Source organism: Enterobacter cloacae complex sp. (assembly GCF_900322725.1).
Lineage (GTDB): Bacteria > Pseudomonadota > Gammaproteobacteria > Enterobacterales > Enterobacteriaceae > Enterobacter > Enterobacter quasihormaechei.
On the sequence record NZ_LT991957.1, the window covers coordinates 4,682,297 to 4,737,496 of the forward strand.

Consider the following 55,200-nt stretch of genomic DNA (forward strand, 5'->3'; position numbering starts at 1 on the left):
ATGTTCAAAGTGGGGATTGGCCCGTCCTCTTCCCACACTGTAGGGCCGATGAAGGCCGGTAAACAGTTCGTCGATGATCTGGTCGAAAAAGGATTACTGGAAAGCGTTACCCGTGTCGCCGTAGACGTTTACGGTTCACTGTCATTAACGGGTAAAGGCCACCACACCGATATCGCCATTATTATGGGTCTGGCGGGCAACATGCCGGACACTGTTGATATTGATGCCATTCCGGCATTTATCCGCGACGTGGAAACGCGCGGACGCCTGCTGCTGGCTAACGGTCAGCATGAAGTGGACTTCCCGCAGGATGACGGGATGCGTTTTCGCAGCGACAACCTGCCGCTGCACGAAAACGGCATGACCATCCACGCCTGGAGCGGCGAAAAAGAGATCTACAGCAAAACCTACTACTCCATCGGCGGTGGCTTCATCGTTGACGAAGAACACTTTGGTAAAGAGAGCGCGGGCGACGTCAATGTGCCCTATCCGTTCAAATCCGCCACCGAAATGCTGGGCTACTGCAAAGAGACCGGTCTGTCCCTCTCCGGCATGGTGATGAAGAACGAGCTGGCGCTGCACAGCAAGAAAGAGATCGAAGACTATTTTGCTAACGTATGGCAAACCATGCGCGCCTGTATCGATCGCGGTATGAACACCGAAGGCGTTCTGCCGGGCCCGTTGCGCGTGCCGCGTCGTGCATCCGCGCTGCGCCGTATGCTGGTCACCACCGACAAATTCTCCAACGACCCGATGAACGTGGTTGACTGGGTGAACATGTTTGCTCTGGCGGTGAACGAAGAGAACGCCGCAGGGGGCCGCGTGGTGACCGCGCCGACCAACGGCGCGTGCGGTATCGTTCCGGCGGTGCTGGCCTACTACGATCACTTTATCGAGCCCGTCACGCCGGACATCTACATCCGTTATTTCCTCGCGGCAGGCGCCATCGGCGCGCTGTACAAAATGAACGCCTCTATCTCCGGTGCGGAAGTGGGCTGTCAGGGTGAAGTGGGCGTTGCCTGCTCCATGGCGGCAGCGGGACTGGCGGAGCTGCTGGGCGCAAGCCCTGAGCAGGTTTGCGTGGCGGCGGAAATCGGCATGGAGCACAACCTCGGTCTGACCTGTGACCCGGTTGCCGGCCAGGTGCAGGTGCCGTGCATTGAGCGTAACGCCATCGCCTCCGTTAAGGCCATCAACGCCTCGCGCATGGCGATGCGCCGCACCAGCGAGCCCCGCGTGTCGCTGGATAAGGTTATCGAAACCATGTACGAAACCGGCAAGGACATGAATGCGAAGTACCGCGAGACCTCCCGCGGTGGTCTGGCCATTAAGGTGCAGTGCGACTAATCCTTCCTTTCGCCCATCCACAACGGATGGGCGAATTTTCTCCTCTCGTCTCGTCGCTTCACGTAATCCCCACTACACTGTCACTGTTGCGTCTGGCTCTTCCGGCCGGTGCTTAACAGGCGACCGTTCATGCAAACTGCACAAACGATCATTAAAGACTATCGCCGAAAACGCGTTATCGTCTGCGTCACGGTTGCGCTCATGACGCTCGTCCTGACGTTGGGCATTCGCTTTATTTCACAGCGCAACATAAATCAGGATCGTATCCAGGACTTCGCTCAGAGCACCGTCCGCGCGCTGGACAAGGTGCTGATGTCCCTGGAAACCCACCGTGAAACCCTCATCGCGCTGGTGGGTGAACCCTGTTCCGGGGTGAATCTTGTCCTGCGAAAACAGGCGGCGATTCTGCAAACCGTACGCTCAATCGCCCTTGTAAAAGACGGCACGCTGTATTGCTCAAGCGTGTTCGGTATTCGTAATGTTCCCGTCAGCGAATTTCACCCGATCCTGCCGGCGAACGATCCCAGGCTATTGTTATTGACCGACCGGTGGCTGTTAAAGGGCAGCCCGGTGCTGATCCAGTGGTCCCCCGTGGCGGGCCGGAGCAAGGATGGGGTGATGGAGGTGGTGAATATCGATCTCATCACCAAAATGATCCTTGAGCCGCAGCGGCCGCTGATTACCGACGTTGTCCTCAAGGTGGGCGATAATTTTCTCCGCGACGGGCAACAGGTCACGAATACGCTGACCTTCGATGAACACGCATTCCTGCTGGAACAGTCGTCACAGCGGTATCCCTTCAGCGTCACTGTCAGCGGCCCGGGGCCAGGCGAAATGGCGTTGAGAAATCTGCCCACTCAGCTGCCGCTGGCGCTGATGCTCAGCTTACTGATGGGCTATATCGTCTGGCTCGCCACGGCGCGGCGCATCAGTTTCACCTGGGAAATCAATATGGGGATTGCCGCCCGGGAGTTTGAACTCTTCTGCCAGCCGCTGATGAATGCCCGCACGCGGGAGTGCGTCGGCGTCGAGATCCTTCTGCGCTGGAATAACCCGCGTCAGGGATGGATCTCACCCGATGTCTTTATCCCTCTGGCCGAAGAACATAACCTGATTGTTCCGCTTACCCGCTACGTCATCAGCGAAACGGTGCGGCAGATAGGCTATTTCCCGGCCTCGCGCGATTTCCATATCGGCATTAACGTGGCCGCCAGTCATTTTCGCCGCGCTGCGCTGATCCGGGATCTCAACCGCATCTGGTTTAACGCCAATCCGGTTCAGCAGCTGATTGTGGAGTTAACTGAACGCGATGCGTTACTTGATGTGGATTACCGCATCGTGCGCGAGCTGCACCGTAAAGGGGTGAAACTTGCGATTGATGATTTTGGTACCGGCAATAGCTCACTTTCGTGGCTTGAAAAGCTGCGTCCGGACGTGCTGAAAATTGATAAATCCTTCACCACCGCGATCGGCACCGACGCCGTGAACTCAACGGTCACGGATATCATTATTGCGTTGGGCCAGCGGCTGAATATAGAACTGGTTGCGGAAGGGGTTGAAACCGAGGAGCAGTCGCGCTATTTGCGCCGTCACAGCGTACACATTTTGCAGGGGTTCTTGTATGCGCGGCCAATGCCGCTGCGGGAGTTCCCGACATGGCTGGCGGAAAGTGCCTCTCCGCCAGCCCGTCACAATGGACACATCGTGCCGTTATTGCCGTTACGCTAGCAAGCGTTACTCTTCTTCGTCGTGTGCAGACTGCTCTTTAACAATACGCACCATATCAACGCGATAGTCGTTGGCTTCAACGATGGTAATTTGCAGCGGCGGCAGCTCCAGCACATCCCCGACACGCGGGATCTGTCCGTTAACGGCAATCACCAGCCCTGCCACGGTGGCGATGTCTTCATCGTCATTGACCACGTTTTCGACGCCCAGCGTGTGCGAGAGCGCGTGCAGATCGGTGGTACCTTTCACCAGCCAGCCGTCACCATCGGCAACGATTTCCGGCGTTTCATCCGCATCGGGGAATTCACCCGCGATCGCTTCCAGCACGTCAAGCGGCGTGACAAGACCCTGTACCACACCAAATTCGTTGGTGACGATAACAAAACTGCCGCGGGCACGACGCAGCACGCCCAGCAGGTTAATCGGATCCAGCGTCTCCGGCACCACGATGGCAGGCGACGCGGCTGCAACGGCCTCGACGTTGACGCCCTCTTCCAGCGCCACGAGCATCTCTTTCGCGCGCACCACGCCGATGATCTCATCCAGCTCGCCCCGACAGACCGGGAACAGGCTGTGCGGCGAGGAGAGCAGCTGCTGACGAATTTCGTCGACGCTCAGGTTGGCATCCACCCAGCTGATTTCTCCGCGCGGCGTCATAATGCCGCGCAGGGAGCGGGAGGCCAGCGAAAGCACGCCGTTGATCATATAGCGTTCTTCTTCCACAAACGCGCCTTCCGGCACCGGAACCGGGTTGCGGTTCTCGCTGTCCGCCTGCACGTTCACCTGGCGACGGCCGCCCATCAGGCGCAGGATCGCATCGGCGGTACGGGCGCGCAGCGGCTGATTCGACTGCTGTTTAATAAAGTTACGGCGCGCAATCTGGTTAAACAGCTCGATTAAGATCGAGAAGCCAATCGCGGCGTACAGGTAGCCTTTCGGAATATGGAAGCCAAAACCTTCTGCCACCAGGCTCAGACCAATCATCAGCAGGAAGCTCAGACACAGCACCACTACCGTCGGATGCTGGTTAACGAAACGCGTCAGCGGCTTCGAGGCCAGCAGCATTACCGCCATCGCAATCACAACCGCCGCCATCATCACCGGCAGATGGTTCACCATGCCGACCGCCGTAATCACCGCATCCAGCGAGAAGACCGCATCAAGCACCACGATCTGAAGAACAACGACCCAGAAGCTGGCATAGCCTTTACCGTGTCCACCGTCGTGCTGCCGGTTTTCCAGCCGTTCATGCAGCTCCGTTGTGGCTTTGAACAGCAGGAAAAGCCCCCCCACCAGCATGATCAAATCGCGACCGGAGAAGGTGAAATCCATCACGGTGAACAGCGGCTTCGTCAGCGTAACCATCCACGAGATCACGGAGAGCAGGCCCAGTCGCATGATCAGCGCCAGCGAGAGGCCGATAAGACGGGCTTTGTCACGCTGTTTCGGCGGCAGCTTGTCCGCCAGGATGGCGATAAACACCAGGTTATCAATACCGAGAACGATCTCCAGCACGACCAGCGTAAGCAGTCCTACCCAGATTGACGGGTCCATTAAGAATTCCATGACACGCTCCTGCTAAAGGAATGACAAAACGGTGCCCCGCTGATTTCGGGCAGTTCAAAGGAAATGAGAGTCGATGCGTGGCGAAGATCGCCGGTGAATAAGGCGCGGGATGGCCTGGAAGATGACTGACGTCGGTGACGGTCCATATAGTGGGCTGTAGCCCTATACTCCTGAATAATTAAACGGACGCTAAACATATCAGAGACAATTGGTATTTAGCAAAGATTTACGTTCCTTTGCAAACTTCTGTAACACACGCAGTTTATCTTTTAGAAAAATCTGTAATGCGTAGCTAAATTACGGATCTTCATCACATAAATTATTTTTTCACTATCTAAAATAATTCGCGGAAGTCTTGGTTTTTTAGAACTCTAACCCTTATCTGAATCGATTCGGTTCGCCAATACGATTCTCAGTACGCCTGCCTGGCAGACGTATAAATGATAATAATAGGAGGTAGCAAGTGACCATTGCTATTGTCATAGGCACACATGGTTGGGCTGCGGAGCAGTTACTCAAAACGGCAGAGATGCTGTTGGGCGAGCAGGAAAACGTCGGCTGGATCGATTTCGTTCCCGGTGAAAACGCCGAGACGCTGATTGAAAAATATACTGCTCAGCTTGAGAAGCTGGATACCAGCAAAGGCGTGCTGTTTCTCGTGGATACATGGGGCGGCAGCCCGTTCAACGCTGCCAGCCGCATTGTCGTCGATAAAGAGCATTATGAAGTCGTCGCCGGGGTGAATATCCCGATGCTGGTGGAAACCTTGATGGCGCGTGACGACAACCCAGGCTTTGACGAGCTGGTGGCGCTGGCGGTGGAAACCGGTCGCGAAGGCGTTAAGGCGCTGAAAGCACAGCCGGTTGAAAAACCCGCCCCTGCCCCTGCTGCACCAAAGGCCGCTGCACCGGCGAAGCCAATGGGTCCGAACGATTACATGGTTATCGGCCTTGCGCGTATTGATGACCGTCTGATCCACGGCCAGGTGGCGACACGCTGGACCAAAGAGACAAACGTACAACGCATTATCGTGGTCAGTGACGAAGTGGCCGCTGACACTGTCCGCAAAACACTTCTTACCCAGGTTGCACCGCCGGGCGTTACCGCGCACGTCGTGGATGTCGCCAAAATGATCCGCGTTTACAACAACCCGAAATACGCGGGCGAGCGCGTGATGCTTCTCTTCACCAACCCGACAGACGTCGAACGCCTTGTTGAAGGCGGCGTGAAAATCACCTCCGTTAACATTGGCGGTATGGCATTCCGTCAGGGCAAAACGCAGGTCAATAACGCGATTTCAGTGGATGCGAAAGATATCGAGGCCTTCAATAAGCTGAATGCCCGCGGTATCGAACTGGAAGCCCGTAAGGTTTCCACGGATCAGAAACTGAAAATGATGGATTTGATCGGCAAAGTGGGGAAATAAGCCCGGGCCGGTTTTTCATATAAAGCTTATGTAATAGGAGAAGTGCAATGGAGATTACTACTCTTCAAATTGTACTGGTGTTCATCGTCGCATGTATTGCGGGTATGGAATCCGTACTTGATGAATTTCAGTTCCACCGTCCTCTGGTGGCCTGTACGCTGATTGGCGCCGTTCTCGGTGACATGAAAACCGGTATCATTATCGGTGGTACGCTGGAAATGATCGCCCTCGGCTGGATGAACATCGGTGCAGCCGTTGCGCCAGATGCCGCCCTGGCGTCCATTATCTCAACCGTTCTGGTTATCGCCGGTCACCAGAGTATTGGTGCCGGTATCGCGCTGGCTATTCCACTGGCCGCTGCGGGCCAGGTACTGACCATCATCGTTCGTACTATCACCGTGGCCTTCCAGCACGCGGCGGATAAGGCAGCCGAAAACGGCAACCTTACGGCGCTCTCCTGGATCCACGTTTCCTCCCTGTTCCTGCAAGCGATGCGTATCGCGATCCCGGCGGTTATCGTGGCGATCTCCGTGGGGACCAGCGAAGTTCAGAGCATGCTGAACGCCATCCCTGAAGTGGTCACCAGCGGTCTGAACATCGCCGGCGGCATGATCGTGGTGGTCGGTTATGCGATGGTCATCAACATGATGCGCGCGGGCTACCTGATGCCATTCTTCTACCTCGGCTTCGTTACCGCTGCGTTCACCAACTTCAACCTGGTTGCGCTGGGCGTGATTGGCGCGGTGATGGCGATTCTTTATATCCAGCTCAGCCCGAAATACAACCGCGTCGCGGGTGCCCCTGCGCAGGCTGCTGGTAACAACGATCTCGATAACGAACTGGACTAACAGGTGAGCGAAATGGTTGATATGACAAAAACTACCACTGAGAAAAAACTCACTCCGGGTGATATTCGTGGCGTGTTCATCCGTTCTAACCTGTTTCAGGGTTCATGGAACTTCGAACGTATGCAGGCGCTCGGCTTCTGCTTCTCCATGGTGCCGGCAATCAAACGCCTGTATCCGGAAAACAACGAAGCGCGCCGTCAGGCAATTAAGCGTCACCTGGAATTCTTCAACACCCATCCCTACGTCGCGGCGCCTGTTCTGGGCGTAACGCTGGCGATGGAAGAGCAGCGTGCGAACGGGGCTGAGATTGACGATGGTGCCATCAACGGGATCAAAGTCGGTCTGATGGGGCCGCTGGCAGGCGTGGGCGATCCTATCTTCTGGGGAACCGTGCGTCCGGTGTTTGCGGCGCTGGGTGCCGGTATTGCCATGAGCGGCAGCCTGCTTGGTCCGCTGCTGTTCTTCATCCTGTTTAACGCGGTGCGTCTGCTGACCCGTTACTACGGCGTGGCGTACGGCTACCGTAAAGGGGTGGATATCGTTAAGGATATGGGCGGCGGCTTCCTGCAAAAACTGACTGAGGGGGCGTCAATCCTCGGCCTGTTTGTGATGGGGGCGCTGGTTAACAAGTGGACGCACGTGAACATCCCGCTGGTGGTATCGACCATCACCGGTCAGGATGGTCAGACGCGCGTTACCACCGTGCAGACCATTCTGGACCAGCTGATGCCGGGCCTGGTACCGCTGCTGTTAACCTTTGCCTGCATGTGGCTGCTGCGTAAGAAAGTGAACCCGCTGTGGATCATCGTTGGCTTCTTCGTCATCGGTATCGCGGGCTACGCCGTCGGCCTGCTGGGTCTGTAATAAAATGCGTTACCGACCGGGGGCTTGCCCCCGGTCTTTTTATCTGGAGGATGAATGACTGTCACGGACACCGTACTGGTTTTGTTTATTGTTGCCCTTCTGGCTTACGCGATCTATGACGAGTTCATTATGCCTCGCCGCCACGGCGAGACGCTGCTGACCCTTCCCCTCTTACGCCGTGGACGCATTGATGCATTCATCTTCGCCGGGCTGGTGGTCATTCTGATTTACAATAACGTGACCAGCCACGGTGCAATATTAACCACATGGTTATTATGTGCGCTGGCATTAATGGCGATTTACCTGTTCTGGATCCGCTCGCCAAAACTCATTTTTAAAAAACAGGGATTCTTCTTCGCCAATGTCTGGATAGAATATAACCGTATTAAAGAGATGAATTTATCCGAGGACGGGGTGCTGGTGATGCAATTAGAACAACGCCGCCTGCTCATTCGGGTTAAAAATATTGATGACCTGGAAAACATCTATAGATTACTCGTTAAAACTCAATGAGTTAAAATTATAGCTTCGGCTATATATTGCGTAATTTTCTTGTTCGTAATATAGCCGATGCTATATCCTCACCGTTAAATAGCTTATATTTCTTAACGATATTTTCACGCATAAATCTAAATGAAAATCGTTATCAACGCAGTCCCTGAATTAAGCCTTTCTGACTGTTGTTTTATATTCTCAAAATATGTTAAGGTTGCGCCCGTCGTTGGGGAGTAGCCGATTTCCTGCCTTCAGGAAATGTACGTGTCAACATACTCGTTGAAAAACGTGGCGCGTACGGATCGCTTTCAGCACTTACTGTGCCAAAGGGATCAGGCGAGACCATAGATACATCAACTGCTGTTTACTGGGGGCAGTGATGTGTCATATGGATATCCCCGGTCTGGACGCGCTTATGAATATCTCCGCTACGATCCTCCTGGCCTTTGGCATGTCAATGGACGCATTTGCCGCCTCTATCGGTAAAGGTGCCACCCTCCATAAACCTAAATTTTCCGAAGCTCTGCGTACCGGTCTTATCTTTGGCGCTATCGAAACGCTGACGCCGCTTATCGGGTGGGGTCTTGGGATGCTCGCCAGCCAGTTTGTGCTGGAGTGGAACCACTGGATTGCTTTCGTGCTGCTGGTCTTTCTCGGCGGCCGGATGGTGATTGAAGGTATGCGGGGCAACAGCGATGAAGATGACGCGCCGCTGCACCGCCACGGCTTCTGGCTTCTGGTGACCACCGCTATCGCAACCAGCCTGGACGCCATGGCCGTCGGTGTCGGTCTGGCTTTTTTGCAGGTCAATATTATCGCCACCGCGCTGGCGATTGGCTGCGCGACGCTTATCATGTCAACGCTGGGGATGATGGTTGGCCGGTTCATTGGCCCGCTGCTGGGTAAACGAGCCGAAATTTTGGGCGGTATCGTGTTGATCGGGATTGGTGCCCAAATTCTCTGGGCACACTTCGCGGGTTAACCTTCGCGCAGCCAGCAATGGATGCTGAAATCCGTCTGGCAGCGAAATTCTGTCTGCGCTGCCAGCGTTTCCCACACCGCGGGTTTTGCCCGCCACGCAAACGGCGTCATTTGCAGTAACGCCACGGCTTCGCTTCCCTGTAACGTCATTTCATACGCCACCGACAGCTCCTGCTTTAACGCAAAGCCCGCCAGCTGTTCTGAGTGAGGCGCATGCAGGTGCACTTCATCATAGATTAGCCCTTTCAGCTCCAGCAGATGACGGGGCCCTGGCGTAACGGTGATAACCCACCCGCCGGGCTTAACCACGCGCGCCAGCTCCTCTGCCTTGCACGGCGCGTAGATACGCACCACGGCGTCCATGCTCGCCTCCTCAAACGGCAGACGGTGGCTGGAGGCCACGCAGAACGTCACCGCGGAATAGCGTTTTGCTGCCGCACGGATTGCCACTTTCGATACGTCCAGGCCGTACGTTTCGGCGCCCTTCTCAGCCGCCACGTCTGCAAACGTTGCGGTGTAGTAGCCTTCGCCACAGCCGATATCCAGCATGGCGGATGCGCTTTCTGTCAGACAGTTACCGAGTAAGTCGACGACACAATCCCTGAGCGGTTGATAGTGCCCGGCATCGAGAAACGCCCGGCGGGCCTGCATCATCTCCGCGCTGTCACCCGGGTCCCGGGAGCGCTTGTGCTGTACAGGCAGAAGATTCACATAGCCCTCTTTCGCCCTGTCAAACTGATGTCCCTGTGGACAGATAAACGTTTTCTCCGCGCGCGTCAGCGGCGCGTGGCAAAGGGGACAGCTGAAAGACATGACAACTCCAGGGCGTAAACCAAAAGGCGAAGTGTACCGCTATTCGCCAGGGTTATAAACGGCCGGGTGACGCATCACAATCAGATGGTCAGAATCTGCCGGCAGCCCGTCAGGCTTTACGTTTTCCAGACGCAGTACGTTCCCCATAATTTCGCTGAAAACGGGCGCAGAAACGGCCCCGCCGTAGTAGGCGCCGTTTTTCGGGTCGTTGATCACCACCACCAGCGCAAAACGGGGATCGCTGGCGGGCGCAACGCCCGCAGTGTAGGCGACGTATTTATCCACATACTTACCGTGTTCATCGATTTTTTTGGCCGTCCCGGTTTTAATCGCCACGCGATAGTTACGCACCGCTGCTTTGATCCCGCCACCGCCGGGTAACGCGACGCTCTCCATCATGTGTTCCACCTCGTGAACAATTTCCTCGGGCATCACCCGCTTGCCAATCACCGGCGGATCGATACGGGTAATGGACAGAGGCCGTTCAATACCATAGCTGCCGATGGTGGCATACACATGCGCCAGCTGGAGGGGGGTGACCATCAGGCCATAGCCGAATGCAAAGGTCGCCCGGTCTAACTGGCTCCAGAATTTTCGCTGTGGCAGTAAGCCAGCGCTTTCCCCCGTTAAGCCAAGCCCGGTACTCTCGCCAAACCCAAAGTGCTTATAGGTATCCAGTAACCGTTGCACGGGCATCGCCAGCGAAAGACGGGATACGCCCGTGTCGCTGGACTTTTGCAGGATCCCGGTCATCGTCAGTTCCGGATAGTAGCCTACGTCGCGAATACGATGCCCATCAATAGTGTAGGGATGCGTGTCTATCACGCTGTCAGGCTGAACCAGCCCCTGCTGTAGCGCCGTCATCAACACCAGAGGCTTAACTGTCGAGCCCGGTTCAAAGGTGTCGCTGATCGCGCGATTGCGAAAATCATCCAGCGTTGCTCCTTCCCGATTGTTGGGGTTGAAGTCCGGGAAGCTGGCCATCGCCAGTATTTCGCCCGTCTGGATATTAATCAGTACCGACGCGCCTGACTCGGCTTTGTTCCACGCCACGGCATTATCCAGCGCGTCTTCGGTGATGGTTTGCAGGCGTTCATCGATACTGAGCTGAATATTGTGTGCAGGAACGGGGGCCACCTCAGTGAGGTTCTCCACCACATGTCCATAGCGATCTTTCCTGACCAGCCGCACGCCTGCCTTCCCGGTGAGTTGCGTGTTGAAACTTTTCTCGACGCCCTCAATACCCTGACCATCAATGTTCGTGAAGCCAATCAGGTTAGCCGCCACGTGTCCGGCGGGATAAAAGCGGCGGGACTCATCGCGAAGGTTAATACCGGGAAGACGCAGCTTATCGATCCACTTTGCCTGGGAGGGATCAACCTGACGGGCAAGATAAATGAATCGCCCGTGCGGGTTGCTGTTAATCCGGGATGCGAGCGTGCTCAGAGAAAGATGTAAGGCATTTGCCAGAGCCTGCCAGCGCGAATCAAACCCGACGCCCCCTTTTTCCAGCACGGTTTTGGGATCGGCCCAGACGGCCTGCACGGGTACGCTTACCGCAAGGGGACGCCCTTCACGGTCAACAATCATTCCACGCGGGGCATCTATCGCCACTTCGCGCAGGGAGCGCATATCCTCCTGCTTCACCAGATTATCCGGTTTGATAATTTGTAGCCACGCCACGCGGCCCAGCAGAAACGCGAGGCTACAAAAGATGGCGAGACACAGAAGTGCAAAACGTGCCGGCGTAAAGTTTCCAGTGGTCGTTATTGTCTTTTTTTTCACCTTAACCCCAGGGCTGTTGATCAACGCCCTGATTTAACGGGAAAAACGGATAATAAGACGGGAAAAGAATGCTAATAACCTCACGGGTTTGCAACAAGATACTAACAGAGGTGGATTACGTAATATTTTGAAAAATAAGCGAATAAAAAAGCCCCGCATCGGCGAGGCTTATGTCTGAGAGCGAAGCGCCTGGCGCTTCAGTCAGCAGTGATTCGATCAGATAGCAGTTACGTTAACCGCAGCTGGGCCTTTCTGGCCGTCCTGAATTTCGAACTCAACGTTCTGGCCTTCAGCCAGAGTTTTGAAGCCGTTACCCTGGATTGCAGAGAAGTGTACGAACACGTCTTTGCTGCCGTCAGCAGGAGTAATGAAACCAAAACCTTTAGATTCGTTGAACCACTTAACTTGACCTTTAATCTTTGCCATTTGCAAAATTCCTTAGAGTGTTTTCTTAGCCCGCAGGCTTTGACATAGATAAAACTGAGACATTACTGCTTGAGGCACTAATATAAGGTTCGGCAGAGAAGCGGTATTCAACGACAACGTGTTTACTCAGGACTTCTTTACTGAAAATGCCACACATAAACAGAACTGTACCTCGTTTGACCCAAAACGTGTTATCACACACAACGTTTAATATGGCAAGCCATTTTTAAACGTGTCTCGATCCGCCGCACAAATTCACGTGTTACTCCAGAACAATCTGCACGGTTATGCGTATTGTCAAATGAAGCGCCACCTGATCTAACGGCCTACAGAGTGCCTTGACGCGCCCTGTAATCAAAGACTTTTTAAACATAGCTCAATCATTTCAAAGCGTCCATCCCAAACCCTACTTTTCTTTAAAGGAATGACTGAGTTAGAACTTTTTGTGAAAAGTTATGCTGAAAACAATGCAACGCACCAACGTGTGACAGTGAATATAAAAAGTTAATCAGCTATTGCTAACTGTATTAAAATCCACCATTTAATAAGCGTTATTCTGCACCAAAATAATGAAATTTTTATGACTCTGCCTCAAAAGAAGGCAAGCAAAACGTTTCGATAAAAATAAAACACTTTTGGTGAGTTAAGCACACTATTTATTCAACGAAACGGTATTTGTTAAATAAGGATAAATATTCGCCAGTTTTCAGTGCACTGAAACAAGAGTTAACTACTGCTTAATTCTTTGCGGGGATGTTGCGGGAAAAACGTGATAAGGGAGGAGGTTTACGCCGTACGCTCAGGCCACCTCCCCGATCCGGGCAGACTATCGTTCGGCTACCAGGCGAATGAAGTCTTCCTCGTCTTGTTGCGGAGCAGTAGCGTCCTTCGGTATCGCTTTCGCTTCCGGTTCGTTGGCTTCGCACAAACGACGCAGCAACGCATTCTGCCTTTTCTGCTGATCCAGCAACGCTTCCAGCAGCTCAATCTGCTCGTTTGTGCGGGAACTGGCGCGGTTAACGAAGAACCACAGTACCAGGCCAACAGCCAGCACAACCAACGCCATTACCAGGGATGCAATGCTCAGCAGCCCCGAATTCAGTAACTCACCCATTTCACCACCTCAGTAAAAACCGCTATTTTACCACTGCCGCCACGTAAGAACATCGCTCAGCGTAAAAATGACGTCTACCAGGGGATAAACTTATTGATTGAACAAATGCCGCTAAAGAACTGTACATCCTGATCGCACATCACATTGATAGTCTGCGTCCACAGCACCACGCATGCTATCAACACTATAACCAGAATTACCCAGCGTATTTTTTTCACTCCACACTCCGTCTTATGACCTGATGTAGCCAGGTTATCACGGCTATCTTAAACAGGGGCTAACTGTACCTTCAACTGACTCTTTTCGGAATCGTGCACTTGTTTCACTGCGTAAACCCGTTACGCTTACTCCATGACAACAAAGAAAAAAGAGGCATCGATGCGTTTACTCGTTCGTACGGTAATTGTACTGGCACTTGTGTGGATCGGCCTGCTGTTAAGTGGGTATGGCGTATTAATGGGAAGCAAAGAAAATGCCGCGGGTTTGGGTATTCAGTGTAAATATCTCACCGCCCAGGGGGTAAGCACGGCGCAGTACATCCATTCAGACAGCGGGATCATCGGGCTAAGCAACTGTCCCGTACTGCGTAAGTCCTCTGTCGTGGTTGATAACGGCTAATCAGCGCTGAACTCAATTTGCAAAAACGCCGCAAAAGTGCGGCGTTTTTTACTGGCGGCATCGTTCAGAACGGGTAGTCGTTATAGCCCATCTGCTCTGAAATTTTGCGCGCTGCGGTATGCAGAATTGCCACATACTCATGAAGACGCTCTTCGGAAAAACGCAGCGTTGGGAACGAGATGCTCAGGCCCGCAATGACAACGCCGAAGCGGTCAAACACCGGCACACCGATGCAGCGCAGCCCTTCTTCCTGCTCTTCGTTATCTTCCCCGTAGCCCTGCTCGCGTACGCTATCCAGCACGCTCAGCAGTTCATCCGTACTGGTGATAGTGCGGTCGGTGCTACGCTTGTATTCCACGCCGTCAAGGATTTGCTTCACCTCTTCGCGATCGCGCCAGGCCAGCAGCACTTTACCAATTGCGGTACTGTAGAGCGGGTTACGGCGACCGATGCGTGAATACATGCGCAGGTTGTACATGGAATCAATTTTGTGGATGTAAACAATGCTGTCTTCATCCAGTGCGCCGAGGTGAATTGTTTCTTTCGTCAGCCGTGAAAGTTCACGCATCTGAATGTCCGCGCTGCGGATCAGATCCACGTTTTGCAAGGCACGAGCGCCTAGTTCAAACAGCTTCAGGGTCAGAGAATATTTTTCTGATTCTCCTTCCTGCGCGACATAACCCAATGATTTCATCGTCTGCAAAAAGCGATAAACGGTGCTTTTCGACATCATCACACGCTGAGACAACTCTGTAATACCAATTTCACGCTCTTCTCCGAGCGCCTGCAAGATGCCAAACACCTTCAGCACGGAAGAAACAGAATCTGGCTGCTTATCCAAATCTGCGATTGCCATTTATCACCTCATGGAGAGTGTTTTATAAAAATCAGAACTGGTTTTTATTATAAATTCGTGTGATGCGTGCTGCAATCTATCTGGCTTTACTTCGTTACAAATCTGCGACATAAAACCGAAATAACGGTGCTAAAATAGTTACCCTGAAAATAATTTCACGCTGAGTCATTCTTTTCCCATGCAAAAAAACGTTTCTGATGGCTTGCCCTTACCGCAGCGGTACGGGGCAATTGCCACTATTGTCATCGGCATTTCGATGGCCGTCCTTGACGGTGCGATTGCCAACGTTGCTCTTCCTACCATTGCAAATGATCTTAATGCGTCTCCCGCAAGCTCCATCTGGATTGTGAACGCGTACCAGATCGCGATTGTGATTTCCCTCCTGTCACTCTCTTTCCTCGGCGATATGTTTGGCTATCGGCGGGTTTACCAGTGCGGGCTGGTGGTCTTTACCCTCACCTCGCTCTTCTGTGCCCTTTCCGATTCACTGCACACCCTCACCCTGGCGCGTATCGCTCAGGGCTTCGGCGGCGCGGCGCTGATGAGCGTGAATACGGCCCTGATTCGGCTTATCTATCCTCATCGCCACCTTGGACGCGGCATGGGCATTAACTCCTTTATTGTCGCCGTGTCGTCTGCCGCCGGGCCGACGATTGCCGCAGCCATTCTGTCTGTCGCCTCGTGGCAGTGGCTGTTTGCCATCAACGTGCCCCTTGGCATCGTGGCTATCTTCTTCGCCCTGCGCTATCTCCCGGAAAATGGTCCGAAAAGCACCACGCCACGCTTCGACCTGCCCAGCGCCGTGATGAACGCGCTGACCTTTGGCCTGCTGATTACCGCGCTGAGCGGATTTGCGCAGGGGCAGTCGCTAACGCTCATTGCCACAGAAATCGTTGCCCTGCTTGTCATCGGCTTTTTCTTTGTACGACGCCAGCTGGCGCTCCCCGTGCCGTTACTGCCGGTAGATTTGCTGCGTATACCGCTGTTCTCGCTCTCTATTTGCACCTCAATTTGCTCATTTTGCGCCCAGATGCTGGCGCTGGTTGCGCTGCCGTTCTTTTTACAGAGCGTGATCGGTCGTTCGGAAGTGGAAACGGGCTTGCTGCTCACGCCCTGGCCTCTGGCAACCATGGTGATGGCCCCGCTGGCCGGGTATCTTATTGAGCGAGTTCACGCCGGACTGCTGGGGGCTATCGGGCTGGTAGTCATGGCTGTGGGACTGTTTGCGCTGGCGCTACTGCCCTCCTCGCCGGGGGACCTGGATATTATCTGGCGCATGATCCTGTGCGGTGCAGGTTTTGGTCTGTTCCAGTCACCGAATAACCACACGATTATCACCTCTGCCCCACGCCATCGCAGCGGTGGTGCCAGCGGAATGCTGGGGACGGCAAGACTATTAGGGCAAAGCACCGGGGCCGCACTGGTGGCGTTGATGTTTAACCTTGCCGGGCAAAATGCGACACACGTTGCGCTGATCACCGCTGGGACGCTGGCAACCCTCGCGGCTGTTGTCAGCGGGCTTCGTATCACCCAGCCGAAGGCGCAGGCATAAAAAAACCGGGCGGAGAGGGTCTCCTGCCCGGTTTTTATTCATGCGGCTGGTATTACTTCAGGTATTCACCGCTACGCAGCGCTTCGATACGTTTATCCAGCGGCGGGTGAGACATAAACAGCTCGCTCAACGACTTGGATTTACCGTTGATGCAGAAGGCCATCATGCTGTTCGCTTCCTGCGGCTCGTAGCTGGTTTTCAGACGTTGCAGCGCCGCAATCATCTTCTCACGACCCACCAGTTTCGCTGAACCGGCATCCGCATGGAACTCACGGTGACGGGAGAACCACATGGTAATGATGCTTGCCAGGATACCGAACACCAGTTCCAGCACCATCGAAACAGCAAAATAGATCAGCGGGTTGCCGTTGCTCTCTTCACCCTCATCACGGTTGCCGCCCATAAACCCGGCAGCGATTTGCGCCAGAATACGGGAAATAAAGATAACGAAGGTGTTCACCACGCCCTGGATCAGGGTCATGGTGACCATATCGCCGTTGGCGATGTGGCTGATCTCGTGAGCAATAACCGCTTCCGCTTCGTCACGGCTCATGTTTTGCAGCAGACCGGTACTGACGGCCACCAGGGACGCGTCACGACGTGCACCGGTAGCAAATGCGTTGATATCCGGCGCGTGGTAGATCGCCACCTGCGGCATGGCAATGCCCGCCTGCTTTGACTGCTGAGCAACCGTGCTCACCAGCCACTGTTCCATATCGTTACGCGGCTGCTCGATAACCTCACCGCCCACGGATTTCAGTGCCATCCACTTCGACATCAGCAGTGAAATGAAAGAGCCACCGAAACCAAACAGCAGCGCCATAATCAACAGACCCTGAACGCTGCTCGACTGAATTCCCGTCAGGCTTAGCACCAGCCCGAATACCACCATAACCGCTAGGTTGGTGAGCAGGAAGAGCGCGATTCGCATCATAATATTCTTTTAACCTCAGTTTAACAAAACGCACTATGCGATTACCCACATCGTATGGGTATTGCGGGTATTTTCAAGCATCCAGCCGGCGTAAGTCACCAGAAAGACACAACTTTACACAATTGGAAATCTGCCTGACGGAAGGATGCAGAACAAAAAGAAACAGGCACAATCTCTTGTGCCTGTTGGGGAGTTATTTTGCCGGAGCAGGTTGCACGGCAGGTTTATCTTTTTCCAGCTTCGCGAGATCAAGCGCGATATGCACCGTCTCGTCCAGATACGGATCGGGCTCCTGGTAATCCTTAGGCAGATCGTCCAGTTTTTTGAGCAGAGGCTTACCTTCACGCTTGAAGCGATCGTTGATACGCGCCAGACGCGTCGCGTCATCTTCATTGTTCTCTTTCTCACGCTGGGCGTAGTTCAGAGACACAATGTTCCGTTTCGCTTTCAGTGCGTTGAAACGCGCAATGTCCTTCATGATGTACTGGAATTCAGGATCCTTTCCAATGCGATCGTTGTGATTTTTCAACAGTTCCGGTCCGAACTGCTTCATATCACCCGATTTCACGAATGTCGCGGCATCGATGCTATCCCACGGCAGCGCGTTATCTTCAAACTTCTCGCCGGTTTCCGTCTCTTCAGTACCTGTCGGCATCATGATATCCGGCGTGACGCCCTTACGCTGCGTACTGCCGCCGTTGACGCGGTAAAACTTCTGAATGGTGTACTGTACTGAACCTAACGCCGGCCATTCAGGGCGCAGCATCTGGTCATAAATACGGTTCAGAGAGCGGTACTGCTGTACGGTGCCCTTGCCAAACGTCGGTTCGCCGACAATTAACGCCCGGCCATAATCCTGCATGGCGGCAGCAAAGATTTCCGATGCTGAGGCACTGAAGCGATCCACCAGGACCACCAGCGGCCCCTTATAGTAGACCACGCCATCGGTATCGGCATCTTCACGCACTTTACCGTTGTTATCGCGCACCTGCACCACCGGGCCAGACGGGATAAACAGCCCGGACAGCGAGACGGCTTCGGTCAGTGCCCCGCCGCCGTTGCTGCGCAGGTCAATGATCACGCTGCTGACATTCTGCTTCTCAAGCTTCTGTAGCTGCACTTTCACGTCATCGGTCAGGCCAACGTAGAAGCCCGGGATATCCAGTACGCCAACCTTCTCTTTACCCACGGTTTTCACCGACATTTTCACCGCGCGATCTTCCAGACGGATACGCTCACGGGTCAGGGTAATGATGCGGGTTTTGGTGCCCTTACCGGCTGGCAGGATCTCCAGGCGCACTTTGCTGCCCTTCGGCCCTTTGATCAGCGCAACAACGTCATCAAGACGCCAGCCAATCACGTCCACCATGCTCTTTCCGGTCTGACCAACACCGACAATGCGGTCGCCTACGCTGATCGCTTTGCTTTTAGACGCAGGGCCACCGGCCACCATGGAGTTGATAACGGTGTAGTCATCGTCCATCTGAAGCACTGCACCGATACCTTCCAGAGACAGGCTCATTTCGGTATTGAACTGTTCGGTGTTACGTGGAGAGAGATAGTTGGTGTGCGGGTCAATTTCATGCGCAAACGCGGTCATCGCCAGTGAAAAAACGTCTTCACTGTTGGTCTGCGCCAGACGACGAATAGCGAACTTGTAGCGACGGTTTAACGTCTCACGGATCTCTTTCTCGTCTTTGCCGGTGAGCTTGAGGCTCAGTTCATCATATTTGACTTTTCCGTCCCACAGCGCATTCAGCTCAGCCTCATCTTTCGGCCATGGCGCTTTGCTGCGGTCCAGATTAAAGGTGTCGTTGCCGGTGAAGTCCATTGGACGTTCCAGCACTTTGAGCGCGTATTGATAACGTTCAAAACGGCGCTTTTGCGATAAGTTGTAGAGATCGTAAAACAGATCCAGCTTTCCGGAGCGCAGCTCATCACCCACTTCGGATTTGCGTTTCGCGAACTGTTCGACATCGCTGGCCAGCAGTACGTTATGGCTGTAATCCAGCAAGTTCAGATAACGGTCAAAGATTTTGGCCGAAAAGGCCTGATCGAGATCGAACTGACGATAGTGCGAACGAGTAAAGCGCGACGTCACGCGCTCACTCACCGTCGCGTGCTGAGTCTCTTCCTTGAGAACCGGAATTTGATCGACACGCGTAATATCGTCCACAGCGAAAGCGTGGCCTGTTATAGCAAACAGGCCAGCCAGCGCGGTGAGCTTAAAAAAAGTGTTCATGCCAGGCTCGGCCTCCGTTTCAGAACAACAAGTGTTCTGCGCGTACAATCATTGACATACCAGAAGTCAGCTGTACACGAACGCCATCTTTGGTGATTTCCAGTACGGTGGCGTCCATCGCGTTGTTACCCGCTTTCACCTTCAGAGACTGACCCACGCTCAGCGCATTGATGTCAGAAACCGGGGTGTGGCGCGGCTCTTCGCGCGGCGCACGTGGGGCTTTAGCTGCTGGTTTGTCAGCACGCGGTTTGCGATCGTTATTTTCTGCACGACGCGGTGCCGGGCGCGGTTTACGCTCGCGACGAGGGGCGTCTTCCTGACCGTTTGCCGCTGCGGCTTCGCGTTTTTTCGCCTGCTGTTCCGCACGCTGTGCCTGCACGCGAGCTTTGGCTTCTTCAAGCTGCTTACGCGCATGTTCTACGTGCTGTTCGTCCAGCTCACCGCACGGGTTGCCGTCAAGGTCGACACGGGTCGCACCCGGCTTGATACCGTACAGGTAACGCCAGCTCGAGGTATAAAGGCGTAATGCAGAGCGAAGCTGCGTTTTGCTGAGGTTCATCTCCCCCTCAACGCGCGCGACCAGATCCTGAAAGATACCGACTTTCAGAGGACGCGCTTCACCTTCAGCGCTGAAGCACTGCGGGAAACGCTCGGCCAGAAATGCGATAACTTCTTTACTGCTATTCAACTTAGGTTGATTTTCCATGAAATTTCCTGATTACAACGGACGTTGCCAACAAGCGCAGGCATGAACAGGCGACATTATAATGACGCTATCAGTAAATGCTACGTTATCCGTTGATTATCCTGCGACGCTCGCAAAGAATTTATGATAATCGGTCTCTGCAAGAACATTTTCCAGGTTCGCCGCAAGCGTGCGCAGCCCCTGTTCGTCCTCGGCAGTGAAGCGGCTGAAGACCGTGCTGTCGATATCCAGAACGCCAATAATCTGATTTTTTACCACCAGCGGCAGTACGATTTCAGCGTTGCTTGCGGCATCGCAGGCAATATGGCCGTCAAACGCGTGGACGTCTTCAACGCGCTGAACCTCACGCGTTGCCACGGCGGTACCGCACACGCCACGTCCTACCGGAATGCGAACGCAGGCCAGCTTGCCCTGAAACGGCCCAAGCACCAGCGTGTCGTCTTCCAGCAGATAAAAGCCGGCCCAGTTCACGTCAGAGAGGCGCTCGAAGAGTAACGCGCTGGTATTTGCCAGAGTGGCTAAGAAACTGGTTTCCCCTGCCATTAATGCTTTAAAATCGCGGTTCAGATCCGCGTAGAATTCTGTTTTGTTCATTCTTCAATCACTTAGTTAACTTACAAATTTACCGCATAGCCTATTAAAATAAGCATTAAATGCGCTCATGCTCAAGATGAATCCGTACATGAGTTATTATAACTTTCAACAATACTAAACCGTGCGCGACTCATGGCCATAAAAACACCCAAAATTACGCCGACAGGAAAGATCGTTATCCATACGGTAAGCGAAGCTTTGCCTCGTGCACATTATCAGCGTTGCCCCCAGTGCGATACGCTTTTTATGTTGCCGAAGATGAAATCGCACCAAAGCGCCTTTTGTCCTCGCTGCGATGCCAAAATTCGCGATGGACGAGACTGGTCGCTAACGCGTCTGGCCGCAATGGCGGTCACCATGCTGCTGCTGATGCCGTTTGCCTGGACCGAACCGCTGCTGAAGCTCTATCTTCTGGGCGTGCGCATCGACGCCAACGTATTTCAGGGGATCTGGCAGATGACGCGCGAGGGCGATCCGCTCACCGGCGCGATGGTGCTCTTCTGCGTGGTCGGCGCGCCGCTGGTGCTGGTCGCGGCGATTGCCTACCTGTGGTTTGGCAATATTCTGGGGATGAACCTGCGCCCGGTTCTGCTGATGCTGGATAAGCTCAAAGAGTGGGTCATGCTGGATATCTATCTGGTGGGCGTCGGCGTTGCCTCCATCAAGGTGCAGGACTACGCGTTTTTACAGCCCGGCATTGGCCTTTTTGCATTCATATCGCTGGTCCTGCTGAGCATTTTGACCATGATCCATCTGAACGTTGAACAGCTCTGGGAGCGCTTTTACCCCCAGCGCCCCGCGACACGGCCTGATGAAAACCTGCGCGTCTGCCTGGGATGTCATTACACCGGTTTTCCGGATAAACGCGGCAGGTGCCCGCGCTGCCATATTCCGCTAAGATTGCGACGCAACAATAGCCTGCAAAAATGCTGGGCGGCGCTGATCGCCTCTCTGGTATTTTTGTTCCCGGCCAACATGCTGCCCATCTCGGTGATTTACGTGAACGGCGCCCGCCAGGAAGATACTATCCTCTCCGGGATTATTTCTCTGGCGCACAGTAACGTGGGGGTCGCCGCGATTGTTTTTATCGCCAGTATTCTGGTGCCCTTTACCAAAGTGGTGGTGATGTTTACGCTACTTATCAGCATTCACTTTAAATGCGAACAAGGACTCCGCACCCGCATCCTGCTTCTGCGATTCGTGACCTGGATCGGTCGCTGGTCGATGTTGGATCTGTTCGTGATTTCGCTGATGATGTCGCTCATCAATCGCGATCAGTTACTTGCTTTTACCATGGGACCCGCAGCTTTTTATTTCGGCTCTGCGGTGATATTGACTATTCTTGCAGTGGAATGGCTGGACAGCCGCTTACTTTGGGACGCACATGAGTCAGGAAACGCCCGCTTCGCCGACTGAAGCGAGAATTAAAACAAAACGTCGTATTTCGCCATTCTGGCTGCTGCCTGTCATCGCGCTGATGATCGCAGGCTGGCTTATCTGGACGAGCTATGAAGATCGCGGAAGTACCATCACGATTGATTTCCAGTCTGCGGACGGCATTGTCGCCGGTCGTACCCCCGTTCGCTTCCAGGGGGTGGAAGTGGGTACCGTGCAGGATATCTCTCTCGGCAAAGGGCTGAACAAAATCCAGGTGCGGGCGAGCATTAAGTCCGATATGCAGGACGCGCTGCGCGCCGAAACGCAGTTCTGGCTGGTAACGCCAAAAGCCTCGCTGGCCGGTGTTTCCGGGCTGGATGCGCTTGTGGGCGGTAACTATATCGGCATGATGCCCGGTAAAGGTGAGCCGCAGGATCACTTCGTTGCGCTGGATACGCAGCCGAAATACCGGCTGAATAACGGCGATTTGATGATCCATCTCCGCGCGCCGGATTTAGGATCGCTGAACAGCGGTTCTCTGGTCTATTTCCGCAAAATTCCGGTTGGCCGTGTGTACGATTACGCCATTAACCCGAACAAAGACGGCGTGACCATCGACGTGCTGATCGAACGGCGCTTTACCAACCTGGTGAAAAAAGGCAGCCGCTTCTGGAACGTCTCCGGCGTCGATGCCGATCTGAGCTTAAGCGGTGCGAAAGTGAAGCTTGAGAGCCTGGCGGCGCTGGTGAATGGCGCTATCGCCTTCGATTCCCCGGAAGGCTCAAGCCCTGCCGCCGCTGAAGATACGTTTGGCCTGTATGCTGACCTGGCGCACAGCCAGCGCGGCGTCATCGTTAAGCTGACCCTGCCGGATGCTAAAGGACTGAAAGCCGGCTCGACCCCGCTGATGTACCAGGGATTAGAGGTCGGCCAGCTGACGAAATTAACCCTCAATGCAGGCGGCTCCGTCACCGGCGAAATGACCGTGGATCCTAGCGTTGTCGATCTCCTGCGGGAGAAGACGCGTATCGAGCTGCGTAATCCGAAGCTGTCGCTCAGCGACGCCAGCATCAGTTCACTGCTGACCGGCAGTACCTTCGAGCTGATCCCGGGAGAAGGCCAGCCGAATAAAACCTTTGTTATCGCCCCGGCGGATAAAGCGCTGCTGCAAAAGCCGGGCGTGCAGACGATTACCCTGAACGCACCGGAGAGCTATGGCATCGAAGCCGGACAGCCGCTGATCCTGCACGGTGTGCAGGTAGGCCAGGTTCTCGAGCGTAAGCTGACAGAAAAAGGGGTCTCCTTCTCCGCCGCCATCGATCCGCAGTACAGCAATCTGGTGCACGGTGACAGTAAATTTGTGGTCAACAGCCGGGTCGACGTGAAGGTGGGCCTGGACGGCGTTGAGTTCCTCGGCGCCAGCGCCAGCGAGTGGGTTAACGGCGGGATCCGCATTCTGCCGGGCAGCAAAGGTGCGCTGCGCGAGAGCTATCCGCTGTTCGCAAATCTGGACAAAGCCATTGAAAACAGCATGGGCGACCTGCCGACCACCACGTTGACCTTAAGTGCTGAAACGCTGCCGGATGTCCAGGCGGGCTCCGTGGTGCTCTATCGCAAGTTTGAGGTCGGGGAAGTGATCACCGTTCGCCCTCGCGCGGACGCGTTTGATATCGAACTGCACATCAAGCCGGAGTACCGCAAGCTGCTCACGCCAAACAGCGTGTTCTGGGCGGAAGGCGGCGCGAAGGTGCAGCTTAACGGCAGCGGCCTGACCGTACAGGCGTCTCCCCTCTCCCGTGCCCTGCGCGGTGCGATCAGCTTTGACAACCTGAGCGGCGCGGGCGGCAACATGCGTAAAGGTGACAAGCGGATCCTCTTCCCGTCTGAAACCGCAGCGCGCGCCGTCGGGGGACAGATTACGCTACATACCTTTGACGCCGGTAAACTGGCGGAGGGGATGCCTATCCGCTATCTCGGCATTGATATCGGGCAGGTCCAGAAGCTGAAGCTCATCACCGCGCGCAATGAAGTCCAGGCCACTGCCGTGCTTTATCCGGAATATGTGCAGACGTTTGCCCGCGCTGGCTCGCGCTTCTCGGTGGTTACGCCGCAAATTTCTGCCGCAGGGGTTGAGCACCTCGACACTATACTTCAGCCGTACATTAACGTTGAACCGGGTCGCGGCAACGCACGTCGTGAGTTTGAGTTGCAGGAGGCGACCATCACCGATTCCCGCTATCTGGACGGTCTGAGCATCGTGGTTGAAGTGCCGGAAGCCGGTTCGCTGGGCATCGGCACGCCGGTGCTGTTCCGCGGCATTGAGGTCGGGACGGTAACCAGCCTGACGCTGGGTAATCTGTCCGATCGCGTGATGGTCGGCCTGCGCATCAGCCAGCGTTATCAGCATCTGGTCCGCAACAACTCGGTGTTCTGGCTGGCTTCAGGTTACTCCCTCGACTTCGGCCTGACCGGCGGCGTGGTGAAAACGGGTACCTTTAACCAGTTCATTCGCGGCGGCATTGCCTTCGCGACGCCGCCTGGCACGCCTCTTGCACCTAAGGCGCAGGCAGGTAAACACTTCCTGCTGCTGGAAAGTGAACCGAAAGAGTGGCGCGAATGGGGAACGGCGCTGCCGCGTTAATCTCGCAGGCTCCGGTGTCAACGCGCCGGAGCCTTTATGTTACACTGCGCGCCTGAATGTTTCCCTGTGGTGTGCCCGTGGCTCAAAACTCCGTATTTCTTCCCGAACAATTCCTCGCGCAGATGCGCGAGGCGCTTCCTGCTCATCTCTCATTCGACGATTTCATCGCCGCCTGCCAGCGCCCTTTGCGCCGGAGTATTCGCGTCAATACGCTAAAAATCAGCGTCGGGGCATTTCTGGATCTCGTCTCCCCCTACGGCTGGCAGCTTACGCCGGTGCCGTGGTGTGAAGAAGGGTTCTGGATCGAGCGGGATGACGAGGAAAGCTTGCCCCTCGGCAGCACCGCCGAGCACCTGAGCGGGCTGTTTTATATTCAGGAAGCCAGCTCCATGCTGCCGGTTGCCGCGCTGTTTGCCGATGATAACCAGCCTGAACGGGTGATGGATGTCGCCGCGGCGCCGGGCTCTAAAACCACGCAGATTGCCGCCCGGATGAACAACCGCGGCGCGATCCTCGCCAATGAATTTTCCGCCAGCCGCGTGAAGGTTCTCCACGCCAATATCAGCCGCTGCGGGATCCACAACGTCGCGTTAACGCACTTTGACGGTCGCGTTTTTGGGGCTGCCCTGCCGGAAGCCTTTGATGCCATCCTGCTTGATGCGCCCTGCTCCGGCGAAGGCGTGGTGCGCAAAGATCCTGATGCATTAAAAAACTGGTCCGTTGAAAGCAACCTTGAGATCGCCGCCACGCAGCGTGAACTGATCGACAGCGCGTTCCATGCCCTGCGCCCCGGCGGGACGCTGGTTTACTCCACCTGCACGCTGAACCGCGATGAAAACGAGGATGTCTGCCTGTGGCTGAAGGCGCGCTATCCGGACGCCGTCGAGTTTTTACCGCTCAATACGCTGTTTGACTCGGCCAGTGAAGCCGCCACGCCTGAAGGCTTCCTGCATGTCTTCCCGCAGATTTACGATTGCGAAGGTTTCTTCGTCGCGCGCCTGCGTAAAACCGGCGCCGTGGAGCCCCTGCCCGCGCCGACGTTTAAGGTCGGTAAATTCCCCTTCACGCCGGTTAAAGGCCGTGAAGCGGCACAGGTGGAGGCGGCTGCAAACAAAGTGGGACTGCGCTGGGATGAGAGCCTGCACCTCTGGATGCGTGACAAAGAGCTGTGGCTGTTCCCGACCCATATCGAACCGCTGATGGGTAAAGTGCGTTTCTCCCGCCTTGGTATTCGCCTGGCGGAAATCCACAACAAAGGCTATCGCTGGCAGCATGAAGCGGTCATTGCGCTGGCTGGTCATGAAAACACGTTCGCCCTGACGCATCAGGAAGCGGAAGAGTGGTATCGCGGTCGTGACGTTTATCCGGAAAACGGTCCGGCGCAGGATGAAACGATCGTGACGTATCAGGGCTTTCCGCTGGGTCTGGCGAAAAAAGTCGGCTCGCGGCTGAAAAACAGTTATCCGCGTGAACTGGTTCGCGATGGCCGTCTGTTTACCGGTAACAGCCGCACCGCCTGAAAAAAACGCATTTTTTTACTGGCGATTTCGCTCTCCTTGTCTAGGATCAAAAATGGGTGACTGCACTGGTCATACCAGATTTTGGGCAACAAACCGGAGAGCATTATGACGAAAACCAGCGTACGCATTGGCGCTTTTGAAATCGACGACGCTGAATTGCGCGGCGAAGCACAAGGCGATCGAACGTTAAGTATTCCCTGCAAATCCGATCCGGATTTGTGCATGCAACTGGACGCCTGGGATGCAGACACCAGCGTCCCGGCGATCCTTGATGGGGAACATTCCGTTCTGTACTGTGAGCATTACGACAGTAAAACCGATGCCTGGGTCCTGCGTCTTGCCTGACCCAAAGAGAACCCGCCCGAAGGCGGGTTATTTATTACTGAAGCTGCACCAGCGTCAGGAAGCCCCCAAACACCGCCCCCGTATCGATATAGTGCAGATTGTTAAAGTCATACCGCTTGTCTACGGGCGTGTGTCCAAACCAGAAGTGATCCGCCCCGCTAATGCCCTGGCCTTTACCCACCATAAAGCCCATTAAACGATCGCGGTCCCACAGCACGCGCCTGGCATCAACCGGCTTTTGCCAGACATATTCGGCTGAGGGATAATCCGCATGAGCCACAACGTTCAGGCCATTTATGCAGGTTATTTCAATGACGTGCGGTAAGGTCCGGCAGGCGTTGAGTAACGTCAGCGCCTGTTTTTGTTGCTCACCCTTAAGCGCGCTAAACCAAATACCGCCATTTACCGACCACAGGCTAAAATCATTATTTTCCAGCGCATCTAACGCCATTTGCTCGTGATTGCCGCGCACCGCATAAAACCAGTTTTCCTGCATCAGCTGTAAACATTTTACGCTGTCAGGCCCGCGATCGATAATATCTCCCACGGAGATCAGCAGATCCGTATCAGGATTAAAATTCCGACGTTTCAGCGCATCTAAAAGCTGCTGATAGCAACCATGAATATCGCTGACAACCCAGACATGACGCCAGTCTTTACCCTCTATTTTCTGATACATAAGCCCTCCATTCTGAAGTATAGCCGCAGCAGAAAGAGTCCAGTCAGATATTACAAACCCCAACAAACCCTCAACCAGCCGGAAATAAACCCTGCCGCGCTATTAATCCTTTATTAGCGGCCCCCTAAAATAGAGCGCAATAAAACGAGGGATTTTTACGTGTCGAACTTACACCTGCAAAATGATGTTTTTTATCCGCATCGCACAAATATTATTTCGGAACTGATTAAGGGAAAACGCGTTCCAGGGCCTATCTGGCAAAAACGTGAATACCGTCTGAAGTTTCTTTTGCGCTCGCTTTTATTCTGGTCTTCCACCCATCGTATGCTGGAGGCGCTATCCGGACGCGATGATTTTGACAGATTACTGGCGGCGCAAATTACGCTGCCGAGCAAAACCCACCGTCAGTACCTGATGCGCGGCCTGAACGCCAATGACAGAGCCGACGCCATCGTCAGCCACTACCACTGGATTGACAGCCTGAAAGACCGGATGCTCGCTCACGCCCTCGCGAGCCCCAATGAGTTGCCCGTGGCGCAGTTTGAGGCGAAAAACGGGGTGATCTATACCGTTACAGCCTCCTCCGCGGGCAAGGCCGAACGCGAGGGCGAAAGTACGCTGTGGCTGCACGACCATGAAGATACCCTTCTCGCCAGCCTGACGTTTTGCGTTGCGCGCAGCAACGGGCGTTCTGTGCTGGTGATTGGCGGCCTTCAGGGGCCGCGCCGCAGCGTCTCGCGGGACGTTATCAAGCAGGCCACACGTGCCTGCCACGGGCTGTTCCCGAAGCGCGTGCTGATGGAGGTGATCTTCCAGCTCGCCTCACACTCGAACATCAGCGCTATCTTTGCCGTCAGCGATGAGGGGCACGTATTTCGCGCCCTGCGCTACCGGCTGAGCAAAGGCCGACATTTCCACGCCAGCTACGACGAGTTCTGGGAAAGCCTGAACGGAAAACAGCTCTCCCCTCTTTGCTGGCAGCTGCCGCTGTGGATAGCGCGCAAATCGCTGGATGAGATCGCCAGCAAGAAACGCGCAGAATACCGTCGCCGCTTTGCGCTTCTTGATAATATTGCGGCTTCCGTCAATGCGCGGATTGAGCCCTTGTCGACCTCAGGCGAAAAACAAACAAAAATTTAACAAAACAGCCAAAAAGGACTGGACTTACGCCTGCCGGGTTGTGGTATGTTTTAAGCAGGCGCACAGGAAGTGAACCTTCTGCTGAGACGAAAACCGGATTTTATCGTTTACTATGAAGCAGATAAAAAGAGACCGAATACGATTCCTGTTTCCGCTTCAACCAGTCCTTTTTGAATTTATTCAAACACTTACATATCAAAAACCCGTTTTTAACGGGTTTCAATGCTTACCAATACATCCATTCAAGATCAAACCGTTGCCAACTTTTTCGAGTGGGCGACGAGTGAACTTCGGGATCGCTTCGATCCTAAATCTCCCCAACTTTGCGTAGCTCCTTCCAGTTTCGTAACACGCAGCTTTACGCCTTCCCATACCATCAGCATAATCACCACCGATCCGATTGTAAGACTTAACTAGCGCGCGCTACTTTTTCTCCCTGCCCTATACTTTCAGTCTGACTGACTGGAGGTTTCTATGTGTGGACGTTTTGCACAAGCCCAAAACCGTGAAGAATATCTGGCCTACCTGGCCGATGAAGGCGATCGTGACATTGCCTATGACCCGGAACCTATCGGCCGTTACAACGTTGCGCCCGGCACAAAAGTTCTGTTGCTTAGCGAACGCGATGAGCAGTTACATCTCGATCCGGTGTTCTGGGGCTACGCGCCCGGGTGGTGGGATAAAGCGCCTTTGATTAACGCGCGTGTAGAAACTGCGGCCACCAGCAGAATGTTTAAACCTCTGTGGCAGCATGGCCGGGCGATCTGCTTTGCCGATGGATGGTTCGAATGGAAAAAGGAAGGCGACAAGAAACAGCCGTATTTCATTCATCGGGCCGACGGGCAGCCGATATTCATGGCGGCGATCGGCAGTACGCCGTTTGAGCGCGGCGATGAAGCAGAGGGCTTCCTGATCGTGACATCTGCTGCTGACAAAGGACTGGTCGATATTCATGACCGGCGGCCACTGGTTCTGTCTCCGGAAGCTGCAAGGGAATGGATGCGTCAGGACGTAGGCGGGAAAGAAGCTGAGGAGATAATAGCCGACGGGGCAGTGCCCGCCGACAAGTTTATCTGGCATGCAGTGACGCGCGCCGTGGGCAATGTGAAGAACCAGGGGCCGGAGCTCGTTGAGCCGCTTTCTTGAGGCTGGTAATCATATCGGTAATCCGTCATCTATTGCGCGGTTGATGAAGAACGTCACGCGTCCCAGTACCTCCACCTCCTCAAGTGCGCTTCCTTCTATTGCCTCACCATCATCTGTTATAAGCGCCTTGCCCATCAACTTAGCAAACTGCGTATGGCCGTCGCAAAGGATAAGTAACACATCGCCGGGTGTTTTTTTCACTGCTGGCTCAATGACTGCAAATCCTGAATCAGTTTCAAGCACCCTACTTTCTGCGCCGATGTTGCAAATCACCTCGGGTGAAAGTTGGCGCTCGACATAATCGCTTGCAGGTGATGCGAATCCCATCAGTGCACTCTCCCCATGTTACGCAGGATCCAGTACCGGTTATCGCTGCCGTCTGTCGTCTTGTCAGCAAAGTCTTTTTGGTATCGCTCTATCCAGGCATTCGCTTCTTCGCGCGTATAGTGCCAGTTGAACTGCCGCAATTTCTCTATGAATGCGTCTGTGCTCACGTAACGATACCCCTTGGGGTTTAACTCTATGGCCGCAACAAAAGCGGCATGAATGTCTGCTGTGCGTGGCATAATCACCTCACAAAATAACTGTATGCATATACAGTATCGTCAAATATGAGGGTCGATCAAGTTTCACAGTGATGCTAAACTTCAGACCTTTCCGAATTAGCTGATTTTTATAATGTTAAAGATATTTAGTCGTTATGTTTCAGTTGGCGTGATTAACACTGCCTTACATTGGTTATGCTTTGGTGCTCTACTTCATTTTTTTTGTGTCGGGCAAGCTCTGGCTAACGTAATAGCATTTTGCATCGCTGTTACCTTCAGCTTCTTTGCAAATGCAAAATGGACTTTTAATGCTCAGGCAACTTCAAGTCGATACATAGCATTTGTTGCGTTCATGGGGCTTATGGCCGCATTAACCGGCTACATTGCAGATGTTATAGGGGCTCCTCCGATTGTGACCCTTGTTGGGTTCTCCGCGTTTAGTCTCATAGCAGGTTTTGTTTACTCAAAGTTCATTGTCTTTAGGGATGCGAAATGAAGATTTCTTTGGTTGTACCCGTCTTCAACGAAGAAGACGCAATACCTATTTTTTATAAAACGGTTCGAGAATTTGAAGGGCTCAAGCAGCATGAAGTTGAGATCGTCTTCATAAATGACGGCAGCAAGGACTCCACAGAATCTATTATTTACGCACTTGCCGTTGCCGATCCTCTTGTTGTTCCGCTGTCGTTCACTCGCAACTTTGGGAAAGAGCCTGCGCTATTCGCTGGTCTTGATCACGCCACCGGTGAAGCAATTATCCCCATTGATGTTGACTTGCAGGACCCTATCGAAGTCATTCCGCACCTGATAGAGAAATGGCAGGCTGGGGCCGATATGGTTCTGGCTAAGCGATCTGACCGCTCTACTGACGGGCGCCTGAAACGAAAGACCGCTGAGTGGTTCTATAAGCTGCACAACAAAATCAGCAATCCAAAGATCGAAGAAAACGTTGGTGACTTCCGTCTGATGTCTCGCGAGGTAGTGGAAAACATTAAGCTAATGCCTGAACGCAATCTGTTCATGAAGGGGGTTCTTAGCTGGGTCGGTGGTCGTACTGATGTAGTTGAGTATGCCAGGGCCGAGCGAGTGGCCGGCAGCACGAAATTTAATGGCTGGAAACTGTGGAACCTTGCCCTAGAGGGGATTACCAGCTTCTCTACTTTCCCGCTTCGCATGTGGACGTACATCGGCCTGTTAGTTGCCGGTGCTGCGTTTTTGTATGGCGCATGGATGATTTTCGACACGCTAGTATTCGGAAATGCAGTACGCGGATATCCTTCATTGCTGGTTTCTGTACTTTTCCTTGGTGGCATACAGTTAATCGGGATAGGAGTTCTTGGTGAGTATATTGGCAGAATCTATGTAGAAGTTAAGAAAAGACCGAGATATATTCTTAAGGGAAAAAAATGAGATTTCATAAGTCAGATAAACTTATATTTTTGCTAGCCGCTTTATTCAGCCTTCCATTTTTGTTGAATGCTGAATTATTTAAGGACGACTTGTATAGGGCTGTTTCTGGCGATCCGAGCTATTGGGATAAAGATAGCCGACCGCTAACAACAGTACTAATGAAGGTGTTAAATTTAGGGGATATGATAACTGATGTGTCTCCGCTATCCTTTATTCTTGGTATGGTGTGCATGATAATATCCGCCATTATAATTTCAAGGGCCATATCATCTAACAGACCTTCATATTTCTCATCAGCATTCGCATCGCTAATATTTTTAAATCCTATGTTTATAGGTAATGCAGTATTTTCATTTGATAGCGCAACCATGGGTGCGTCTATAGTAGTTGCGATTTCTTCAGCATATTTCTTTTACAATAAAAGTTATATTGATGTCGTCTGGAAAATCGTCGCAGTAACTTCTGTCATGTCAATGTATCAGCCTTCTTCTGCTCTTTTTGTTACAATGACAGCATTTATTGTTATTGTAAAAATACTTGAACATGAGAGCGGGTATATCAAGGAATTGATATTAAATGCCATTTCTTTTGTTGCCGGTTTCACGATTTACACCCAAGTGGTGCAAAAAATTTATCCGCCAAATGAATATGCCTTGAGGAATTCTCAGTTTATTGATTTTAATAATGGAATTATTACCGGATTACATGATGCTTTTAGTCGCAATCTTGATCCTGTGATAGGCTCAATGCCTTCTATTGTTAAGGCTACTTTAGTAATTACTTTGGCAATATCAGTAGCTTGTGTAATCAAGTACGCTTTTTCACGTGATTACAAAATCCAAGATCGCATATTGTTAGTAGTTAGTTTTTCATTCTCACTGATAATGTTCTCTGGTTTTTCTTTAGCCGTGAAATCAGACTATGTTATGCCTCGTGTGCTAATGTCACTTGGCTTAACGCTGTGCCTTGTATTCTTCATGGCACACAGACTAACAGGGTTTAAAAAAATATCATATCTTGCATATGTTATATTTGCAGCCAACTCAATTAACATATCCTATTCATTCAACAATGCCATAAAGCATCAGAATAAATTTGACTCAGTTATTCTGACTTCCATATCTTCCGCACTGCATCAAAACGGTATAAAGACCATTGACAACATTAATATTTCAGGATGGCCTCCAGTTTCTCTTCCTACTAAAGTTGCATTTAGAAAATACCCATTCTTTAAAACTATCATGCCGCAATATCTTTCAAGCACTTGGGGCATCGGAGCGGTAGCTCCTTACTATGACATTACATACAAAAATAGGTTCTCTAACAATTTAGAGTTAAAGAAAAAGATTATTTCTAATGGTGTTAAGATATTTACTTCCTGTTCGGTAGATGTCTTTTCTGATAGAAAAGATGTTCTTTTAGACTTTACAAACAAATGTTAAAAAAGAGGGGCTTTCGCCCCTCTCCGCCCTGATTAAATTTTAAAGAACATAATGCGCAGCAGATCTAACAGATAATGTTAGTCCGCTTGTTCCTTTATTTATCAATCCAATCTTCCCTCCAGAGAAACCGGCGACTTGTTGCGTAACGGTCGCTCCACTAGTTGGCTTAACTGTAATGGTCGGAGTTGTTCCAGACAGGCCAGCTGTAAGCGTGACCTCACCTGTCACATCGCAAGTCAATGTGCCGACAACAGTAAGAGCGCCGAAAAGCATCGTCGAAATCTCAATGCCAGTCGCCACTCGCTTGGCAACAACTCCACTTTGTGACGTGGGTTTGTAGTAAAAAACAACACCGCAATCAACAGGCAAAGCTGACAAGACAACATTCTGAACATTTGATGATTTAGTGGCACCATACATATCAGGCGCTTCATCATTTGCTGTTTCTGCACCATATGCTAATAAGAGATCTGCTTTATCTCTTACCTGCCCGTAAACACCCTTTATCGCATTTGCAGCCAGGAATACAGAGGCGTTCTGAGAACATGATTCGTTCAGCTCTGCTCTGAATAACAGAGCGGGAGGGTATACTTTTGACGGTGTACCATCGTAAACAATCTCAATCTGATTCAGTCCTTTTTTAAGTATTCCGGTTCGAGTGGTCAGTTTGTTCGCAAACGATGAGACGCCATTACTCGCGATATTACCCGAAAAGAATGCTGCATTACGGTTATCTTGTTGTCGGATAGAGACGGAGTTAGCGCGACCTGCTGCAACATATGTTGGGTTATACGGTTCAAAAATAACCATTGATATATCAGAAGTATCACACCAGACAAAATATCGTATGGTTAAATTTTCAGTAGCTGGGGAAACCACGCCCCAGCCAGTTAAACCATTTAGATACGTGTTTCCACTCAACCGCTCCATGCCAACGCTGTACGTGCTACCAGATGGGAAACCAAATGGCTGGATATCATTATCAACTGTTGGTACGAAGTTATTTCCTTTTTTCGCAGTGTGGACTCTATACGGCATAACAGCCTTTGCTGCATATGCGCCGATATATTGATGGCCCAGAGGAGCAAAATGCGTACTATCAAAAGTGCCATCTGTCGGGCGACGCGCAATATCTTCAAGCGTATAGCTTCCGAGATCTCTGTACATCTCAGTTACTGGCTGAGATAGATCAAGGAACTCGACAGTCGGGAATAGGCGTTCAATATGCTTCTTGATTGATGCTTCTAACGCCGCCCATTGTGAACCATTCTGGTTCATTGAAACAACGCAGACAGCACATCCATAACCCCAAGCCTTGCGAATAAACTGCTCAAAGCGGAACAAATACTGATCGAACCCTAACGTATCCAGTTGCCCGTTATCGTTAACGCCCATGGACATGAAGCAAACGTCTGGTGGAACATTCCCGTATGCAGTGTTTTTGAAAAAGCCATGGTCAAAGTTACGATTAGCCCAGCCATCAATGAGTCGCTTTCCTGATGATGCACAGTTCTCGGCTTTAAAAATGAAGGAGCCATTTTTCGTAAAACGGTTAAGCCAGTCCGTGAAAGTACGGAACCAGGAGCCTGCGCCACCATTGCTATTGTGGTCATAATTAGTCGAGGACAGGTCCCCGTTTGAATCCGTTGGGTTGGCTACCCATCCGGTTCCGTATGCACCGTCTGTGATTGAGTCACCAACGATACCAACACGACATTGCGTATTGCGGCGAGCGAACTGGTTTATTACGTTGAATGCAGTGTATTTGCTGCCATGAGTTGCCAGTGAAACGTCAAACACATGCTCGTTACCCCATGGGTCGCGAGTAAGAATTTTTCCTTCACCAGTGAATTTGGTTACATCATCATCTGGCAGGAAATTACAGCGTAGCTGGACACCCTTCGGAACATAAATTTGTCCTGTGTAAGCGTATATTGCTGCGCGGTTATCGGTCGTGCTATCAATGACGACCCCTGGAACATATTTTACAGCTAATGCGTCACTGCGGTATTTACCGTTGCTTAGCTCTGTCCTTAAAGCGGCATCCCCAACACTGACCCACTTCCCGTCACCAATACCACCAGTGCTATCGGGAGTAGATCCTGGGGGAACTACTTTGGGGAGGATTCCGTCCCATCTGTAATATTCCCCGTTGCTCTTCCAGCGCAGGCACTCGTTAGCAAGGCTAATGGTGCTGCCATCTTCAAAAGAATCCTTCGTGATATAGCCATAATTCAGAATTGCCTGATTCGCATCGTAATTTATTCCCGCAATTGTACGATGTTCATCGCCGAACCTGTCAACATAAACATGATTTTCTGACGTAACGAACTCGTCGATTTTTCCTGCGTTAAACTTCAGGTCACGCGGGGATTCGCTCGGTACTGGCAGATTAGTAGGTGTAGTGGCCATATTGATTCCATAGAAAAAAAACCGGCGCGGTGGCCGGGTTCGATTGGTCGGGGACGGTTCTTATTGGTAGATGGCGTCGCTGTATTCAGCGACTGTCAGAGATACCGTGTTATCTGTGTTCGGTTTGATGCTGTTGACAGTCCATAGCTGACTGTTCAACTCCTCCACCGTCGCAATGAGATAGCGCGACGGGAGCTGGACAGTGTCTCCGTTCCATATGTTGAGCTGAATGTTGGGTATTGCCGCAGTGAAGCCATAGTTCGTGTCAGTGCGGGCGGTTGCCAGATAGCGCAGTGTCGGGTTGCCCAGACTGTCGGTCACCAACACATACATCGAGCCTGTAAACGTGATCGGCTCGCTGGTATCGAAGTCATTCCCGGCGCGGCCGGTGATGTAACCCTGCTGCTGGTTGCTGTCGTAGATATCAGGCATCTGAATGACGCTGCCAACCTGGATAATTCCGTCCTCAAACACTTTGGCGTTCATCTTCACGCGCGAGTAGATCAGGCGTTTGGTTTCGCGCAGAGCTCGCTCCCTGGCCTGGTACTCGTTACGGAAGCCGACTATCTCCAGCTTGTTCGGGTTTTCCGCTTCTTGCTCGACGATGGCGCCATTCAGCACGCGGTAGTTGATGTAAGTCTTGTTGTTCGTGGTCGGGTGAACATAGGACACCTGTACGCCGTCGTAGCCGCCAGGAAGCGTGGCCTCGTACGTCATTTTGTACTCGTCCGTCTTCATGTTGGCCCGGTTGAATACGGCAGCCGGATAGTCAACCTTCTGGTCGCGAGTGAAGGTCAGCACGCCGTCATCCCAGTACGCCACCACCGACGCCGCATTGCAGATCGCCTGCACGCGGTCTCCCAGTGAGTCGTTCTCGTCGTCAAACGTGTAGTCGAAGTAGCCAAGGCGCTCGTCAGGCAGACTTTCAGCGATAGAGTACAGGCCGTACAGGTCAATGCTGCTTACCGGCTGTTCACCCATAATCAACCAGGTATGCGCCACCGCATCAGCGAACGAGCGCGACGGCCGCAGCGTGTAATCCACCGTTTGCGTGTCGAGGTCGTATGTGATGGTGTGGCGCGTCACCAGCGCGTTATATTTGCGCTCACGGCTGCCAAGAGCATTCTCAGTCGCCCTCACCTTCACCCGCACCAGCGTATCGGTCGGGTGGACGACATTCGTACGGATGTTAATGCTGTGGATCTCTTCGACCTTCAGCAGTGACGCGTCGCCGGAGTTGTCCGTGCGCTGAAAGCTGACCGCGTATTTCCCGAAGCCGCCGGTGGGTGTGATTTTGTCGGTGCGGTAGAAGACTTCACTTGTCGACTGGTGCGGCGTCGTCTGTCGGTACGTGAAGGTCTGCTGCGTGCCCGGCACTTGGTTGTAGTCGTCGTCGATTTTCCAGATGACCACCTTCCAGTTCGTTTCTTTCTTGCCGCCCAGGCTGGACTGGGTATGAAGCCACAGCTGTGTTGACTCAACTGGAGAGAAGAACGGCCCCACTACCAGCGCCTCGTTATCGTTCAGGATGAATTTCGTGGTGTTGATCGTGGCGTTAGACGGAATGTCCTGCGGCCCCTCCAGCTGGTTCATCGTAAACGTGTACCAGCGCACCGGGTTAACAACCGCGCCGTCGTTTGTTTCAACGGCGGAGATCAGCGTGCCGGAGAATGTCGCATCGGTAGTCACGTTGCCGGAGGCCGTGCTATACGTCACATTGATGGTGAAGGTTACAGCGTGCGGCAGAACCAGCCCCATGAAATAGTCGAACTCAGCCTGCTTAACGATTTTCATCGCTATCTGGCCGCCAGAATACGTTCCGCTGACCACCGTGTTTGCCGTTGCTGTTTCGATAGGGAAGTCGCTGGCTTCGTTCTGCCCGGGAACCTCCTGACCGTCAACGTCATCGAACCCGTAGCCTTCGACGATCTGCGGGATTACTTCTCCAGGCTGGAAGAACTGGAATTCGGCACCTGCCAGAGAGCCCAGGCTGGATTCTGAGTAGCGCACGGACTCGTAATCATATTTTCCGATCCCGATGCACATCCACTCTGTAACGTACTTCAGGCCGCCGTCGGTGGACGTCTGGTGCACATATTCGAATACCGACTCCTGAATCAGATCCGGGAACGAACGAATCTGGCCATAGATATCCGGCTTGGCCTTGTAAACGCGCGCGGTGTTTGTCTGACCGGTCAGGCTATTGTTCGGTGAGTCGACGGTATTACCGCCGTTGTTCGCGATTGCCGGCTTTGGCGCCAGGAACGAAAACACCTGACCAACCACTTTAAAGATCGGGCTCAGGATGTCGCCGACAATGCCCTTTGGCTGGTCGAATATCTGGATGTAGTCCAGCTCACTCAGTTCAAACGCCAGATCATCATCGTCGCCCAGCTTTACGCCGTTGCGGACGATCAGCAGATCGCGATGAAAGGTAGCGTCATTGGCCGCCAGCCAGTCATAAAAAAGGGTGCCGTTTGGCACCCTGCAACGCAGCTTAGGCGTTCCTGGAAAATTCGATATCTCAACCAGCGCCATATTCGAAAAACTCCACTTTGGTGAATGCCCGCTGAATGACCAGCAACGAGTCCATGCGTACGCTTCCGTTCTCGCCGCGTGAATGCAGCGCCTGCCTGTTAAGCACCAGCCCAACATGCGCCGGTTGCGCGCCGCGGTATCCGACGAATATCCCCCCTTCGACCGGCATATCGACCTGGCGCCAGAAGACGACGTCGCCCTGATAGCAGGTGAAGAAGTCGGACCCGGCTTCGTAGTCCGGCGTCTGGTGCAGCTCAATGCAGAGGACGTGCCGGTAATACAGCACGCACAATCCCCAGCAGTCGACTTTCTCGAACGAACAGGCCCGGTTAGACCACGGCACGCCTATCATCCTGCTGATAAAATCAGAGGTACTGAAGGCCAGTGTATTCCGTTGGGTCATAGAGCCTTCCGATGTTGTTGTTAAGCGGGTTGGTGACAGACAGAGTGACCGATGCGGCGTCGGCATCGATGTCCACCGTCTTGACGTAAAGCTGCCACGACTTTATCGGTACCGACACATCGCCGCTGTCGAAGATCTGCCGCGTGGCCGTAATAGCTGTTAGCCGAGCCGCCCCTTTCCACTGCTTCATGAGAGCTTTGATGTCAGACGACAGACGCCCTAACTTCACCGTAGCGTCAATCACAGGAGTACCGCTCTGCTGACTCTCTTCGATTTCAAAGCGCGCTGGCGTGTACGTCTGCCTGCTGAGCGTCTTCGGGAAGAACTGCTTATCGACCAGGCGGACGTAGCCAAAGGATGGATGGTAGAACGTAATGGTGTCGTACAGTCCGCGCGTCGGGCGTTGCTGCTTATACTCCCTGAAGCTCGGCATTACGGCACCCTCGGTAGTGATTCCGGATCGCGCCCGTCCGGATAACCCGTGACAACGATATCCAGCCACGAATCCCACGGCGGCGGCAGTTCAACAATGATGTCGTCAAACTCGTCATCGGCGTTGTACAGGTGATTGGCAATAACGGTTCCCGTCCAGGTCACCACTCCGCCATCGATACTGGTTTGCACCGGCATCTGGGTGAAATGAAGCTCCTGGAGTTGCAGGCCACTACCACCCAGATTGATATTCATCCGGAACCAGTTCAGGCCCCGGTTGAGATAGTTTGGGCTGCGTAGCCACTGCTGGAATGCTCGTTCCTCAGCCAGAGTGAAGATCCACGTCAGTGACCAGGTCACTTTCAGGTCGTCGGTTTGATTCTCGAAGATAGCCGGGCCGACCGCTGGCTGATCGGTCTGGAAACCGGTATCGAGTGTCATGTTTTTGCTGGCCTTCTGCGCCAGCGGCAGCCAGTCGGGATAGTCGATAATTGGCATCAGCCCTGCCCTCTTGGCGTGCGTTTAACGTTCATGTTGCTGGTTATGGCGTTACTGATTGGCCCGCCGTTGTTCAGGTCAGCGACAATTACATCCACCGTCACTCCACCATTAGCATCCGTACCGGCCTGAGCATCGACCGAGGATGACGTGTAGTTCTTGATGTTGATTACCACCCCTCCACCTCTGCCGGCAGTCATCTCCTTGTTGCTGATCACCCTGCCATTGTCGCCCGGTATCATGTACTGCTTACCGGTGCTGGCCTGGTAAATCTCCGGCATGCCGCCTTCGCCGACTTGATACATCCCGCCTGCACTCACCGGGCCGCCATTCTTACGCTTACCAGCAACTCCCATAGCCAGCGCACCGAGAACAGCACCAATTCCTATGGCAGCTGCTCCACCGAGTGTACTGATAGACGCCAGCATTGCCGCAGGCGTCCAGGCCGCCGTTTGTGTCGCAGCTGCCGCGGTACTTGCTGCCGTAGTGGTAGCAATTCCTGCGGTTTGAGCTGCTGTCGAAACTGCCACAGCTGATGTCGTAGCGGTCTGGCCCATAATCGCCGACTTAACCCACTCGAGGCCCATCTGCACGAACGAGTTAACCACGCTGTTTAGGACTGTCATGCCAATGCTTCTCATCGCATCGCTGGCCGACATACTTCCGGTGACAATGCCGGTCAGCGCATTGCTGGCCACCGAACCAAGAGAGTCGAAAGCCGCAGCCGCTGCCTGAGTGGCCGCGTTCTGTTGCGCCCACTCTTCCCACATCGCAGCGTTACGCTGATCACGATACTGCTGCTCGATAGCGGCGCGCGCTGCCTCAGCCTCCCCGATCTTCTGCGGATAAAGCTGCGCGTAAAGCTGGATGTCAGCAATGTCTTTCTGATACTGGCTATCCAGACCTGCGGTTTTACTGGTTTTGCCCTGGATGGTACTGAACTTATTTGCAGCCTCAGTGCGCTCCCGTTCAGCCTTAGCCTGCTCACGCAATGCGTTGGCATTGTCCCAAGCTTTACCTGCCAGTTGGCCGGCCAGCAGAAGTTGCTCCTGCGTGGCTGTGTTGCCGAGAGACTGCTGCGCATTAAGCACGGCCTGAGCTCTGGACAGTTCACCGACACTGCCAGCTGAGAGCTCGGCCTTCTGCCTCAGCTCGTCCAGTTTTTGGTTAACAGTTTCCTGCGCTTTAGCGTACTGTTCTGCCTCTTTCTGAGCGGCTGACGCTCCACCCTTCGACTTGCTCCCGGTGGTCGTTGCCGTGGTTTTTATCTCGATCGGCTTGGTGTTGGCGGCGGCCTGAGATTCTTTGGTTACAGCCGCCAGATCGCCAACCAGAATGGCGGCTTTATTGCTCAGCCCGGCCAGCGCTTTGTTTTGCGCCTCCCAGCCATCAAGCCCCAGCCATGACCAGGTTCGGGCCCGTCGGGTAAACATTTCTGCCGTGCTGTTCAGATCTGAAATCTGCGCATCCGCTGAGATTGCTTTGCCCACCAGCCTGTCGAGCGCAGCTGTCATTGAATCGATAACTGCCACCAGGCCGTTACTCGCACCTGTTGCCTGGTTAACTGAATCGATCATCGACAGGAATGAGTTTGTCAGCGCGGTATTAGCCTGTGAAAGCGTGCGCGGGAGTTTCTCGAACTCTGCATTCACTGAGCCGGTTTGCTTCTGAATGGCGTTGAGAGCATCTTCTGCCGTCAGTTTCCCGTCCAGCATCAGCTGACGAAGTTCTCCGATACTTACACCCATCCCGGCGGCAATCTGGCGCGCCAGTTCCGGCATTTGCTCAAGGATGGAGTTGAACTCCTCAGCCCGGACAGTACCGGATGAAATTGACTGGCCGAACTGACGAAGAGCATTCGCCATTTCTTCTGTCGAGGATCCGCCAATGCGACCTATTTTCTGAAGTGTTTCGGTGAGCTGGATTATCTGGCCGTTGGTCGCTCCGGTATCGCGCAACGCCGTGCTGAGAGTTTCCCACAGCTTCGCAGTGTCCTGAAGAGAACCGCCAGTTGCCGAACTGATACGGATCAGATTCTGCATCGTCTGCGAGGCTGTTGTTGCGCTACCAGTAAGCCTCTCTATACGAGCGTTGAGCTGGCTCATGTTGTCAGCAGCAACGAGAAACGCCTTACCCCAGTCAACAACGAGTGAGGCGGCAATTGCCCCGGCGACGCGGTTGATGTTCGTCTGCAACTCATCCATCTTTTTGGCTGCATTGGTCGCCGAGTTGCCGATGGAGTCGAGCGACTTATTGGCCTTTCCCTGCGCCTTGAGCAAGCCAGATACATCGGCCTCGATGTCGTAATAAATCTCGCCTGCTTTCTCAGACATCAGTTCTCTCCGGGCATAAAAAACCCACCGAGTGGTGGGTTAGTTATTCGTTTCGTTTATTGGCATCGTTCGGTGTAGGCCGGCGGTGGGGGCGTATCTTTCGAGCTGAGGAAGTGATCACCAAGGGTGTAGTCGACACCTTTCGAGAACATCCCCTTCGATTTCATTTTCAGCTCAACGAAGAATGGATGAAACCCTGCATAGGCACCGAAACCGTTCTTTCCGTTAATCTCCCCGCAAACAACTGCGTTAACACGGCCATCATCGGCATCTGTCATCTTCACAACTTTCACGTTGCGGAATTGCGCGCTGCCAGGATCCAGTAGATTGGCGGACACTTCAGATTGTGCCAGCGAAATAGCCTTTTCCTCGCCCGGCTTGCAGCCAGCCAGAACCAGTGGAATCACCAAAGCCAAAAGTATTTTTTTCACTCTTATCCCCTGAGTTTTATTGTCGAGCCATATTACGCCCGGTCAGGCGATTACGGTACATCCATTATTAACTCAGGAGGCTTTCTTTGCTGATTTTTCGCGCTCAATCATTTCCTGCCAGCGGCGATCGTCATCGTCCATAACAGCGTCGTACTCTTCCCTGGTGAAGCCTTTCTGGTCAGGGTATTTGGCGTTAAGCATCATGGCGAACTCGGTCATGGTAAGGTTTTCAGCCTCTTCCCTGCTGATCCCGAAATGGTTGCGCGCCGCCATGATGTATTCAGTCGCATGAAACTCCGGCGTCGTTTCCTTGCTTTCGTGCTTCTGCAACTTACGAACCTTCGCCCGTCCGATAACGCCATGCATGATCAGTGACTGAGCTATCAGAATCAGGTTCTCCGGCGGAAGCGCTCCGCGGTGCCATACGAATGTGCGCCGGCCAGTACGTGAAGGATCATGCCATCCTGTCAGTTCAGAAACGTCCTCGTCACAGCAGGACTGAATGACGTTAATAGCCGATAGTAATGCATCACGCACAAACGCGGCAGAGCCTGCTGCATCAAGTGCCCAGCGCGGCAGCGAAACGTCACCGAAATAGTGGGCGTAAAATCTGCGCTGATGCTCTAGTATCGCACTGTGAATTTCGCGCGCCGCTTCAAGCATCTTTGCTACGTCGTCATTGAACAGCGCATAGAAAGTGCGAACGATATGTTCTGGCTCGCCGATCCGAGTCATGTTACGGAACGATGGCCGGAAGAAGTATTCACGGCCGCCAGCACCAATCAGGCACTCTCCAATTTCTTTCAAAGGGGTCATATCGCTCTCCATAACCAGTATCAAGGGCAGCACGCCGCCCTTTGTAGTGATTACGGTGCGGCAGTAACGGTAACGGCGCAGGTGTCGGTGAAATCACCGTCAGCAGTAGTAGCCGTAATAGTCGCGGTTCCCTCGGCAACTGCTGTCACCAGGCCTGTTGAACTGACGGTGGCAATCGAAGGTGCTGAAGTCGTCCAGGTGATCGCCTTGTTAGTCGCATCGGTTGGCTGAACCGCGCCGCTCAGCTGCTGGGTTGCGCCAACGACCAGAGAAGCAGTTGCAGGGTTAACCTCAACGCCAGTGACATCGATGGAATCAGCGACTTCAAACACAACGGTGTCGGCGTCGTAGACCTTCCACTCGCCGGAGAAGGTGGAGATATCGTTGGTACCGAAATCACCAGACCATGAAGTGGTGTTCATGTATCCCTGGATATAAGTACCGGCGTTCTCACCAGCAAAGTCGAAACGAACCCACAAGTTAGGCTGACGGCCTGCCTGAACTTCGTCGAAGATGTACTTCGATAGACGCCACGCGCCGATCTCGTTATCTTTGTCAGACTTGCGGAACTCCCCTTCTCCGGAGATTGTCAGATCCATGTTGTTGACCAGGTTCTCCACCAGCCCTTTAGCATCATCTGCCTCGGAGTTGATGGTATTCATCGAATAGTCGATGCCCTTGGTCGTCATAGCGCCGAGACGCTTCCATTCTGAAAGCGCTGGCACTGTGTCGGGGCAGCCAAAGGCCATGCGTAGCACAGCTACTTTCCCGATCAGCTTGCCAAAATCATTAGCACAGCCTTGCATGTGTACCTCTCAAATAAAAAAGGCCACCGGATGGCAGCCTGATGGGTTGGTGATGGGGTTATTCGCCGTAGACACACATGAACTGGAGTCTGAAGACCAGGCGGCCCTCTTCGGTCAGGATAGGTGCTGGCATGTTTCCGAGGTTTTGAATAAGGCCAAGGCATTCGTCGGTAATGTCGTTCTGTTCGACATAATTGATGATTTCCTGAGCCTTTTCAGCGGCTGCTCGGCGTTTATCCTTGGCGGAGATGATATCCACCAGCACGTAGTGGTCAGATCCGAGGTCATTTCGGATGTCGGTACCACCGTTAGGACGGAACACGATGAATGCGTCGGTTAACTTGGCTGTGTCGTCCCACGCCAGCAACTGAACAATGAAGCCAGTGGTAAGCCCGGCATCAACGAAGTAGTTACGCACTCGCTCATACATGGCTGGTGTCATACTGAAAGCTCCTTGCGCATCACGGCATCAATCTGGCTGCGGGTGTCTTCAAAGCCTTTGGTGAGGAACTCTTTCTGCGCGGTGGCGCGACGGAAGGTTTGCGGCACATTCGGATCGTGAACGAAAACAGCATAGTTGAACGCATATCCCACCCGACCTGTCAGCCGAACGCCGTTGTTTATCAACTCCCGATACTGGCTATTAAGCAGTGTTGAGGTGTCGATCGGAGTGTACAACGCGGCCTGGGAGCTGCCGATTATCATCGCTGACTGTAATGCCCGGACAACATTGCGCCCTTTCACGTCGTTGATAATGCGGTTGAGCCCGGCTTTCGACTGCTTAACGCCGCGTACTTTGATGCCCATGGCTACACTACCGTCAGGATGGCGTAATCATCCGCAAGGCGCTCGAACGTGTCGGCGTAACGGATAACTTGCCGCACCTCGTCGGCACCGGCGACAACCGGGTCAGCCTCGGTCGACACACCAATCAGCAGGTAATCACCCGCGGCGGCCAGCGCAAACTCCGTCCAGACGGTATTTTTCACGACGATTTCAGCGCCCAGGCTGGCTAACTTCTTGCTGAGTCCGCCCTCATAATCGCAGAGGATTTGCTCAGGTCCGGCATAACCAAGCGGATCGCCGTATTCGTCATTACCTTCCAGTTTGCGCCAGATGGTCGCCGTGGCGGTGTAAGACCAGTTGGCAACGCTGCTCATAGAGCGAATACCTCCACCTTCTCAACGATTCTGAAATCATCAAGAGGCCGCATCGAGCCTGATTGGCTGGCGAGGCGCCTAGCATCAGCCTGCTCCAGAAAGTCAGCTTTGGCTTTCTCGTAAGTTTCAGCATGCCGGCCAATAAACTTAACGCCGGAGTCGTTTATCCAGATGAACAGCGACCAGTTGTCTTCGCATTCAAAGGCATGGACTTCATAATTTTCAGCCATCTTTCCACCTCAGCACCTTCGCGCCAGTCGCCCGGATGCGCGGGCAATTGATGAACCACTCGCCATCCGATTTCACGTAGCCGGTAGTCTCCCGCCCGGTGTCGGTCATCACCCAGACGCGGGTGAACGAACGCGGCAGACCGTGCTTAACTGATTTGTACGTCATCAGCAGCCTCCGACCACCATGAACAGGCCGACACTGTTTCCGGCGCTGATCGGCAACTCGCTGGCGCAACCGCTGGTATCGAGACGGGCCAGTGAGTCGCGAAGCCAGGTGATGCTGTCGTCGCCATATTCAAACGAGCGGGACGCACCAGACGGTGCACCCTGCGATTTGATGCGGCGCGCACCGGAAGACGTAGCCATCAGCGCTGCTGCGTACATCAGGATCAACTTCGCGGTGCACTCGTCATACCCCGCGCCATCGAGGCACGGGATGATCTTGTTTACCACGCAGAGAATCGGCTCCAGCAGCGCGCCCGGGATGGAGTAACCCAATTCACCGAGGAACGCCTGCACGTCTGCCGCTGTGATTGGGTCAGCCATGGTTATTTCGCCTTCTTGATTGCTTCCGCCAATGCTGCTTCGGCTTCGTCAGCGCGTTTGGTTTCTGCTGCCAGTGCGTCGGCGTGAGCCTTGTCTTTAGCTTCACCATCGGCGATTAGCTTTTGGTTCTGCTCCAGTGCGTCGGCGAGTTGCTTTTGCAGGACAGACAGATCGCCTGACGGCGATGACGGCGTAGCCACTTCGAAGGCAAGCTTCTCGCCTTTCTTCTTATCGGTCTCCTTCGCCTTGCCAGTGCTGATCCAGCGCTCAGCTGTTGCGTCGTCCACATCCACCACCGAACCAACCTCCAGTTTGCGGAGGTTGGCACCGGCGTGCAGGTTACTTGCCACGATTTCTACCAGTGCCATAATTTATCCTTAGCTTGATGCGTGAATTACGGAGTATTTGTTGTCGATGTCCTGCTTGACCATCAACCCCATTGCACCCCAGGTGCGCCAGATGTAGTCGCTGTTGTACTCCGGCCGCGGAGATGCAACGGTACCGATAGCCTGGCCGACGATTGGAGCGATGACGCCTGCACTCAGTGGAACGATGACGATTTCGTTACCTGTGAGCTGGCTGTCTTCTTTAATCGCTGCAACACCGGTCAGTTTCAGGATTTCATCCATGATCGTGCCGGACTGGAAGTTGTCGGAGAAGTAGCGTTCCAGGTTGGAGATGATTTCGCCGGATACATACCAGGTCTGCTCTGCATACTGATTGTTTACGCGACGCATCTGATCACGCAGTGCGATTGCTCCAGCGCGGATGTCCTGAGACGTTGCTGTGTCAGAGGTAAAATCGATGTTCAGGCCTGAAGCGCCAAGGTCGATCTGCGCTACGCGCTCATCGTCACGCAACCCTTTCCAGGTCAGACCGTCAAACACTGCGAAGTTGCCAGCTTTGTCGCGGAAGCCGTTGAAGATGTAGTCAACGTAACGACGCTGAACGTCTTCAACCGAACCACGCTGCGCATCAGCCTGCGATTGCAATGCCTGCGGGCTGTTGAAAATTGGATCACGCCATTCGAACTTAAAGCCCGAGTCGTGGATAGGCACCATGGTGCCATCGAAGGAATAGCTACGAGCATCGAGTGCCGCGCCGACCTGTCCGGACATGGAAGTGTGAGCCCAGCCGCGGCCACCGGTACGAGCGTAGTCGTAACGAGACTGTTCGATTCGAACGGAGCGAGAAAGCGGCATTAGATCGTTCAGCAGAGTGAACTCGGTATTCGGCTCGAACTGCTGAAGAACAGTTGTGTCGAAAGCGCGATACAGGCGACGAATATCGTCAACTGCGTTCACCGCATCGAGATAAGGAGCGTTTTCTGCATCGCCACGGAACTGAGTGCGCGCCAAGAAATCCGCTGCTGCCTGAGCACTGGCGTTTCGCTCAATTTCAAGAGCGCGCCATTGCGCCTGATTTACCGCGAGGTTACCGGTCTTTTCACCGATAGACTTGGAGAATACAAACATATCCGCTCCTTATTTGATTACGACACGAAGCAGATCACCTGCCGCCGCTGTGTATGATTTGTCTTCCTCGACGTAGCAGCGCACTGACTCATCGCCAGCAGCCACCTTGACTCGACCATTTGCAATAGAGAGCGCCTGTCCCTTGGTGTAGGTGCCGGCTGCGGCACGAACGTTGAGGAACATGCCCGGCAGAGGCTGAATACCTACGACAAGCTCGCCAGCAGGGATAGCGTCGTCCACTGACAGGCAGCGCAGATAGTCTTTGTTGGCCACATACAGAATTGCAGCCTCATTGCCATCTACAGAGGCAGTGAACTTGTCCGCTGCACTGAAGAAGCCAATGGTTCCAGGAGGGGTTGATGCCGCAGCTGCGCCTTCACGGTTAAGAAGCGGATTAGGGAACACGCCGCCGGCGTGGATGATATGCTTTCCGTCTTTAGCCATTTTTTACTCCGGCATTTCGCTGACTGATTGGTTGTTAGTAGCCTGATGGCGGAATGCACCGTTCAGGCCGAAAGAGGTCTGGCACTTGGCATACATCGCGTCGAGCGCCTTACCGTCCAGATCTTCGACTTCTTCATCGCTCATGTTCATCCCCAGCTTCACAGCCGCGCGCTTTTCGCCTTTTTCTTTGTCGGCGTTAGCGTTCAGGCTGTTGAAAACGACGTCCACGCGATCGGCGAGTGTTTTCGCCCACGCTGGCATCTCTTCGTTATTGGTGGCCTGCTCTTTTTTCTTGGGCTTGCCGGTTTCCGGGTCGGTTTCTTCATCGCCTTTTTTCTTGGCGGTGGCTTCTTCGGCCTTCATCTGGTTGTATGCGTCCATCAGCTCGGCGTCGGACTTGCCTTCGGTCGGCTTACCAGCGGCTTGCAGCGCATTGATAATCAGTTCTTTCATCGGATCGTTCTCTCCGTTGGTTTTAATCTCGTACTCAGTGGGTTTGCGCACGACTTCTACAGGTTCGCCGACGAACACGGCCTTGCCGTCGTCATCGATGAGGTACTTTTGCTTCAGGTATTTGTTGTCATTGCGGTAGATGAAGCTGTCCGGCCACACCGTTTCAGGCCAAAGCCACTTATCTTCGGCTTCACCCTCGCGCAGCTTGTCGCTGATGGCGCGGGAGATGTCGTCAAAAGAGAAGTTGGAGGCATTTGTGAAGAAGAATTTGGTTTTGTTGATCAGGCCATCGCGGGTGCAGTCGATTCCGTCAGCAAGGCGGACAACTTCAATCTGTTGCTCATCACCTTCTGAGTTAACGAAGATGCCCACGCCCTCCTCCGGCGTACCGGCGCCGGGCTCATCAAGCAGCACCGCCACATGGTCAAACATCATGTTGGTGGCGATCTCGTTGTACTTTTTGCCCTTCGACTCGCCGTTGGCGGCGATACCGGAATACAGCAGGCCTGTCGAGATATGAATCGGGTCGGAGTTGGTACCGGCCAGCATCTCATCCAGGCGGTTAATCAGGCGCTTGCCCTTGTCGCTGGATTCGGCGTACTGGCGGTTAACGTACATGTCGCCGGTCACCTTCCCGTCTTTATGGCTTACGTTCTGTAGCCAGGCGCCGACGTGGTACTCGTTCACCGCCCGGACATCGCGCGCCGACACATGCTTGCCGTCCACTTTCGGGTGGCCCAGCGGCATCGGGTTACGCTCGAGCGTGTTGTAGGCCTTTTCGATTTCTGCTGCCGGGTACAACTTCCGGTTCATCACAATATCGTCCACGACAGGCGTGATGCCGCGAACCACGATATGTGGCTTGTCGTCGATGGTTTCAGTGGTGATGTTTGAAGCGGAGTTGACGACGGTCAGCACGTTAACGCGGTTGCGTTTCATGCTGGGTCCTCATTGGTGGATTGCAGGCAATAAAAAAGGCCGCCGTGGCGACCTATATTCATTGAATGTTTATACTATTGATTGCTTTATCTGGGCACGGTTTGAGAAGTAAAAATTTCATGAGCACGCGATAAAGCTAATTTAAATGCCTCATGCTCTGCATTAATTTCTGCATTCCCATAATTTATAGGGCCAAGAGGGTTCGCGTTTGGTTTATACCAAGTATAAAAATTGCTTCCTTCAATTTCCAATCCGCCCTCAAATATAACTTTACACACGACCCTATAACTACTTGAAAGCTCTGACTTGTTGATTTCCTTCCAGTCAAAGCTGACCTTTTTAATTTTAAAGTCTGCGTTTTTTGAATCCATTTTTAACCTCACTTATCCTGTAAGGCATTATCATTTCAGCAAAAAATCAAGTTTGCCAGGCATTTCTCTCTTTCTTCAGCTTATCCGCCAGCCCTTCGTTGAATATGCTGCCGTCGTCGTTGAGAAGCACCGGAATCTGGCTGCAATAGCAGTTGTACCGGTTGCCATTCTCGGCGTAGAAGTCCCGCACCTCTTCTGTGGTGTAGACCTTGCCGTGACGGCTGGCGTGCCAGGTGCGCGTCGTTGGTTTGAGCGCTGACAACCACAGTAGGCCGGTATTCAGCCCCAGCCTGTCGGCTGCCCAGTCCGTTTCGTTCCACTGTGCCTGCCTCAGCGCGCCGACATGCTCAGTCTGGGCGATGGTTTTGGCCTTCGACATCGACACATCGAGGCGCTTGCTGATGACGCTGGCCGTCTCGCGAGGATTCACCCCGCGCGCTAACGCATCGGTGATGATGTTGGCCAGGTCGCCGCGGGCTGTATCGCTGATGACCTTCCAGTCACTGAACGTTGTCAGCCTGGCCGCCGCAATCTGGTTCAGGTAGCCCGGGCTGCTTAAAAGCTGCTGTAGCGTAGTCTGACTGGCGTACACCTGAGACTGCACCGACAGGTTGGTGAAGGCGTTTAGCGTGCCGCGGTCATATTCCGCAATGACGTAGTCCATCGCCCACAGGTTCTGGCTGCCGCCATCAAGAAGCTCATCATCCAGAATCGACTGCACAACTTGCAGCAGGTCGGCCAGTTCAGCAGCTGTCATGTCATAGAGGAACTTACCGGCATTGACCTGATACAGCGAAGGCTCTGCACCTTCGTTGTTACACATCATCCATGACCGCTGCACGTTCGCCTCTCGCTGCTGTCCTGTCAGCCTTTGGTCAAAGAGTGCCTTTAGCCTGCGCTTAATGCTCAGATACCGGCCTTCGATATCATTGAACATCCGGCTAACCTGTCGCGAGGACTGCGTCGGGTCAGCTTTATTGCGCTGTACGATTGGCGTCCCGATTCTGGTTTGCGCTGTCATCATCATCTGTCAGCGGATCCTTATCGGTTTGCTTTACATCAGGGTCAGGTGGCTGCACGACCTTGCGAGGCTCAAGCTCACCAACTGCGCGGATTTCGTTTTCATCCACTGTCGGAGTGCCGTATGCCTGCTGGGTATCTTTCGCCACGACAGCCATTGCCTGCATGTTGGCAATCTTCTCTTTCTCACTCGGTGCGAGCAGATCAGACCATGCCAGCGTAACCTCTCCGGATGTAGGCGGGTCAATGACACCTACTGTCCAGAAGCGCTCAAGCACGCTCTCGACCACCATCGACTGGAATCCCCATCGGCGGCCGTTACAGCGCTTCGCCCAGTCCGTCTTGTCCTCATCTGAAGCAAGGCGCCCCGTCTGTTGACCAAAGAGTATGGTGAACGGGCATTGAATCGAAGATGCAAACTCGTTGGCGGCCACCGTCCATGTAGGGGATGGATCGGCTGCTGCAACGGAGAGCACCGACGGCGTGCCTGCCTGCATTACCAGGGCAGAATCAGTGCCACGGTTCATCTTGGCGACTTTGTCGTTGAGCGCTTCGCCCAGGTCTTTGTAGCCAGCGTCTGTGGCTTGCTTTGACAGGTTCGCAATGTTGGTTTCTTTGTCGAACGCAATCCCGAGCTGGCGACTGGCATTCTTCAGGAACCCTTCGGCACTACCACCCGATACCTTTTCAAGGTCGAGAAGTTTGTTGTAGCCCGCGCGCAGGAAAGGCACGCCAGAGAGCATGTTTTCGTCTTCCGAGCCTTCGCAGAGGATGATGATTCGCTCAGGGTGTACTGTAACGCCGCGTACCGGACCATACGTGCCATCATCGCCTACGGGCTGCTCGTTGAAGTTGTACGAAACTGGCTGGCCATAAGTTTCTGAAAGCGTGTCAGTATCGAAGTTGCCCGGCTTGATCTGCGATTCCCACGCGGGGATCAGCTTAACGATGGGTCCGCTACCGATATTCCTCAGAGATTTAACCTTCGCTCGGTCTACCGGCTCGTGCCATTCTCTGCCGTCCCGGAACTGAATGAGCAATGCCGAGTACCGGCCAACCAAGTTACGGCGATCCGCATCCTTAATTTTCGGCCAGTGTTTCTTCAGCAATTTAGTAGCTGACTTCTCCCATTCCGTTGTCTCGGTTGACTCCTTTCCGTCGTCGCCGTCGATGATCGTCGGGTTATCAACCCAGCACGAATCAAGAAGCTTATGAACGGCGGCAAACGCCACCGCGTTGCGCTCATAGGCCCGGTAGTAGCGGTCGAACTCGAGACTATTTGGATAACCGAACTCATCCCATAACTTTGTGCGTTTGGTATTTCCCGGCTGGCCCGCGTACAGCATGCGCTGCCGCCCGATAGCATCAGCAAGGGCATTAACGAGGAACTGCTCCCCGGTGCTTAATTCACTCACTGATGAGCTCCTTAGAAGAATACTGCGCCGACCTGTTTGTGGTTGTTCTTCGCTACGGCAAAGTAGCGGAAACTGTCAGCGCCGTGTGATGTGAAGTCATGAAGCGGCTTATCTTTCCAGCAGCCGCGCTTGTCGTCCCACTCCTTGCGGTAGCCCTCGAGGTGAGATATGCCCTCGGCACACTTCTCCTCATCGAATACACAGGACGGGAGGATTTCGCGAACCGACTCAATGCCGGTGTCTATTCCGACTTTCGGAACCACCTGAAACGTCATGCTGTAAACCTGCCCGTCGATTTCATACCCTTCACGGGCAAGTTCTCTGCGGGATTTGGCGTCAGCACCGAATTCACGGTTATCGATGTCGTGCGGCCCCCAGTGCTCACCGTACTCATAACCCCTATCCTTCAGCACCTTCATGTAATGCCGCAGGCCTTCACCAGAGTTTTCGTAGTAGTCGATGATATGGAACTCTTCGCCAACCTCGCGAACGAACCAGATCGCCGTGGAGTCACCCACACCGATATCCCAGAACGTGTGTACCGGGAGGTGCGAGTTATCAGGGATTTGGCCGATCCGCTTATTGGTGTAGAGCCAGCGGAACTGTTTGGCGTAATACGCGCCCTCGACAGACTGCTGGAAGGCCTCGGCCGGAATGGTCGGGTATTCGCGATTCATGTCGTCGCCGAGCGTTTTCTCTTTGGCGTAGTACCAGGCTTTCTGGCGTTCGTTGACGACTACGCCGTGCTTAGCCTCCATCTCGGCGAAGTACTCAAGCAGGCGCGCCGGCAGCGATTCAACTGGGTCGATTGCGTACTGCGGATTCTTCCACCAGGAGAAGAAGAAAAACTTCCAGTCCAGTGCGGATAAGGGCTTACCCTGCAACAGTGCTTTCTCTGCCGTCTGGCAGTAATCGAAGAAGTAACCCGCCCGGCCCTCTGCTGTGCTCTCGATAGTAGCGAAGCATCCGGTCGATACCGCCTCAAACGCACCAGTGACGATCTCACGGGCTTTGTCAGGATACTTGGCGCATATCTTCCCGAACTCGGAAACGTGCAGGTAACGCAACGTGCCGCCACGAAATGACGTGCTGACGTAGAGTGATCCGCCCTTCTTAAAAACGAGCTCGCCAGACGAATCGTTGCTGGCCGGGTTGGCCGCCTTTATCTCTGCTGGAAGCTTGTCGTATGCGTACTTCACCTTTTCGCGGAACAGGCGCTTTGCGTCATTCAGTGTATGGGCAATCAGGGCGCACTTCGCCGACTCGAACAGGGCCGCGTCGAGCTGGATAATGCACACCTCAGTGGTGAAACCGAGCTGGCGAGCTTTCAGGATGATGTTGCGAGTGTGGATCCCCTCGAAGTATTCCCGCTGTTCAGGCGTCATCCTGAAGCGCGTGGGCTTACCCTCTTTGTCGGTGATCCAGTAAAGGTTATTCAGCCGCCAGTCTTTGTCGGCCAGCAGTTTGATGTGCTCAGGTTTCATTACGCCCCCTGAGACAATGAATCCATCAGGTCAGAAACTTGCTTAACAGAGTTGTCGCCTTCAGGCCCGTCTATGTCGTAGGCCTGTCGTTCAAGCCCTATCAGGTTCTTCAGCGCGTCGCTCAGTGCCTTAACTGACTTAACGCGCTCCGGCATGCTTATGACCTTGTGGTAAATCTCATTGAGCTTGTCCTGGCCTTTGTCGTCGGGGTCGTACATCAGCTCTCCGAGCTTTTCCAATGCGGCCACGTCTGCGCACTCCGCCCCCAACTCATCAAACAGGGCACTAGTTATCTGCCGGGCGCGCTTAATGTCACCGCGATGTTCCATACGGACATTGGCGATTACCTCAGCCGTCGCTTCGATGAGTACGCGTTCATTAAAAGTGACTTCACTGCGTACCTGTTTGCGTACCTCAGCTTTGCGTACCAGATCGTCTGCTCGTTCTTTCACCTTCGCATTCAGATCACGCGACCAGTCGTCACGCTTGGCACGCTTGCGGATAGCGCCTTCGCTGATACCGTGCTGTGAAGCTATTTCTCGGAGGGACATCACTCCGGCCCGGTACGCCGTCTCGATGGCCTCCCAGTCCGGTTTGCTCATTCGTTACTCCGTTGTTTGTTCTTCTGGCTGTTCGATCTGATCTGCCGGTACCGGCGTAAACTGCACGCGCTTCACATCGGCCGGAGCGAAGTAAAGCCACTCGCCCGTCTCGGTCGCCAGCGGCACAAAGCCGTTTACCAACTCAGGCTGACGTCGTGACATCTTGCCCGTGAAGGTTTCACCTGTTTGGGTGGTTAGCGTGATTTGGTAGATGTCGGACATTGAGAGCCTCTTTATCCGCTTGTGGGGATATTGCCATTACGATGGGAATACCCATGGTGATGGAAACAAAAAACCGCCCGGAGGCGGCTATTTTAAAAAGTAACCTTAATGGATATCTGAAAGTCAACTGCGGCTTGGAGGAGCTCCCTCCAACTTATCTCGCGTTGTCTGTATAACTCATGACTCATGAATAACTCTTCATATCGCTTGCCAACTTCATTTTGCTCTCCTTCAAGACCAGCAAGGACTAACTCATGAAAAGCAACAGCAAGAGCGGGTTTCATAGTAGAGTCAATGAAATCATCCAACCTAAGATAATCCTTTCCAAATTTCCCAGCTCTTTCAACGGCTACTCGGTACTCAAAAGATGCTCTTTTAAGTCTCACCATTTGATTATGCCTTTCTTGTTGGATCCAAGATTTAGCTGCCCAAAAGGCTATTACTGCTGTAGCTATTGCAGCAAACGCTGAGATAATGGCACCTACCATTGTAAAAAATGTCCACAAAGGAACGTTAGCAGAATTGTTTAAAATATCCATAAATCGACACGTGTCCAGATTAACCATCAGGATTTATGATAACTAAAAATCTCTTGATCTCTTAATCTGCGACTCCCTTTATTTAATCTTTCCCTGTTCGATTCTTTGTATTGCCGCCCGGTCGTAATTGCACTGCCCGACAATTCCATAAAGCGTCGCGTTCATCGAAACACTGTCACCGTATGAGGGATTGTCTGGCAGATCCGGCACATCAATGCGCGACGTCAGATCCGCCGGAAGGTTCAGGGCCGGCTGCTTTATCACCCGGTATTCCACGGGCGGCTTCTGCTGCTGAGCGCAACCGCTCAACAGCGGCATCAGGAACAGGAGCAGCAGCGCACTTATCTGCCGCCAGGTAGCGCTTAATCTCGCTCTGTAGCATTCGGTTCTGCTTTGCCGATTCAGCCCTTTGCTCTGCGACTTCAGACATGACCACGTTTTGCCTGTTAACGGCGCCAGCAAGTTCTTTAACGCTCCCCGCCAGATCGTCA

At 53.4% G+C, this 55,200-nt stretch carries 60 protein-coding genes and 1 pseudogene (2 of these 61 only partly in view); 18 read left to right on the forward strand and 43 right to left on the reverse strand.

Annotated features, from left to right (window positions below; all coding sequences use genetic code 11):
* Together sdaA and DBR02_RS22915 are read left to right on the forward strand one after the other, a co-directional pair.
* Window positions 1-1,347 carry the 3' portion of an L-serine ammonia-lyase gene (gene sdaA, locus DBR02_RS22910; RefSeq protein ID WP_047354210.1) on the forward strand. 18 nt of this gene lie to the left of the window's left edge, so the window shows 1,347 of its 1,365 coding nt (coding positions 19-1,365); its start codon lies off the left edge, out of view; its stop codon occupies window positions 1,345-1,347.
* 129 nt (window positions 1,348-1,476) lie between these two features.
* Window positions 1,477-3,075 carry an EAL domain-containing protein gene (locus DBR02_RS22915; RefSeq protein WP_107535546.1) on the forward strand — a complete coding sequence of 533 codons (1,599 nt, stop codon included), beginning with the start codon at window positions 1,477-1,479 and terminating at the stop codon, window positions 3,073-3,075.
* Window positions 3,076-3,081: 6 nt separating this feature from the next.
* Here the strand turns inward: DBR02_RS22915 and yoaE are convergent, their stop codons facing one another.
* Complete coding sequence (gene yoaE, locus DBR02_RS22920; protein ID WP_063449617.1) at window positions 3,082-4,641, reverse strand: CNNM family cation transport protein YoaE; 1,560 nt, start codon at window positions 4,639-4,641, stop codon at window positions 3,082-3,084.
* A 463-nt stretch (window positions 4,642-5,104) separates the two neighbouring features.
* Here yoaE and manX point away from each other — a divergent pair, with 463 nt between their 5' ends.
* The 5 genes from manX to mntP all read left to right on the forward strand — a co-directional run bounded on the left by manX (window position 5,105) and on the right by mntP (window position 9,256).
* Window positions 5,105-6,067, forward strand: coding sequence for a PTS mannose transporter subunit IIAB (manX, locus tag DBR02_RS22935; RefSeq protein ID WP_063868487.1), 963 nt, complete (start codon window positions 5,105-5,107; stop codon window positions 6,065-6,067).
* Window positions 6,068-6,114: 47 nt separating this feature from the next.
* Window positions 6,115-6,915 carry a PTS mannose transporter subunit IIC gene (gene manY, locus DBR02_RS22940; RefSeq protein WP_063868486.1) on the forward strand — a complete coding sequence of 267 codons (801 nt, stop codon included), beginning with the start codon at window positions 6,115-6,117 and terminating at the stop codon, window positions 6,913-6,915.
* A gap of 12 nt (window positions 6,916-6,927) precedes the next feature.
* A complete protein-coding gene (locus tag DBR02_RS22945) occupies window positions 6,928-7,779 on the forward strand; it encodes a PTS mannose transporter subunit IID (RefSeq protein WP_006810994.1) in 852 nt (283 codons plus the stop codon).
* Window positions 7,780-7,833: 54 nt separating this feature from the next.
* Window positions 7,834-8,292 carry a DUF986 family protein gene (locus DBR02_RS22950; protein WP_107535547.1) on the forward strand — a complete coding sequence of 153 codons (459 nt, stop codon included), beginning with the start codon at window positions 7,834-7,836 and terminating at the stop codon, window positions 8,290-8,292.
* A 397-nt stretch (window positions 8,293-8,689) separates the two neighbouring features.
* Entirely contained in the window at window positions 8,690-9,256 is a 567-nt protein-coding gene (mntP, locus tag DBR02_RS22960; RefSeq protein WP_107535684.1) for a manganese efflux pump MntP, read from the forward strand.
* On the opposite strand, the gene rlmA is transcribed toward mntP, so the two are convergent.
* The 6 genes and pseudogenes from rlmA to mgrB form a co-directional block, all read right to left on the reverse strand.
* Window positions 9,253-10,068 carry a 23S rRNA (guanine(745)-N(1))-methyltransferase gene (gene rlmA, locus DBR02_RS22965; protein WP_107535548.1) on the reverse strand — a complete coding sequence of 272 codons (816 nt, stop codon included), beginning with the start codon at window positions 10,066-10,068 and terminating at the stop codon, window positions 9,253-9,255. The genes mntP and rlmA overlap by 4 nt on opposite strands.
* A gap of 39 nt (window positions 10,069-10,107) precedes the next feature.
* Window positions 10,108-11,853 (reverse strand): peptidoglycan glycosyltransferase FtsI, encoded by a 1,746-nt coding sequence (gene ftsI / locus DBR02_RS22970; protein WP_063868484.1) that lies wholly within the window; start codon window positions 11,851-11,853, stop codon window positions 10,108-10,110.
* Window positions 11,854-12,069: 216 nt separating this feature from the next.
* Entirely contained in the window at window positions 12,070-12,279 is a 210-nt protein-coding gene (gene cspE / locus DBR02_RS22975; protein WP_001062678.1) for a transcription antiterminator/RNA stability regulator CspE, read from the reverse strand.
* Between the two features lie 12 nt (window positions 12,280-12,291).
* Window positions 12,292-12,436 (reverse strand): annotated as a pseudogene (locus tag DBR02_RS22980) (DUF2627 domain-containing protein).
* A 669-nt stretch (window positions 12,437-13,105) separates the two neighbouring features.
* The gene (locus DBR02_RS22985; RefSeq protein WP_107535549.1) at window positions 13,106-13,393 is read right to left on the reverse strand and encodes a YebO family protein; all 288 of its coding nucleotides are present in this window, start codon (window positions 13,391-13,393) and stop codon (window positions 13,106-13,108) included.
* A 74-nt stretch (window positions 13,394-13,467) separates the two neighbouring features.
* Window positions 13,468-13,611, reverse strand: coding sequence for a PhoP/PhoQ regulator MgrB (gene mgrB / locus DBR02_RS22990; RefSeq protein WP_063868482.1), 144 nt, complete (start codon window positions 13,609-13,611; stop codon window positions 13,468-13,470).
* A gap of 160 nt (window positions 13,612-13,771) precedes the next feature.
* Here mgrB and DBR02_RS22995 point away from each other — a divergent pair, with 160 nt between their 5' ends.
* Window positions 13,772-14,011: a YobH family protein gene (locus DBR02_RS22995; protein WP_063449624.1), complete on the forward strand. Its 240-nt coding sequence runs from the start codon at window positions 13,772-13,774 to the stop codon at window positions 14,009-14,011.
* Between the two features lie 64 nt (window positions 14,012-14,075).
* Here DBR02_RS22995 and kdgR read toward each other — a convergent pair whose 3' ends face one another.
* On the reverse strand, window positions 14,076-14,867 hold the full coding sequence (kdgR, locus tag DBR02_RS23000; RefSeq protein WP_063449625.1) for a DNA-binding transcriptional regulator KdgR: 792 nt from the start codon (window positions 14,865-14,867) through the stop codon (window positions 14,076-14,078).
* A 178-nt stretch (window positions 14,868-15,045) separates the two neighbouring features.
* Here kdgR and DBR02_RS23005 point away from each other — a divergent pair, with 178 nt between their 5' ends.
* Complete coding sequence (locus DBR02_RS23005) at window positions 15,046-16,419, forward strand: MFS transporter (RefSeq protein ID WP_107535550.1); 1,374 nt, start codon at window positions 15,046-15,048, stop codon at window positions 16,417-16,419.
* 52 nt (window positions 16,420-16,471) lie between these two features.
* Here the strand turns inward: DBR02_RS23005 and htpX are convergent, their stop codons facing one another.
* The 4 genes from htpX to DBR02_RS23025 all read right to left on the reverse strand — a co-directional run bounded on the left by htpX (window position 16,472) and on the right by DBR02_RS23025 (window position 20,895).
* Window positions 16,472-17,353 (reverse strand): protease HtpX, encoded by an 882-nt coding sequence (gene htpX, locus DBR02_RS23010; protein ID WP_063868480.1) that lies wholly within the window; start codon window positions 17,351-17,353, stop codon window positions 16,472-16,474.
* Window positions 17,354-17,546: 193 nt separating this feature from the next.
* The gene (gene prc, locus DBR02_RS23015; protein WP_107535551.1) at window positions 17,547-19,595 is read right to left on the reverse strand and encodes a carboxy terminal-processing peptidase; all 2,049 of its coding nucleotides are present in this window, start codon (window positions 19,593-19,595) and stop codon (window positions 17,547-17,549) included.
* Window positions 19,596-19,614: 19 nt separating this feature from the next.
* Entirely contained in the window at window positions 19,615-20,301 is a 687-nt protein-coding gene (proQ, locus tag DBR02_RS23020; protein WP_006811005.1) for an RNA chaperone ProQ, read from the reverse strand.
* Window positions 20,302-20,397: 96 nt separating this feature from the next.
* Window positions 20,398-20,895: a GAF domain-containing protein gene (locus DBR02_RS23025; protein ID WP_063868478.1), complete on the reverse strand. Its 498-nt coding sequence runs from the start codon at window positions 20,893-20,895 to the stop codon at window positions 20,398-20,400.
* 132 nt (window positions 20,896-21,027) lie between these two features.
* On the opposite strand from DBR02_RS23025, the gene yebS reads away from it, so the two are divergent.
* The 4 genes from yebS to DBR02_RS23045 all read left to right on the forward strand — a co-directional run bounded on the left by yebS (window position 21,028) and on the right by DBR02_RS23045 (window position 26,778).
* Window positions 21,028-22,311 (forward strand): membrane integrity lipid transport subunit YebS, encoded by a 1,284-nt coding sequence (gene yebS / locus DBR02_RS23030; RefSeq protein ID WP_063449630.1) that lies wholly within the window; start codon window positions 21,028-21,030, stop codon window positions 22,309-22,311.
* Window positions 22,280-24,913, forward strand: a complete 2,634-nt coding sequence (locus tag DBR02_RS23035; RefSeq protein WP_063449631.1) for a PqiB family protein — start codon at window positions 22,280-22,282, stop codon at window positions 24,911-24,913. The genes yebS and DBR02_RS23035 overlap by 32 nt, the downstream gene beginning before the upstream one ends.
* Window positions 24,914-24,990: 77 nt before the next feature.
* Complete coding sequence (gene rsmF / locus DBR02_RS23040; protein WP_107535685.1) at window positions 24,991-26,433, forward strand: 16S rRNA (cytosine(1407)-C(5))-methyltransferase RsmF; 1,443 nt, start codon at window positions 24,991-24,993, stop codon at window positions 26,431-26,433.
* Between the two features lie 105 nt (window positions 26,434-26,538).
* Entirely contained in the window at window positions 26,539-26,778 is a 240-nt protein-coding gene (locus tag DBR02_RS23045) for a YebV family protein (RefSeq protein WP_107535552.1), read from the forward strand.
* Window positions 26,779-26,812: 34 nt separating this feature from the next.
* Here DBR02_RS23045 and pphA read toward each other — a convergent pair whose 3' ends face one another.
* A complete protein-coding gene (gene pphA, locus DBR02_RS23050; RefSeq protein WP_107535553.1) occupies window positions 26,813-27,457 on the reverse strand; it encodes a protein-serine/threonine phosphatase in 645 nt (214 codons plus the stop codon).
* A gap of 159 nt (window positions 27,458-27,616) precedes the next feature.
* Between pphA and DBR02_RS23055 the strand changes: the two genes are divergently transcribed.
* Window positions 27,617-28,597 carry a VirK/YbjX family protein gene (locus tag DBR02_RS23055; protein ID WP_107535554.1) on the forward strand — a complete coding sequence of 327 codons (981 nt, stop codon included), beginning with the start codon at window positions 27,617-27,619 and terminating at the stop codon, window positions 28,595-28,597.
* Between the two features lie 474 nt (window positions 28,598-29,071).
* Window positions 29,072-29,743 (forward strand): SOS response-associated peptidase, encoded by a 672-nt coding sequence (locus DBR02_RS23060; protein ID WP_107535555.1) that lies wholly within the window; start codon window positions 29,072-29,074, stop codon window positions 29,741-29,743.
* A 9-nt stretch (window positions 29,744-29,752) separates the two neighbouring features.
* Here DBR02_RS23060 and DBR02_RS23065 read toward each other — a convergent pair whose 3' ends face one another.
* Window positions 29,753-30,070 carry a hypothetical protein gene (locus DBR02_RS23065; protein ID WP_107535556.1) on the reverse strand — a complete coding sequence of 106 codons (318 nt, stop codon included), beginning with the start codon at window positions 30,068-30,070 and terminating at the stop codon, window positions 29,753-29,755.
* Window positions 30,070-30,309 (reverse strand): hypothetical protein, encoded by a 240-nt coding sequence (locus DBR02_RS23070; protein ID WP_107535557.1) that lies wholly within the window; start codon window positions 30,307-30,309, stop codon window positions 30,070-30,072. Before DBR02_RS23070 ends, DBR02_RS23065 begins: the two co-directional genes overlap by 1 nt.
* Window positions 30,310-30,421: 112 nt before the next feature.
* On the opposite strand from DBR02_RS23070, the gene DBR02_RS23075 reads away from it, so the two are divergent.
* The 3 genes from DBR02_RS23075 to DBR02_RS23085 are packed head-to-tail and all read left to right on the forward strand — an operon-like array spanning window position 30,422 to window position 33,140.
* Window positions 30,422-30,784, forward strand: coding sequence for a GtrA family protein (locus DBR02_RS23075; protein ID WP_107535558.1), 363 nt, complete (start codon window positions 30,422-30,424; stop codon window positions 30,782-30,784).
* Window positions 30,781-31,698 carry a glycosyltransferase family 2 protein gene (locus tag DBR02_RS23080; protein ID WP_063133750.1) on the forward strand — a complete coding sequence of 306 codons (918 nt, stop codon included), beginning with the start codon at window positions 30,781-30,783 and terminating at the stop codon, window positions 31,696-31,698. The genes DBR02_RS23075 and DBR02_RS23080 overlap by 4 nt, the downstream gene beginning before the upstream one ends.
* Window positions 31,695-33,140: a glucosyltransferase domain-containing protein gene (locus tag DBR02_RS23085; protein WP_107535559.1), complete on the forward strand. Its 1,446-nt coding sequence runs from the start codon at window positions 31,695-31,697 to the stop codon at window positions 33,138-33,140. Before DBR02_RS23080 ends, DBR02_RS23085 begins: the two co-directional genes overlap by 4 nt.
* Before the next feature lie 39 nt (window positions 33,141-33,179).
* Here the strand turns inward: DBR02_RS23085 and DBR02_RS27035 are convergent, their stop codons facing one another.
* From DBR02_RS27035 to DBR02_RS23220, 28 genes are all read right to left on the reverse strand, one after another.
* Window positions 33,180-35,552 (reverse strand): hypothetical protein, encoded by a 2,373-nt coding sequence (locus DBR02_RS27035; protein WP_233157649.1) that lies wholly within the window; start codon window positions 35,550-35,552, stop codon window positions 33,180-33,182.
* 60 nt (window positions 35,553-35,612) lie between these two features.
* Entirely contained in the window at window positions 35,613-38,090 is a 2,478-nt protein-coding gene (locus tag DBR02_RS23095; RefSeq protein WP_107535560.1) for a host specificity factor TipJ family phage tail protein, read from the reverse strand.
* A complete protein-coding gene (locus tag DBR02_RS23100) occupies window positions 38,077-38,442 on the reverse strand; it encodes an NlpC/P60 family protein (RefSeq protein WP_107535561.1) in 366 nt (121 codons plus the stop codon). The genes DBR02_RS23095 and DBR02_RS23100 overlap by 14 nt, the downstream gene beginning before the upstream one ends.
* Window positions 38,443-38,455: 13 nt before the next feature.
* Window positions 38,456-38,926: a hypothetical protein gene (locus DBR02_RS23105; protein WP_107535562.1), complete on the reverse strand. Its 471-nt coding sequence runs from the start codon at window positions 38,924-38,926 to the stop codon at window positions 38,456-38,458.
* Complete coding sequence (locus DBR02_RS23110; RefSeq protein WP_013095994.1) at window positions 38,926-39,423, reverse strand: hypothetical protein; 498 nt, start codon at window positions 39,421-39,423, stop codon at window positions 38,926-38,928. Before DBR02_RS23110 ends, DBR02_RS23105 begins: the two co-directional genes overlap by 1 nt.
* Window positions 39,423-41,756 (reverse strand): tape measure protein, encoded by a 2,334-nt coding sequence (locus DBR02_RS23115; protein ID WP_107535563.1) that lies wholly within the window; start codon window positions 41,754-41,756, stop codon window positions 39,423-39,425. Before DBR02_RS23115 ends, DBR02_RS23110 begins: the two co-directional genes overlap by 1 nt.
* 56 nt (window positions 41,757-41,812) lie before the next feature.
* The gene (locus tag DBR02_RS23120) at window positions 41,813-42,187 is read right to left on the reverse strand and encodes a membrane lipoprotein lipid attachment site-containing protein (protein WP_016245416.1); all 375 of its coding nucleotides are present in this window, start codon (window positions 42,185-42,187) and stop codon (window positions 41,813-41,815) included.
* Between the two features lie 72 nt (window positions 42,188-42,259).
* Window positions 42,260-43,003: a DUF6246 family protein gene (locus DBR02_RS23125; RefSeq protein WP_107535564.1), complete on the reverse strand. Its 744-nt coding sequence runs from the start codon at window positions 43,001-43,003 to the stop codon at window positions 42,260-42,262.
* Window positions 43,004-43,053: 50 nt separating this feature from the next.
* Window positions 43,054-43,809, reverse strand: a complete 756-nt coding sequence (locus tag DBR02_RS23130) for an Ig-like domain-containing protein (protein ID WP_107535565.1) — start codon at window positions 43,807-43,809, stop codon at window positions 43,054-43,056.
* Between the two features lie 58 nt (window positions 43,810-43,867).
* Window positions 43,868-44,251, reverse strand: coding sequence for a phage tail termination protein (locus DBR02_RS23135; protein ID WP_058692093.1), 384 nt, complete (start codon window positions 44,249-44,251; stop codon window positions 43,868-43,870).
* Window positions 44,248-44,616, reverse strand: coding sequence for a hypothetical protein (locus tag DBR02_RS23140; RefSeq protein WP_107535566.1), 369 nt, complete (start codon window positions 44,614-44,616; stop codon window positions 44,248-44,250). The genes DBR02_RS23135 and DBR02_RS23140 overlap by 4 nt, the downstream gene beginning before the upstream one ends.
* 2 nt (window positions 44,617-44,618) lie before the next feature.
* Entirely contained in the window at window positions 44,619-44,969 is a 351-nt protein-coding gene (locus tag DBR02_RS23145; protein ID WP_107535567.1) for a hypothetical protein, read from the reverse strand.
* Window positions 44,966-45,199, reverse strand: coding sequence for a hypothetical protein (locus DBR02_RS23150; protein WP_107535568.1), 234 nt, complete (start codon window positions 45,197-45,199; stop codon window positions 44,966-44,968). Before DBR02_RS23150 ends, DBR02_RS23145 begins: the two co-directional genes overlap by 4 nt.
* On the reverse strand, window positions 45,192-45,365 hold the full coding sequence (locus DBR02_RS23155; RefSeq protein ID WP_045335910.1) for a hypothetical protein: 174 nt from the start codon (window positions 45,363-45,365) through the stop codon (window positions 45,192-45,194). Before DBR02_RS23155 ends, DBR02_RS23150 begins: the two co-directional genes overlap by 8 nt.
* Complete coding sequence (locus tag DBR02_RS23160; protein WP_107535569.1) at window positions 45,365-45,745, reverse strand: DUF7370 family protein; 381 nt, start codon at window positions 45,743-45,745, stop codon at window positions 45,365-45,367. Before DBR02_RS23160 ends, DBR02_RS23155 begins: the two co-directional genes overlap by 1 nt.
* Before the next feature lie 2 nt (window positions 45,746-45,747).
* Complete coding sequence (locus DBR02_RS23165) at window positions 45,748-46,113, reverse strand: hypothetical protein (RefSeq protein WP_048245855.1); 366 nt, start codon at window positions 46,111-46,113, stop codon at window positions 45,748-45,750.
* 9 nt (window positions 46,114-46,122) lie between these two features.
* Window positions 46,123-47,220 (reverse strand): major capsid protein, encoded by a 1,098-nt coding sequence (locus tag DBR02_RS23170; RefSeq protein ID WP_107535570.1) that lies wholly within the window; start codon window positions 47,218-47,220, stop codon window positions 46,123-46,125.
* A 9-nt stretch (window positions 47,221-47,229) separates the two neighbouring features.
* Window positions 47,230-47,664 carry a hypothetical protein gene (locus DBR02_RS23175; RefSeq protein WP_032648633.1) on the reverse strand — a complete coding sequence of 145 codons (435 nt, stop codon included), beginning with the start codon at window positions 47,662-47,664 and terminating at the stop codon, window positions 47,230-47,232.
* A 3-nt stretch (window positions 47,665-47,667) separates the two neighbouring features.
* Entirely contained in the window at window positions 47,668-49,056 is a 1,389-nt protein-coding gene (locus tag DBR02_RS23180; RefSeq protein WP_107535571.1) for a DUF2213 domain-containing protein, read from the reverse strand.
* Between the two features lie 86 nt (window positions 49,057-49,142).
* Window positions 49,143-49,427: a hypothetical protein gene (locus DBR02_RS23185; RefSeq protein WP_063938103.1), complete on the reverse strand. Its 285-nt coding sequence runs from the start codon at window positions 49,425-49,427 to the stop codon at window positions 49,143-49,145.
* 46 nt (window positions 49,428-49,473) lie between these two features.
* Window positions 49,474-50,448, reverse strand: a complete 975-nt coding sequence (locus DBR02_RS23190; RefSeq protein ID WP_173937212.1) for a phage minor head protein — start codon at window positions 50,446-50,448, stop codon at window positions 49,474-49,476.
* Window positions 50,402-51,793: a DUF1073 domain-containing protein gene (locus DBR02_RS23195; RefSeq protein ID WP_228465715.1), complete on the reverse strand. Its 1,392-nt coding sequence runs from the start codon at window positions 51,791-51,793 to the stop codon at window positions 50,402-50,404. Before DBR02_RS23195 ends, DBR02_RS23190 begins: the two co-directional genes overlap by 47 nt.
* Before the next feature lie 80 nt (window positions 51,794-51,873).
* Window positions 51,874-53,346 (reverse strand): terminase, encoded by a 1,473-nt coding sequence (locus tag DBR02_RS23200; protein WP_107535574.1) that lies wholly within the window; start codon window positions 53,344-53,346, stop codon window positions 51,874-51,876.
* Window positions 53,346-53,948, reverse strand: coding sequence for a hypothetical protein (locus DBR02_RS23205; RefSeq protein ID WP_107535575.1), 603 nt, complete (start codon window positions 53,946-53,948; stop codon window positions 53,346-53,348). The genes DBR02_RS23200 and DBR02_RS23205 overlap by 1 nt, the downstream gene beginning before the upstream one ends.
* Window positions 53,949-53,951: 3 nt before the next feature.
* Window positions 53,952-54,170, reverse strand: a complete 219-nt coding sequence (locus DBR02_RS23210; RefSeq protein WP_107535576.1) for a hypothetical protein — start codon at window positions 54,168-54,170, stop codon at window positions 53,952-53,954.
* A gap of 92 nt (window positions 54,171-54,262) precedes the next feature.
* Window positions 54,263-54,709, reverse strand: coding sequence for a hypothetical protein (locus DBR02_RS23215; RefSeq protein WP_107535577.1), 447 nt, complete (start codon window positions 54,707-54,709; stop codon window positions 54,263-54,265).
* A gap of 78 nt (window positions 54,710-54,787) precedes the next feature.
* Entirely contained in the window at window positions 54,788-55,027 is a 240-nt protein-coding gene (gene lysC, locus DBR02_RS27270) for an Rz1-like lysis system protein LysC (protein WP_426724047.1), read from the reverse strand.
* A protein-coding gene (locus tag DBR02_RS23220; RefSeq protein ID WP_107535578.1) for an Rz lytic protein crosses the window boundary here: on the reverse strand, window positions 54,921-55,200 show its 3' portion. 197 nt of this gene lie beyond the right edge of the window; 280 of the gene's 477 nt are visible here — the last part of the coding sequence; the start codon falls outside the window, past its right edge — the gene reads right to left on this strand; it ends in the stop codon at window positions 54,921-54,923. Before DBR02_RS23220 ends, lysC begins: the two co-directional genes overlap by 107 nt.

Excerpts from the sequence above, each read along its gene's own strand:
- DBR02_RS22915 (WP_107535546.1), top strand. The coding sequence starts at position 1,477 with ATGCAAACTGCACAAACGATCATTAAAGACTATCGCCGAAAACGCGTT.
- yoaE (WP_063449617.1), bottom strand. The coding sequence starts at position 4,641 with ATGGAATTCTTAATGGACCCGTCAATCTGGGTAGGACTGCTTACGCTG.
- manY (WP_063868486.1), top strand. The coding sequence starts at position 6,115 with ATGGAGATTACTACTCTTCAAATTGTACTGGTGTTCATCGTCGCATGT.
- DBR02_RS22945 (WP_006810994.1), top strand. The coding sequence starts at position 6,928 with ATGGTTGATATGACAAAAACTACCACTGAGAAAAAACTCACTCCGGGT.
- DBR02_RS22950 (WP_107535547.1), top strand. The coding sequence starts at position 7,834 with ATGACTGTCACGGACACCGTACTGGTTTTGTTTATTGTTGCCCTTCTG.
- mntP (WP_107535684.1), top strand. The coding sequence starts at position 8,690 with ATGAATATCTCCGCTACGATCCTCCTGGCCTTTGGCATGTCAATGGAC.
- rlmA (WP_107535548.1), bottom strand. The coding sequence starts at position 10,068 with ATGTCTTTCAGCTGTCCCCTTTGCCACGCGCCGCTGACGCGCGCGGAG.
- cspE (WP_001062678.1), bottom strand. The coding sequence starts at position 12,279 with ATGGCAAAGATTAAAGGTCAAGTTAAGTGGTTCAACGAATCTAAAGGT.
- DBR02_RS22985 (WP_107535549.1), bottom strand. The coding sequence starts at position 13,393 with ATGGGTGAGTTACTGAATTCGGGGCTGCTGAGCATTGCATCCCTGGTA.
- DBR02_RS22995 (WP_063449624.1), top strand. The coding sequence starts at position 13,772 with ATGCGTTTACTCGTTCGTACGGTAATTGTACTGGCACTTGTGTGGATC.
- kdgR (WP_063449625.1), bottom strand. The coding sequence starts at position 14,867 with ATGGCAATCGCAGATTTGGATAAGCAGCCAGATTCTGTTTCTTCCGTG.
- DBR02_RS23005 (WP_107535550.1), top strand. The coding sequence starts at position 15,046 with ATGCAAAAAAACGTTTCTGATGGCTTGCCCTTACCGCAGCGGTACGGG.
- htpX (WP_063868480.1), bottom strand. The coding sequence starts at position 17,353 with ATGATGCGAATCGCGCTCTTCCTGCTCACCAACCTAGCGGTTATGGTG.
- prc (WP_107535551.1), bottom strand. The coding sequence starts at position 19,595 with ATGAACACTTTTTTTAAGCTCACCGCGCTGGCTGGCCTGTTTGCTATA.
- proQ (WP_006811005.1), bottom strand. The coding sequence starts at position 20,301 with ATGGAAAATCAACCTAAGTTGAATAGCAGTAAAGAAGTTATCGCATTT.
- DBR02_RS23025 (WP_063868478.1), bottom strand. The coding sequence starts at position 20,895 with ATGAACAAAACAGAATTCTACGCGGATCTGAACCGCGATTTTAAAGCA.
- yebS (WP_063449630.1), top strand. The coding sequence starts at position 21,028 with ATGGCCATAAAAACACCCAAAATTACGCCGACAGGAAAGATCGTTATC.
- DBR02_RS23035 (WP_063449631.1), top strand. The coding sequence starts at position 22,280 with ATGAGTCAGGAAACGCCCGCTTCGCCGACTGAAGCGAGAATTAAAACA.
- DBR02_RS23045 (WP_107535552.1), top strand. The coding sequence starts at position 26,539 with ATGACGAAAACCAGCGTACGCATTGGCGCTTTTGAAATCGACGACGCT.
- pphA (WP_107535553.1), bottom strand. The coding sequence starts at position 27,457 with ATGTATCAGAAAATAGAGGGTAAAGACTGGCGTCATGTCTGGGTTGTC.
- DBR02_RS23060 (WP_107535555.1), top strand. The coding sequence starts at position 29,072 with ATGTGTGGACGTTTTGCACAAGCCCAAAACCGTGAAGAATATCTGGCC.
- DBR02_RS23065 (WP_107535556.1), bottom strand. The coding sequence starts at position 30,070 with ATGGGATTCGCATCACCTGCAAGCGATTATGTCGAGCGCCAACTTTCA.
- DBR02_RS23070 (WP_107535557.1), bottom strand. The coding sequence starts at position 30,309 with ATGCCACGCACAGCAGACATTCATGCCGCTTTTGTTGCGGCCATAGAG.
- DBR02_RS23075 (WP_107535558.1), top strand. The coding sequence starts at position 30,422 with ATGTTAAAGATATTTAGTCGTTATGTTTCAGTTGGCGTGATTAACACT.
- DBR02_RS23080 (WP_063133750.1), top strand. The coding sequence starts at position 30,781 with ATGAAGATTTCTTTGGTTGTACCCGTCTTCAACGAAGAAGACGCAATA.
- DBR02_RS23085 (WP_107535559.1), top strand. The coding sequence starts at position 31,695 with ATGAGATTTCATAAGTCAGATAAACTTATATTTTTGCTAGCCGCTTTA.
- DBR02_RS27035 (WP_233157649.1), bottom strand. The coding sequence starts at position 35,552 with ATGGCCACTACACCTACTAATCTGCCAGTACCGAGCGAATCCCCGCGT.
- DBR02_RS23095 (WP_107535560.1), bottom strand. The coding sequence starts at position 38,090 with ATGGCGCTGGTTGAGATATCGAATTTTCCAGGAACGCCTAAGCTGCGT.
- DBR02_RS23100 (WP_107535561.1), bottom strand. The coding sequence starts at position 38,442 with ATGATAGGCGTGCCGTGGTCTAACCGGGCCTGTTCGTTCGAGAAAGTC.
- DBR02_RS23105 (WP_107535562.1), bottom strand. The coding sequence starts at position 38,926 with ATGCCGAGCTTCAGGGAGTATAAGCAGCAACGCCCGACGCGCGGACTG.
- DBR02_RS23110 (WP_013095994.1), bottom strand. The coding sequence starts at position 39,423 with ATGCCAATTATCGACTATCCCGACTGGCTGCCGCTGGCGCAGAAGGCC.
- DBR02_RS23115 (WP_107535563.1), bottom strand. The coding sequence starts at position 41,756 with ATGTCTGAGAAAGCAGGCGAGATTTATTACGACATCGAGGCCGATGTA.
- DBR02_RS23125 (WP_107535564.1), bottom strand. The coding sequence starts at position 43,003 with ATGACCCCTTTGAAAGAAATTGGAGAGTGCCTGATTGGTGCTGGCGGC.
- DBR02_RS23130 (WP_107535565.1), bottom strand. The coding sequence starts at position 43,809 with ATGCAAGGCTGTGCTAATGATTTTGGCAAGCTGATCGGGAAAGTAGCT.
- DBR02_RS23135 (WP_058692093.1), bottom strand. The coding sequence starts at position 44,251 with ATGACACCAGCCATGTATGAGCGAGTGCGTAACTACTTCGTTGATGCC.
- DBR02_RS23140 (WP_107535566.1), bottom strand. The coding sequence starts at position 44,616 with ATGGGCATCAAAGTACGCGGCGTTAAGCAGTCGAAAGCCGGGCTCAAC.
- DBR02_RS23145 (WP_107535567.1), bottom strand. The coding sequence starts at position 44,969 with ATGAGCAGCGTTGCCAACTGGTCTTACACCGCCACGGCGACCATCTGG.
- DBR02_RS23150 (WP_107535568.1), bottom strand. The coding sequence starts at position 45,199 with ATGGCTGAAAATTATGAAGTCCATGCCTTTGAATGCGAAGACAACTGG.
- DBR02_RS23155 (WP_045335910.1), bottom strand. The coding sequence starts at position 45,365 with ATGACGTACAAATCAGTTAAGCACGGTCTGCCGCGTTCGTTCACCCGC.
- DBR02_RS23160 (WP_107535569.1), bottom strand. The coding sequence starts at position 45,745 with ATGGCTGACCCAATCACAGCGGCAGACGTGCAGGCGTTCCTCGGTGAA.
- DBR02_RS23165 (WP_048245855.1), bottom strand. The coding sequence starts at position 46,113 with ATGGCACTGGTAGAAATCGTGGCAAGTAACCTGCACGCCGGTGCCAAC.
- DBR02_RS23170 (WP_107535570.1), bottom strand. The coding sequence starts at position 47,220 with ATGTTTGTATTCTCCAAGTCTATCGGTGAAAAGACCGGTAACCTCGCG.
- DBR02_RS23175 (WP_032648633.1), bottom strand. The coding sequence starts at position 47,664 with ATGGCTAAAGACGGAAAGCATATCATCCACGCCGGCGGCGTGTTCCCT.
- DBR02_RS23180 (WP_107535571.1), bottom strand. The coding sequence starts at position 49,056 with ATGAAACGCAACCGCGTTAACGTGCTGACCGTCGTCAACTCCGCTTCA.
- DBR02_RS23185 (WP_063938103.1), bottom strand. The coding sequence starts at position 49,427 with ATGGATTCAAAAAACGCAGACTTTAAAATTAAAAAGGTCAGCTTTGAC.
- DBR02_RS23190 (WP_173937212.1), bottom strand. The coding sequence starts at position 50,448 with ATGACAGCGCAAACCAGAATCGGGACGCCAATCGTACAGCGCAATAAA.
- DBR02_RS23195 (WP_228465715.1), bottom strand. The coding sequence starts at position 51,793 with ATGCTGTACGCGGGCCAGCCGGGAAATACCAAACGCACAAAGTTATGG.
- DBR02_RS23200 (WP_107535574.1), bottom strand. The coding sequence starts at position 53,346 with ATGAAACCTGAGCACATCAAACTGCTGGCCGACAAAGACTGGCGGCTG.
- DBR02_RS23205 (WP_107535575.1), bottom strand. The coding sequence starts at position 53,948 with ATGAGCAAACCGGACTGGGAGGCCATCGAGACGGCGTACCGGGCCGGA.
- DBR02_RS23210 (WP_107535576.1), bottom strand. The coding sequence starts at position 54,170 with ATGTCCGACATCTACCAAATCACGCTAACCACCCAAACAGGTGAAACC.
- DBR02_RS23215 (WP_107535577.1), bottom strand. The coding sequence starts at position 54,709 with ATGGATATTTTAAACAATTCTGCTAACGTTCCTTTGTGGACATTTTTT.
- lysC (WP_426724047.1), bottom strand. The coding sequence starts at position 55,027 with ATGCCGCTGTTGAGCGGTTGCGCTCAGCAGCAGAAGCCGCCCGTGGAA.